This window comes from Streptomyces sp. NPDC005141 (genome assembly GCF_053599975.1).
This window is the reverse complement of the sequence record NZ_JBSFYW010000006.1, coordinates 170,268-223,260: the sequence shown is the minus strand read 5'-3', so window position 1 is coordinate 223,260 and position 52,993 is coordinate 170,268. Positions and strand designations below refer to the sequence as shown.

Annotated in this window: 39 protein-coding genes and 1 rRNA gene (1 of these 40 running past the window's edge); 18 read left to right on the top strand and 22 right to left on the bottom strand. The window is 71.3% G+C overall.

Going from position 1 to position 52,993, the window contains the following annotated elements; genetic code table 11:
- A 5S ribosomal RNA gene (gene rrf, locus ACWD68_RS07500) occupies positions 1 to 95 on the top strand; the annotation flags it as partial.
- Positions 96 to 196: 101 nt separating this feature from the next.
- On the opposite strand, the gene ACWD68_RS07495 is transcribed toward rrf, so the two are convergent.
- From ACWD68_RS07495 to ACWD68_RS07475, 5 genes are read right to left on the bottom strand one after another with little or no spacing between them, the layout of a single operon-like run.
- On the bottom strand, positions 197 to 1,507 hold the full coding sequence (locus tag ACWD68_RS07495; RefSeq protein ID WP_451805522.1) for a DUF58 domain-containing protein: 1,311 nt from the start codon (positions 1,505 to 1,507) through the stop codon (positions 197 to 199).
- Positions 1,507 to 2,505 carry an AAA family ATPase gene (locus tag ACWD68_RS07490; protein ID WP_451805530.1) on the bottom strand — a complete coding sequence of 333 codons (999 nt, stop codon included), beginning with the start codon at positions 2,503 to 2,505 and terminating at the stop codon, positions 1,507 to 1,509. The genes ACWD68_RS07495 and ACWD68_RS07490 overlap by 1 nt, the downstream gene beginning before the upstream one ends.
- Complete coding sequence (locus ACWD68_RS07485; RefSeq protein ID WP_451805521.1) at positions 2,505 to 3,695, bottom strand: DUF4350 domain-containing protein; 1,191 nt, start codon at positions 3,693 to 3,695, stop codon at positions 2,505 to 2,507. Before ACWD68_RS07485 ends, ACWD68_RS07490 begins: the two co-directional genes overlap by 1 nt.
- Positions 3,692 to 4,450 (bottom strand): DUF4129 domain-containing protein, encoded by a 759-nt coding sequence (locus ACWD68_RS07480; RefSeq protein ID WP_451805520.1) that lies wholly within the window; start codon positions 4,448 to 4,450, stop codon positions 3,692 to 3,694. The genes ACWD68_RS07485 and ACWD68_RS07480 overlap by 4 nt, the downstream gene beginning before the upstream one ends.
- Before the next feature lie 4 nt (positions 4,451 to 4,454).
- On the bottom strand, positions 4,455 to 5,786 hold the full coding sequence (locus tag ACWD68_RS07475) for a hypothetical protein (protein WP_451805519.1): 1,332 nt from the start codon (positions 5,784 to 5,786) through the stop codon (positions 4,455 to 4,457).
- 141 nt (positions 5,787 to 5,927) lie between these two features.
- Between ACWD68_RS07475 and mtnA the strand changes: the two genes are divergently transcribed.
- The 7 genes from mtnA (at position 5,928) to ACWD68_RS07440 (ending at position 14,799) form a co-directional block, all read left to right on the top strand.
- Positions 5,928 to 7,073: an S-methyl-5-thioribose-1-phosphate isomerase gene (gene mtnA / locus ACWD68_RS07470; protein ID WP_451805518.1), complete on the top strand. Its 1,146-nt coding sequence runs from the start codon at positions 5,928 to 5,930 to the stop codon at positions 7,071 to 7,073.
- An 8-nt stretch (positions 7,074 to 7,081) separates the two neighbouring features.
- The gene (gene mtrA / locus ACWD68_RS07465) at positions 7,082 to 7,771 is read left to right on the top strand and encodes a two-component system response regulator MtrA (RefSeq protein ID WP_209441191.1); all 690 of its coding nucleotides are present in this window, start codon (positions 7,082 to 7,084) and stop codon (positions 7,769 to 7,771) included.
- 1 nt (position 7,772) lies between these two features.
- Positions 7,773 to 9,857: an MtrAB system histidine kinase MtrB gene (mtrB, locus tag ACWD68_RS07460; RefSeq protein ID WP_451805517.1), complete on the top strand. Its 2,085-nt coding sequence runs from the start codon at positions 7,773 to 7,775 to the stop codon at positions 9,855 to 9,857.
- The gene (locus ACWD68_RS07455; protein ID WP_451805529.1) at positions 9,847 to 11,691 is read left to right on the top strand and encodes an LpqB family beta-propeller domain-containing protein; all 1,845 of its coding nucleotides are present in this window, start codon (positions 9,847 to 9,849) and stop codon (positions 11,689 to 11,691) included. Before mtrB ends, ACWD68_RS07455 begins: the two co-directional genes overlap by 11 nt.
- A gap of 221 nt (positions 11,692 to 11,912) precedes the next feature.
- The gene (locus ACWD68_RS07450) at positions 11,913 to 12,839 is read left to right on the top strand and encodes a ComF family protein (RefSeq protein WP_451805516.1); all 927 of its coding nucleotides are present in this window, start codon (positions 11,913 to 11,915) and stop codon (positions 12,837 to 12,839) included.
- 315 nt (positions 12,840 to 13,154) lie between these two features.
- Positions 13,155 to 13,847: a ribosome hibernation-promoting factor, HPF/YfiA family gene (gene hpf / locus ACWD68_RS07445; RefSeq protein ID WP_451805515.1), complete on the top strand. Its 693-nt coding sequence runs from the start codon at positions 13,155 to 13,157 to the stop codon at positions 13,845 to 13,847.
- Positions 13,848 to 14,052: 205 nt separating this feature from the next.
- The gene (locus tag ACWD68_RS07440) at positions 14,053 to 14,799 is read left to right on the top strand and encodes a response regulator transcription factor (RefSeq protein ID WP_351553923.1); all 747 of its coding nucleotides are present in this window, start codon (positions 14,053 to 14,055) and stop codon (positions 14,797 to 14,799) included.
- Positions 14,800 to 14,829: 30 nt separating this feature from the next.
- Here the strand turns inward: ACWD68_RS07440 and ACWD68_RS07435 are convergent, their stop codons facing one another.
- A complete protein-coding gene (locus ACWD68_RS07435; protein WP_451805514.1) occupies positions 14,830 to 16,083 on the bottom strand; it encodes a winged helix-turn-helix domain-containing protein in 1,254 nt (417 codons plus the stop codon).
- Positions 16,084 to 16,264: 181 nt separating this feature from the next.
- The gene (locus ACWD68_RS07430; RefSeq protein ID WP_451805513.1) at positions 16,265 to 16,831 is read right to left on the bottom strand and encodes a GNAT family N-acetyltransferase; all 567 of its coding nucleotides are present in this window, start codon (positions 16,829 to 16,831) and stop codon (positions 16,265 to 16,267) included.
- A gap of 244 nt (positions 16,832 to 17,075) precedes the next feature.
- On the opposite strand from ACWD68_RS07430, the gene secA reads away from it, so the two are divergent.
- Positions 17,076 to 19,916, top strand: coding sequence for a preprotein translocase subunit SecA (gene secA, locus ACWD68_RS07425; protein ID WP_451805512.1), 2,841 nt, complete (start codon positions 17,076 to 17,078; stop codon positions 19,914 to 19,916).
- A gap of 130 nt (positions 19,917 to 20,046) precedes the next feature.
- Here secA and ACWD68_RS07420 read toward each other — a convergent pair whose 3' ends face one another.
- A complete protein-coding gene (locus ACWD68_RS07420; RefSeq protein WP_451805511.1) occupies positions 20,047 to 20,313 on the bottom strand; it encodes an Rv3235 family protein in 267 nt (88 codons plus the stop codon).
- Positions 20,314 to 21,224: 911 nt separating this feature from the next.
- Here ACWD68_RS07420 and ACWD68_RS07415 point away from each other — a divergent pair.
- Both ACWD68_RS07415 and ACWD68_RS07410 read left to right on the top strand, forming a co-directional pair.
- Positions 21,225 to 21,740, top strand: coding sequence for a DUF6912 family protein (locus tag ACWD68_RS07415; protein ID WP_451805510.1), 516 nt, complete (start codon positions 21,225 to 21,227; stop codon positions 21,738 to 21,740).
- A gap of 57 nt (positions 21,741 to 21,797) precedes the next feature.
- The gene (locus tag ACWD68_RS07410) at positions 21,798 to 22,463 is read left to right on the top strand and encodes an HAD family hydrolase (protein ID WP_451805509.1); all 666 of its coding nucleotides are present in this window, start codon (positions 21,798 to 21,800) and stop codon (positions 22,461 to 22,463) included.
- A 52-nt stretch (positions 22,464 to 22,515) separates the two neighbouring features.
- Here the strand turns inward: ACWD68_RS07410 and ACWD68_RS07405 are convergent, their stop codons facing one another.
- Positions 22,516 to 23,082, bottom strand: coding sequence for a DJ-1/PfpI family protein (locus ACWD68_RS07405; RefSeq protein ID WP_451805508.1), 567 nt, complete (start codon positions 23,080 to 23,082; stop codon positions 22,516 to 22,518).
- Between the two features lie 700 nt (positions 23,083 to 23,782).
- On the opposite strand from ACWD68_RS07405, the gene ACWD68_RS07400 reads away from it, so the two are divergent.
- From ACWD68_RS07400 to ACWD68_RS07385, 4 genes are all read left to right on the top strand, one after another.
- A complete protein-coding gene (locus ACWD68_RS07400) occupies positions 23,783 to 28,720 on the top strand; it encodes an NAD-glutamate dehydrogenase (protein ID WP_451805507.1) in 4,938 nt (1,645 codons plus the stop codon).
- 293 nt (positions 28,721 to 29,013) lie between these two features.
- Positions 29,014 to 29,508, top strand: coding sequence for a GtrA family protein (locus ACWD68_RS07395; RefSeq protein ID WP_451805506.1), 495 nt, complete (start codon positions 29,014 to 29,016; stop codon positions 29,506 to 29,508).
- A gap of 36 nt (positions 29,509 to 29,544) precedes the next feature.
- Positions 29,545 to 32,505, top strand: coding sequence for a bifunctional glycosyltransferase/CDP-glycerol:glycerophosphate glycerophosphotransferase (locus tag ACWD68_RS07390; RefSeq protein ID WP_451805505.1), 2,961 nt, complete (start codon positions 29,545 to 29,547; stop codon positions 32,503 to 32,505).
- A complete protein-coding gene (locus ACWD68_RS07385; RefSeq protein ID WP_451805504.1) occupies positions 32,505 to 33,656 on the top strand; it encodes a glycosyltransferase in 1,152 nt (383 codons plus the stop codon). Before ACWD68_RS07390 ends, ACWD68_RS07385 begins: the two co-directional genes overlap by 1 nt.
- Before the next feature lie 73 nt (positions 33,657 to 33,729).
- On the opposite strand, the gene ACWD68_RS07380 is transcribed toward ACWD68_RS07385, so the two are convergent.
- On the bottom strand, positions 33,730 to 34,551 hold the full coding sequence (locus ACWD68_RS07380) for an ABC transporter ATP-binding protein (RefSeq protein ID WP_451805528.1): 822 nt from the start codon (positions 34,549 to 34,551) through the stop codon (positions 33,730 to 33,732).
- A 16-nt stretch (positions 34,552 to 34,567) separates the two neighbouring features.
- A complete protein-coding gene (locus tag ACWD68_RS07375) occupies positions 34,568 to 35,488 on the bottom strand; it encodes an ABC transporter permease (protein WP_451805503.1) in 921 nt (306 codons plus the stop codon).
- Between the two features lie 160 nt (positions 35,489 to 35,648).
- Between ACWD68_RS07375 and ACWD68_RS07370 the strand changes: the two genes are divergently transcribed.
- Positions 35,649 to 36,314 (top strand): TetR/AcrR family transcriptional regulator, encoded by a 666-nt coding sequence (locus ACWD68_RS07370; RefSeq protein WP_451805502.1) that lies wholly within the window; start codon positions 35,649 to 35,651, stop codon positions 36,312 to 36,314.
- Positions 36,315 to 36,492: 178 nt separating this feature from the next.
- On the opposite strand, the gene ACWD68_RS07365 is transcribed toward ACWD68_RS07370, so the two are convergent.
- From ACWD68_RS07365 to ACWD68_RS07345, 5 genes are all read right to left on the bottom strand, one after another.
- Entirely contained in the window at positions 36,493 to 37,161 is a 669-nt protein-coding gene (locus ACWD68_RS07365; RefSeq protein ID WP_451805501.1) for a class I SAM-dependent methyltransferase, read from the bottom strand.
- Positions 37,162 to 37,208: 47 nt separating this feature from the next.
- Positions 37,209 to 38,153, bottom strand: a complete 945-nt coding sequence (locus ACWD68_RS07360) for an ADP-ribosylglycohydrolase family protein (protein WP_451805500.1) — start codon at positions 38,151 to 38,153, stop codon at positions 37,209 to 37,211.
- Between the two features lie 133 nt (positions 38,154 to 38,286).
- A complete protein-coding gene (gene galE / locus ACWD68_RS07355) occupies positions 38,287 to 39,267 on the bottom strand; it encodes a UDP-glucose 4-epimerase GalE (RefSeq protein ID WP_451805499.1) in 981 nt (326 codons plus the stop codon).
- A 116-nt stretch (positions 39,268 to 39,383) separates the two neighbouring features.
- A complete protein-coding gene (locus ACWD68_RS07350; RefSeq protein ID WP_451805498.1) occupies positions 39,384 to 41,006 on the bottom strand; it encodes a glycosyltransferase family 2 protein in 1,623 nt (540 codons plus the stop codon).
- A gap of 35 nt (positions 41,007 to 41,041) precedes the next feature.
- The gene (locus tag ACWD68_RS07345) at positions 41,042 to 42,331 is read right to left on the bottom strand and encodes a glycosyltransferase 87 family protein (protein WP_451805497.1); all 1,290 of its coding nucleotides are present in this window, start codon (positions 42,329 to 42,331) and stop codon (positions 41,042 to 41,044) included.
- Between the two features lie 93 nt (positions 42,332 to 42,424).
- Between ACWD68_RS07345 and ACWD68_RS07340 the strand changes: the two genes are divergently transcribed.
- The gene (locus ACWD68_RS07340; protein WP_451805496.1) at positions 42,425 to 44,014 is read left to right on the top strand and encodes a glycosyltransferase family 39 protein; all 1,590 of its coding nucleotides are present in this window, start codon (positions 42,425 to 42,427) and stop codon (positions 44,012 to 44,014) included.
- Here ACWD68_RS07340 and ACWD68_RS07335 read toward each other — a convergent pair.
- Positions 43,908 to 44,405: a MarR family winged helix-turn-helix transcriptional regulator gene (locus tag ACWD68_RS07335; protein WP_451805495.1), complete on the bottom strand. Its 498-nt coding sequence runs from the start codon at positions 44,403 to 44,405 to the stop codon at positions 43,908 to 43,910. The genes ACWD68_RS07340 and ACWD68_RS07335 overlap by 107 nt on opposite strands.
- Before the next feature lie 123 nt (positions 44,406 to 44,528).
- Between ACWD68_RS07335 and ACWD68_RS07330 the strand changes: the two genes are divergently transcribed.
- The gene (locus tag ACWD68_RS07330; RefSeq protein ID WP_451805494.1) at positions 44,529 to 44,942 is read left to right on the top strand and encodes an organic hydroperoxide resistance protein; all 414 of its coding nucleotides are present in this window, start codon (positions 44,529 to 44,531) and stop codon (positions 44,940 to 44,942) included.
- Here ACWD68_RS07330 and ACWD68_RS07325 read toward each other — a convergent pair.
- The 5 genes from ACWD68_RS07325 to ACWD68_RS07305 all read right to left on the bottom strand — a co-directional run.
- Positions 44,932 to 46,635, bottom strand: a complete 1,704-nt coding sequence (locus ACWD68_RS07325) for a hypothetical protein (protein WP_451805493.1) — start codon at positions 46,633 to 46,635, stop codon at positions 44,932 to 44,934. The two genes, ACWD68_RS07330 and ACWD68_RS07325, sit on opposite strands and share 11 nt — an antisense overlap.
- A gap of 84 nt (positions 46,636 to 46,719) precedes the next feature.
- Complete coding sequence (locus tag ACWD68_RS07320) at positions 46,720 to 47,976, bottom strand: hypothetical protein (RefSeq protein ID WP_451805527.1); 1,257 nt, start codon at positions 47,974 to 47,976, stop codon at positions 46,720 to 46,722.
- Between the two features lie 74 nt (positions 47,977 to 48,050).
- The gene (locus ACWD68_RS07315) at positions 48,051 to 50,258 is read right to left on the bottom strand and encodes a bifunctional glycosyltransferase/CDP-glycerol:glycerophosphate glycerophosphotransferase (protein ID WP_451805492.1); all 2,208 of its coding nucleotides are present in this window, start codon (positions 50,256 to 50,258) and stop codon (positions 48,051 to 48,053) included.
- Between the two features lies 1 nt (position 50,259).
- Positions 50,260 to 52,419 (bottom strand): CDP-glycerol glycerophosphotransferase family protein, encoded by a 2,160-nt coding sequence (locus ACWD68_RS07310; RefSeq protein ID WP_451805491.1) that lies wholly within the window; start codon positions 52,417 to 52,419, stop codon positions 50,260 to 50,262.
- Between the two features lie 123 nt (positions 52,420 to 52,542).
- A protein-coding gene (locus tag ACWD68_RS07305) for a bifunctional glycosyltransferase/CDP-glycerol:glycerophosphate glycerophosphotransferase (RefSeq protein ID WP_451805490.1) crosses the window boundary here: on the bottom strand, positions 52,543 to 52,993 show its end. 1,859 nt of this gene lie beyond the right edge of the window; 451 of the gene's 2,310 nt are visible here — the last part of the coding sequence; the start codon falls outside the window, past its right edge — the gene reads right to left on this strand; it ends in the stop codon at positions 52,543 to 52,545.

Here is a 52,993-nt window from a genome sequence, read left to right as displayed (position 1 = left end):
AAACGCCCGGTTACATTCCGAACCCGGAAGCTAAGCCTCACAGCGCCGATGGTACTGCAGGGGGGACCCTGTGGGAGAGTAGGACGCCGCCGAACAAGTTTTGAAGAAAACCCCCGTACCGGGAAACCGGTACGGGGGTTTTCTGCGTTTAGGGTCCTTTTCGGGACCCCAAAAGGGCCGGACTTTCTGTTTTGGCTTACAAGCGGCCGGCGGATTTCAGGGCCAGATAGGCGTCTGCGAGAGCCGGAGCCAGCTTGTCCGGGGTCGCATCGACGACCGTGACTCCGCGGCGTTGCAGTTGTTCGGCCGTGCGTCGTCGCTCGGCATCGGCCTGAGCCGCCGCCGCTGCCTCGTACACCGCGTCGGTGCTTCCCCTGGCCTTCGTCATGCGTGCGATGTGCGGGTCCGCGACCGATGCCAGCAAAACCGTATGGCGTTGGGTGAGGCTGGAGAGTACGGGGAGCAGGCCCTCTTCGACGGGGGCCGCGTCGAGGCTCGTCAGGAGCACGATCAACGAGCGGCGTGGGGCCGTACGCCGGGCTGTGGCGGTCAGGCCGCGGGCGTCCGTTTCGACGAGCTCCGGTTCCAGACCGGCCATCGCGTTGACCAGGGACGGGAGGACGTCGCCTGCCGCGCGGCCCTGGACGAGGGCGCGTACCCGGCGGTCGTAGGCGAGGAGGTCCACACGGTCGCCGGCGCGGGAGGCGAGGGCGGCGAGGAGCAGGGCCGCGTCCATGGAGGCGTCGAGGCGAGGGGCGTCGCCGACGCGGCCCGCGGAGGTGCGGCCGGTGTCGAGGACCAGAAGGATGTGGCGGTCGCGCTCGGGACGCCAGGTGCGTACGGCGACCGTCGTGCGGCGGGCTGTGGCTCGCCAGTCGATGGAACGGGTGTCGTCGCCCGGGACGTACTCGCGCAGGCTGTCGAATTCCGTGCCCTCACCGCGTGTCAGCACGCTGGTGCGGCCGTCGAGTTCGCGGAGCCGGGCCAGTTTGGAGGGGAGGTGCTTCCGGCTGGTGAAGGGGGGCAGGACGCGTACGGTCCAGGGGACCTTGTGACTGCCCTGGCGGGAGAAGAGGCCGAGGGGGCCGTAGGAGCGGATGGTGACGCGGTCGGCCTGGCGGTCGCCGCGGCGCGTGGGGCGCAGACGGGTCGTCAGGCGGCGGCGTTCGCCGGCGGGGACCGTCAGGTGCTGGCGGGAGGCCGTGAGCTCGGTGCCGGGTTCCCAACTGCTCGGCGGCCAGGCGTCGCGCAGATGCGCGCGCAAGGGCCGGCCGGAGGGATTGGTGACGGTGAGGGTGACCTCCGCGGACTCGCCGAGGCGTACCGAAGTGTCGCCGGAGCGGGTCAGGCCGAGGCGCCGTACGGGAGCCGCGAGGGCGGCGTCGCAGGCGCAGGCCAGGGCCAGGGGGGCGTTCACGGCGAGGATGCCAGTCCAGCTGGGCTCCCAGATGCCGACGGGGAGTGCGCCCAGGGCCGCCAGGAGGGCGGCGCGTCCGGTGAGTGCCATCAGCGGGGGACGGGGACGTGGGCGAGGATCGCGTTGATGACGGAGTCGGCTGTCACGCCCTCCATCTCCGCTTCGGGGCGGAGTTGGACGCGGTGGCGGAGGGCGGGCAGGGCCAGGGCCTTCACGTCGTCCGGGATGACGTAGTCGCGGCCGGTCAGCCAGGCCCAGGCGCGGGCTGTGGCGAGGAGGGCGGTCGCGCCGCGCGGGGAGACGCCGAGGGTGAGGGACGGCGACTCGCGGGTGGCGCGGCAGATGTCGACGACGTAGCCGGTGATCTCGGGGGAGACCGCTGTCTTGGCGACCGCGGCGCGGGCGGCCTCGAGGTCGGCGGGGCCGGCCACGGGGCGCAGGCCGGCGGCGCGCAGGTCGCGCGGGTTGAAGCCCTCGGCATGGCGGGTGAGGACGTTGATCTCGTCCTGGCGGGAGGGCAGAGGGATCGTCAGTTTGAGGAGGAACCGGTCCAGTTGGGCCTCGGGGAGGGGATACGTTCCCTCGTACTCGACCGGGTTCTGGGTCGCGGCGACCAGGAAGGGCTCGGGCAGCGGTCGGGGTGTGCCGTCGACCGTGACCTGGCGTTCCTCCATCGCCTCCAGCAGCGACGCCTGGGTCTTGGGCGGCGTGCGGTTGATCTCGTCGGCGAGCAGAAGGTTGGTGAACACCGGGCCGGGTTGGAAGGAGAACTCGGCGGTGCGTGCGTCGTAGACGAGCGAGCCGGTGACATCGCTCGGCATGAGGTCGGGTGTGAACTGGACGCGCTTGGTGTCGAGTTCCAGTGCGGACGCGAGCGCGCGGACGAGCAACGTTTTGGCCACTCCGGGGACTCCTTCGAGGAGAACGTGTCCGCGGCAGAGGAGGGCGACGACGAGACCGGTCACGGCGGGGTCCTGGCCGACCACGGCTTTGGCGATCTCGGCGCGCAGGGCCTCCAGGGAGGAGCGGGCGGTGTCCGCGTCCGCGGAGTACCCGGCGTACCCGGCGTTGTCAGTGGTCGGGTCCATCATGAAATGCGTACCTCTCTTTCGAGGGCGTCGAGTTGGTCTGCGAGGGAGACGAGGGCCGCGTCGTCGCGGGGCGGCGGCCCGAAGAGGAGCGGGAGCAGGGCCTGTCCGTCGCCGTCGAGGTGGGCGGACAGGGCGGGGAGCAGGGCCTCGGGCGCATGGGCCTGGGCCGGGGGCACGCCGATGAGGGGGGCGAGGCGGGTGCGGGTGGCGGAGCGCAGAGCGGCGGCCGCGCGGTCGCGGGCGTTGGTCTTGCGGTAGAGGCGGGCGCGGCCTTCGGCGGTTTCGGAGGCGCGGATCGCGACGGGGAGGCGTTCGGGTACGAGGGGGCCCATTCGGCGTGCCCGCCACAGGGCGGCCAGGAGCGCCGCGATGAAGAGCTGCAGTGTGCCCCAGAGCCAGCCCGAGGGAAGCAGGTCGAAGAAGCTCTGGTCGCCCGCGTCGGTGGCCGAGTCGTCGGAGAGCGAGGGGAGGTACCAGACCAGGTGGGAGCGCGAACCGAGGAGTTGGAGAGCGAGCGAGGCGTTGCCCTGCTCGTCGAGGCGGTCGTTGTAGAGGATGTCGGGGGCGCCGAGCACGACGGTGTCGCCGCTTCCGGAGGCTGCCGGGACACGCAGCAGCGTGGGGAGGCCGTCGCTGGGGTAGCAGGCGTCGGTGCCCGGGGCGCCGGCGGTGTAGCGGATGCCGCCCGTGTCGGCACTGCCCGCTCGAAGGGCGGCGGGCAGGTTGCAGTCGGGGGAGAGCGTCGAGTCGAAGCTGATCGCCGGATCGGCGGAGACTCCGGGGGCGAGGGTGCTGACGGAGGGCGATCCGGGGGAGATCAGGACCGTACGTCCGTTGGAGGTCTCCGTCGCCCTCTTCAGAAGCGTCTGCTGACGTTTGGTCAGCAGGTCGGGAGCGGCGATCAGCAGGGTGGTGTCGGGGGCGGCCGCCGCGCGGGCCTTGTCGAGGGTGGTGACCACGCGCGTGGAGACCCCCTGGTCGGCGAGGAGTTCGGTGACGGCTCGGCTGCCGTAGGGGTCGGCGGAGCGCGGGTCGAGGCGGCCGTGCCGGGCGTCCGAGCGGACCGCGGCCATCACGATGGCGGCCACCAGCAGAAGGACGAGCGCGAGGACGATGCCGCGCGCGCGGGTCCACCACTGGCGGGCGGTGGGCGAGACCGAGGTGGAGGGGAGGGTGGCCTCGGTCATGAGGCGGCCCCCTGGCGGCTGTCGCGGGCCGTGTTCCGGTTCGTGCTGTGGGCGCTGTCCGTGAGTACGGGCTTGGTGCGCTCCAGGTCGCGGTCGAGCTCGGTGAGGCGTTGGTATCCGCCGGGGTCGCCGGTCCGGCCGCCGTACGTGACGTCGTCGAAGTCCCGTGCCGCGGCGCGCAGTCGGTCCGCGTGGGCGGGCAGGGGGCGGCTCGCCTCCGCGGCTGCCTCGTCGGCCGTGCGGCCGGGGCGCGGATCGAGCAGGGCGCGTTCCTCCAGGGAGCGGACGATGGCGCGCATCCGCTCCTGGACGGCCTGGTTCCAATGGCCCTGGGCGGCCTGGGCTTCGGCGGCGGCGCGGTGTTCGGCGGCGCTCTTGGGACGGTCGTCGAAGAGCGTGGCGGAGGAGGCGGGGGTGCGGTGCGGGGTGCCCAGGCGCCACCACAGGGCAGCCACGACCGCCACCACGGCGAGGACGATGACGAGGAGTCCGAGCGTCCCGCCGGGTGTCGCGGCGGAGGCGGCGCCGAACAGTTTGTCGACCCAGTCCCAGAACGCGTTCAGAGCGCGCTGGACCAGGCCGGGGTCGTTCTCGTGGTACATCCGCTTGGACAGCTCGCGTCTGGCCGCTTCCCGTGCGGGGTCGCGCGGCGTCGTCACCGGTGGTTCGTCGCCGCGCACCAGCGCGAGGACGGTTGTCGCACCGGTGTGCGGCCCCGCAAGTACCGCTGTGAGAACTCCCCCCGCCCCGTTCACCGCATCAACTCCCCGGTGTGGTGCCGGAAGCCCCGGTGCCGTAGCCCTGGACGCCGGCGGCTCGGGCCAGGTCGAGGTCGAGGGCCTCGCGGCGGATGCGCTGGTCGATGTACAGGAGCACGGTGACGCCCGCGGTGATCGGGATGGTGAGCATCGATCCGATCACCGAGCCGACACCGCTGACGATGAGGAAGGTCCAGCCGACGTCGCTTGTGTTGTCGAGGAAGCCGGTGAAGCCGTCGCCGCTCAGCGTCGCGGCCAGGACGGCGAAGGGGATCACGATGATCGACGCCAGGATGTTGGCGATGATCGTGGCGAGGAGCTGGATGCCGAACACCCGCCACCACGAGCCGCGTACGAGTTTCGTGGAGCGGCTCATCGACTTCAGGATGCCCTGCTTCTCCAGCATCAGGGCGGGAGAGGCGAGCGAGAAGCGGACCATCAGCCAGAGGGCGACGACGCCGGCGGCCAGTGCGCCGAGGACGGCGAGCGCGGCACCGGCGTCACCCGAGCCGCCCAGGGCCGCGAGCAGACCGGGGAGGGCTCCGACGCCGACGATCACGACGGCGATGAGGGGCAGCAGGAGGGTCAGGCCGAGCAGCTTCGGCAGCTGGGGACGGGCGTCCCGCCAGGCCTCGCTCGTCGTCACCGGCTTGCCGAGCACCGCACGGCTGGTCACCGACGTGAGCAGGGCCGTCGCGACGATGGTGCCGAGCAGGGTGATGAGCAGGACGGCACCCGTGCTCAGCATGGTGTCGCCGAGGGCCCGGCTCAGCTCCTCGACGGTGGCGCTCGGGTCGTTGAGGGCGTCCGTATTGGCGTTGTCGTCCAGGACGAAGCCCTGGAGCAGGATGACCGCGATCTGCGTGACGATGGCGACGGTCAGCGAGATGCCGAGGACCGTGCGCCAGTAGGTGCGCATGGTCGAGACGGCGCCGTCGAGGATCTCGCCGACACCGAGCGGGCGCAGCGGAATGACGCCGGGCTTGGCGGCGGGCGGTGGTCCGCCCCAGTTGCCGCCCCAGCCGGCGGGGCCACCGGGGCCGCCGTATCCGTGGCCGGGGCCTCCCCAGCCGCCGTGTCCGCCGACCTGCCCGCCGGGCTGCTGACCGCCCCAGCCCGGTGCGGGCGGAGCGGGCGGCGGGGCCTGGCCGGGACCTTGTGTGCCGGGAGCGGACCACTGGGCGGGTGGGGGCTGCTCCTTGGACCACTTCGAGGGCTGCTCGGGTTGGTTCGCTCCGCCCTGGTCGGCGGGCTGCGGGGTGCCGGAGAGGTCCGGCTCCTCTCCGCCGGAGGGGGCAGATCCGGGCGAGGCCCAGCCCGGAGTGTCGTTCATCGTCGCTCCTTCACGGTGCCCGTCCCGCGGGCGCGGCGGCAGGTTGGCAGCCATCGTGCCACGGTGTGCGCGGCAGGGGACCGGCCCCCGTATGGGCTGCACACCTTCAATTGTCCGCCGGGTACGGGGCAGACTGGGCGGATGGCTGATCACTACGCGCAATCCCGCGAGGACAGCGGGCCGACGGAGATACCCGCGATCCGCTGGCACGAGCCGCCCGAAGGCCCCGTGCTGGTCCTTCTCGACCAGACGCGGCTTCCTGCCGAGGAGGTCGAGCTGGTGTGCACCGACGCGCCCGCGCTGGTGGAGGCGATCCGCACGCTCGCGGTGCGCGGGGCGCCGCTGCTCGGGATCGCCGGAGCGTACGGCGTCGCGCTGGCCGCCGTACGCGGCTTCGACGTGGACGAGGCCGCTCTCTCACTGGCCGGTGCCCGGCCGACCGCCGTGAACCTCGCGGTCGGGGTGCGCCGGGCGCAGGCGGCCTACCGGGCGGCGCTCTCCGGGGGCGGCGATCAGGAGGCGGCCGCCGCGGCCGCGCTCGCCGCGGCGCGTGTGCTGCACCGGGAGGACGCCGAGGCCAGCGCGCGCATGGCCGAGCACGGGCTGGCCCTGCTCGACGAGCTGCTGCCGGGCGGCGGGCACCGGGTGCTCACGCACTGCAACACCGGGGCGCTGGTGTCCGGTGGGGAGGGCACGGCGTTCGCCGTGGCGCTCGCGGCGCACCGGGCGGGGCAGCTGCGGCGGCTCTGGGTGGACGAGACGCGGCCGTTGCTTCAGGGTGCTCGCCTGACGGCGTACGAGGCGGCTCGCAACGGAATGGCGTACACCTTGCTCACCGACAGCGCGGCGGGTTCGCTGTTCTCGACCGGTGAGGTGGACGCGGTGCTGATCGGTGCCGACCGCATCGCGGCCGACGGTTCGGTGGCGAACAAGGTGGGGAGCTATCCGCTCGCGGTGCTGGCGCGGTACCACCATGTGCCGTTCATCGTGGTGGCGCCGGTGACCACGATCGATCCGGAAACACCCGACGGGGCGTCCATCGAGGTCGAGCAGCGCGCCGGTCATGAAGTGACGGAGATCACAGCACCACAGGTGCCGGTGGTGGGAGTCGAGGCGGGAGGCGGTATACCTGTGGCACCCCTGGGGACCCAGGCGTACAACCCGGCGTTCGATGTGACGCCGCCGGAGTTGATCACGGCGATCGTCACCGAAGAGGGCGTTGTTTCGCCCGTGACGGCTGAGGCTCTCGCCGAGCTGTGTGACTTGTCACGCCAGGTAACGATTTAGTTAATGGGATGATGTCGTTTATGAAGGGACGAGTCCTTGTCGTCGATGACGACACCGCACTGGCCGAGATGCTCGGCATTGTGTTGCGTGGTGAAGGTTTTGAGCCGTCTTTCGTAGCCGACGGCGACAAGGCGCTGGCCGCTTTCCGCGATGCCAAGCCCGACCTGGTGCTCCTGGACCTGATGCTGCCCGGACGGGACGGCATCGAGGTATGTCGCCTGATCAGGGCGGAGTCCGGGGTGCCGATCGTGATGCTCACGGCGAAGAGCGACACCGTCGATGTCGTGGTCGGCCTCGAATCGGGCGCCGACGACTACATCGTGAAGCCGTTCAAGCCAAAGGAGCTGGTGGCGCGGATCAGGGCGCGGCTGCGCCGTTCGGAGGAGCCGGCACCCGAACAGCTGTCGATCGGCGATCTCGTGATCGACGTCGCCGGTCACTCTGTGAAGCGGGACGGCATGTCCATCGCGCTGACGCCGCTGGAGTTCGACCTGCTGGTCGCGCTGGCGCGCAAGCCGTGGCAGGTGTTCACGCGTGAGGTCCTCCTGGAGCAGGTGTGGGGATACCGGCACGCGGCGGACACCCGTCTGGTGAACGTGCATGTCCAGCGGCTGCGCTCCAAGGTCGAGAAGGACCCGGAGCGTCCGGAGATCGTGGTGACCGTCCGTGGTGTCGGTTACAAGGCTGGGCCGAGCTGACATGTCACGGGACAGTGCCGCTTCGGCGCCCGCTGAGCAGGGGGACCGTTCGGAGCGGCCTGTCGGCCGGAAGATGACGCGTTCACGCTGGGAACGGCTCTTCGAGGGAGGGCTGCTCCAGGGCGGAGTCCAGGGCAGCCCGGTCCTTCGGCTGTTCATGCGCTGGGTGCGTCGTCCGCTGCTGCCCGTGATGCGGCTGTGGCGGCGCAACATCCAGCTCAAGATCGTCGTGACGACGCTGCTGATGTCGCTCGGCGTCGTCCTGCTGCTCGGCTTCGTCGTGATCGGGCAGGTGCGCAACGGTCTGCTGGACGCCAAGGTGAAGGCCTCGCAGAGCCAGGCCACCGGTGGTTTCGCGGCGGCCAAGCAGCAGGCGGACGGGGGAGCGACCGCGAACGGCGAGGACGGCTCGACCGCGGACGGCCGTTCGTCCAAGAACGTCAGCCAGTGGATGACCGACCTCGTCGTGTCCCTGTCCAGTGGTGGACAGGGCGCGTTCGACGTGGTGACGCTCAACTCCGCCGCGTCGGGCGACGGCAGCGGCGGCCTCGCGCCGCGGTACTCGGGTCAGGTCGACCCGACGGTGAGCGTGCCCGAGGATCTGCGCGCCCGGGTCGACGAGAGCACGGCCGCGGCGCAGAGCTACACCCGTGTCGTCTACAAGGACGGCCGGGAGTCCCAGCCGGCGCTGGTCATCGGCAAGCAGGTCATCGACCCCAACGGAGACGCGTACCAGCTCTACTACCTCTTCCCGCTGACGCAGGAGGAGAAGTCGCTGAGCCTGGTCAAGGGGACGCTCGCGACGGCCGGACTGTTCGTCGTGGTGCTCCTCGGCGCCATCGCCTGGCTCGTGGTGCGCCAGGTCGTCACGCCGGTGCGGATGGCGGCCGGGATCGCCGAACGGCTCTCCGCCGGACGCCTCCAGGAACGTATGAAGGTCACCGGTGAGGACGACATCGCGCGCCTCGGCGAGGCCTTCAACAAGATGGCGCAGAACCTCCAGCTGAAGATCCAGCAGCTGGAGGACCTCTCACGGATGCAGCGGCGGTTCGTCTCCGATGTGTCGCACGAACTGCGCACACCACTGACGACCGTGCGGATGGCGGCCGATGTCATCCACGACGCGCGCGTGGACTTCGACCCGGTGACCGCGCGGTCGGCGGAACTCCTCGCCGACCAGCTGGACCGGTTCGAGACGCTGCTCGCGGATCTGCTGGAGATCAGCCGGTTCGACGCGGGCGCGGCGGCGCTGGAGGCCGACGCGATCGACCTCAGAGAAGTCGTACGACGGGTGGTCGGCGGAGCCGAACCGCTCGCCGAGCGCAAGGGCACGCACATACGCGTCCTCGGCGACCAGCAGCCGTTGATCGCCGAGGCGGACGCCCGGCGGGTCGAGCGGGTGCTGCGCAACCTCGTCGTCAACGCCGTGGAGCACGGCGAGGGCAAGGACGTCGTCGTCAAGCTCGCCGCGGCGGGCGGAGCGGTCGCGATCGCGGTCCGCGACTACGGCGTCGGGCTCAAGCCGGGCGAGGCGACCCGGGTGTTCAGCCGCTTCTGGCGGGCCGACCCGGCACGCGCGCGTACCACCGGCGGCACGGGCCTCGGCCTGTCCATCGCTCTGGAGGACGCGCGGCTGCACGGCGGCTGGCTGCAGGCCTGGGGCGAGCCGGGCGGCGGTTCGCAGTTCCGGCTGACCCTGCCGCGGACGGCCGACGAGCCCCTCAGGGGATCGCCGATACCACTGGAACCCAAGGACTCCCGGCGCAACCGCGGACTCGACGACGCCGGTCTGCCGCACGGCGGCGGTACCAAGCTCGCGACGGTGCCCGTGCAGCAGCCCGGAGCCGGGACGGGTTCCATACCGACGCACGGGCCCATGGCCCCACGGCTGGCCGGGGCGTCGCCCACGGCCGATCCGACGGCGCTGCCGGGCAACGGCGCGCGCGTGGTGCCCCGGCCCGCCGGGGCGGTGCGCCGCCAGGAGGAGACATCCGGCACCGGCCGGGAACGGACCGCACAGGAGCGGGGGCGGGACGGCGAGAAGCCGGAGGAGCTCGGACATGGGGAGGCATTTCGTGGGCGCTGACCGCGGGGGGAGCGGCGTCCGCGGACGCCGTCCGGTGCGCGTCGTCGTGTATGCGGGCTGTGGAGCCCTGCTGCTGGCGGGGTGTGCCTCGATGCCGGACAACGGGGACCTGCGCGGGGTCGAGTCGACGCCGCGCCAGGACTCGCAGGTCCGCGTCTACGCCATGCCGCCGCATCCCGGCGCCTCGGCGGCGGAGATCGTGCAGGGCTTTCTCGAGGCGCTGACCAGCGACGACGCCAAGTACGAGACAGCCGGCAAGTACCTCACCGACGGCGCCCGCAAGGCGTGGGATCCGTACCGTTCCACGACGGTCCTCGCGGACGCGCCGAACTCGGTGGGGCTGCCCTCGGAGGCCAAGGACGGCAGTCGCGACGTCGCGTTCCGGCTGAGCGGCAGCAAGGTCGCCAAGGTGGACGTGCGGCACGCGTACGAGCCGGACTCCGGCGGGTACAGCGGGTCGGTGCATCTGACCAGGCTGAAGAGCAACAAGCAGTGGCGCATCGACGCGCTGCCGCAGGGTGTCGTGATGGGTACGTCCGACTTCCAGCGCAACTACGTGTCCGTGAACAAGTACTTCTACGCGTCGAACGGGACCTCCGGCAGCGGCCGTCCCCTGCGGACCGTCGCCGACCCCGTGTATGTGCGCGCACAGGTGGACCCGATGACGCAGATCGTGCGCGCGCTGCTGAAGGGGCCCACGAGCTGGCTGGACCCGGTGGTCAGGTCGAGCTTCCCCTCGGGCACGGAGCTGAAGAACAGCGACGTGTCGCTGGCGCCCGACGACCGCAACAGGGTCACCGTGCCGCTGAACGACAAGGCCGACCGTGTCGGACTCCCCAAGTGCCGTCAGATGGCGGCCCAACTCCTCCTCACGCTCCAGGATCTGACTCCCACCGGCGTCGACGAGGTGGAGCTCCAGAAGTCGGACGGCACGCAGCTGTGCGTGCTGGCCAAGAACCAGGCCGAGGGCGTCGCTTCGCACGGTACGGGCGAGCACCCGGGGTACCAGTACTTCATCGACCACGAGCAGCGGCTCGTACGGATGCCCCGTGACAACCGCGACAAGAAGCCCGAGCCGGTGCCCGGTGCGCTGGGCGAGGGCGGCAAGAAGCTGCGGGCGGCCGCGGTGTCGCGGGACGAGGGCAGTGCGGCCGGAGTGTCGGCCGACGGCCGGAACCTGTACGTCGGATCGCTGGTGTCGGGCGGTTCGCTCGGCGAGCCGGTGGTGCAGAGCCAGGGCAGGACGGCCGACGACCGGCTGACCACACCCAGCTGGGACGCGCGGGGCGACCTGTGGGTGGCCGACCGAGACCCGAAGAACCCCCGGCTGCTCATGCTGCAGAAGGGCGCGGGCGAGCCCATCGTCGTCGAGGCGTCGCAGCTCGACGGGCGTATCGAGGCGGTGCGGGTGGCCGCCGACGGCGTGCGGATCGCGCTGATCGTCGAGAAGGACGGCAAGAGCTCGCTGCAGATCGGGCGCATCGAGCGGTCCAGGTCCGGCGATCCTCGGGGCGCGTTCGTCTTCGATCCACGCTCCGTGGCACCCCAGCTGGAGGAGGTCACGGCCATGTCCTGGGCCGGGGACAGCCGGCTCGTGGTGGTCGGCAGCGAGAAGGGCGCCGTACAGCAGATGCGGTACGTCCAGGTCGACGGTTCCACACCGCTGGGCACCTCGCCCTCCGCGCTGGCCAACGTCAAGGAGATCGCCGCGTCCGAGGACGAGCGGCTGCCTCTGGTGGCGCACTCGGAGACGGACGGGATCGTGCGGCTGTCGGCGGGGGAGCAGTGGCAGAAGGTGGTCCAGGACGGGACGGCGCCGGTCTATCCCGGGTAGTGCCGTGGGTTCTGCGTCGGCGGGCTCGTCCGGTTTCCGGGCGGGCCCGCCGACGTTTGCGCCCGCGTGCTCACCTGCGGTCCATGCGCGGGCCCGGCCCTGTCGTCCGCCTTGTCGTGTGCCCGTGTACAACCGCTCCGGGAGTTGTCCACAAGGGGTTGTCCACAGGGGGTTGTCCACAGGGGTGGCCGAGCGGGCCGGGCGTTGGCACAGTGGTGGCCATGCGGAGGTGGTGGCAGGACCTCACGGATCTGGTGCTGCCGGCCGAGTGCGGAGGCTGCGGAAGGCCTCGCACGGTGCTCTGTCCCGAGTGCCGTGCCTCCCTGAGCGGGGCCGCTCCGTGCCGGGTGCGACCGGTGCCCGAGCCGACGGGGCTGCCGGTGGTGCACGCGGCGGCTCCCTACGAGGACGAGGTGCGGGCCGCGCTCCTCGCCCACAAGGAACGCGGCGCGCTGGCACTGGCGGCACCTCTGGGAGCGGCCCTCGCGGGGGCTGTGCGGGCGGGTCTGGGGTCGCTGCGACGTCCTGGTCCGGCCGGGCCGCCCACGGCTTCGCAGGGGCGGCTGAGGCTCGGGAAGGGGGAAGCGTGGGGCGGGCCGGGGCGGCCGGAGACCGGAGGCACGGTGGTCCGGGGTTCCGGAGCGGGATGCGGGCCCGTACTGCTCGTCCCCGTGCCGTCGGCGCGGAGCGCGGTCCGGGCGCGGGGGCATGATCCGGCGCGGCGGATCGCGCTCGCGGCGGCCGGCGAGCTGCGGCGCACGGGAACGCCTGCCCGGGTGCTCGGCGTGCTGTGCCAGCGGCGTGCCGTGGCCGACCAGTCGGGGCTGAACTCCCGGGAGCGGCTGGCCAATCTGGCGGGTGCCCTGGAGGTCGTCGCCGGGGGCGAGCGGCTGCTCGCCGAGGGGGGCCGGGTCGTGCTGGTGGACGACCTGATGACGACGGGGGCCTCGTTGGCGGAGGCGGCGCGGGCCGTACGGGCCGCGCAGTCGGGTGTGCGGGCGGTGCGACGGACGGGTGACGGCACGGAACTGTCGGAGGTGAAGGGGCGAATCGCGGGTAGGGAGCAGGCCGGAGGAACGAGCGATGACACGGTCTGCTCGGCCGTGGTCGCCGCACCTCCGGATGCTTTCGAAATAAACCGGAACTGACCGAGAACTTGCAACGTTGCAGGTAATGAGTGGGTCAATTCACCTGAACGGAGGTACGTCTCAGTAGAGGGTGACGACATCCGTCCAGGCGAGATATGTTCGGTTGTGAGGGAATGGCGCAGGCCGTCCCTCACGCATCCGGGTGCCGTACCGCGGGTTTTCAGCAATCACCCGCATCGGTGGGGTGGAGATCTTGTCCTTGGGGGAGGAGGAGGTGAAAGTCACCGAGTCCGAGGTTCCGGTGCTCACCGGAACCTGGTGCAAAAGGGAGATGCTCCGCCAGTGGAGCGGGGCTATCCGGGAACGGAGTTCTGCGTGGACATCGTCGTCAAGGGCCGCAAGACCGAGGTGCCTGAGCGGTTCCGCAAGCACGTGGCCGAGAAGCTGAAGCTGGAGAAGATCCAGAAGCTCGATGGCAAGGTGATCAGCCTCGACGTCGAGGTGTCCAAGGAGCCCAACCCCCGACAGGCCGACCGCAGTGACCGGGTGGAGATCACGCTCCATTCCCGCGGACCGGTGATCCGGGCGGAGGCAGCGGCAAGCGACGCGTATGCAGCACTCGACCTGGCCGCGGACAAGCTCGAGGCCCGGCTGCGCAAGCAGCACGACAAGCGCTACACCCGCCGTGGCAACGGCAGGATCTCGGCAGCCGAGGTCGCCGACCGCGTCCCGGGTGCAGCGACGCTGAACGGCGACGGCAGCGTCGTCCACGACGACGAGCCGGACGCGGTGCCGACAAAGAAGATCGGCTCGCTCGAGATCATGGGCGAAGGCCCTTGCGTCGTCCGCGAGAAGACCCATGTGGCCGCACCGATGACGCTCGACCAGGCGCTCTACGAAATGGAGCTGGTCGGGCACGACTTCTACCTCTTCGTCGACTCCGAGACGAAGGAGCCCAGTGTCGTCTACCGGCGGCACGCTTACGACTACGGCGTCATCCACCTCAGCACGGACCCGATGGTCGCCCAGGGCGGAGCGGACGCGCCGGGCGGCGCGCTCGGCGGCTGACCACCCCCGGTGACGACTGAGCCGGTGCCCCTGGAGCGCGAGTGCGCCCCCAGGGGCACCGGTGTGCGACCACTTCACGTTCCGCGATGTCACCGCGCTGCCGTCCGGGCATGGAATCATGGCCGCACCGGCCCAACCGGTGGGCCGTTGCCTTGGGTTGGCGATGGCACGGAAACACAGGCCACGGCCTTCAGGGGGAGGAACGATGGCGGACAGCTTCGGACCGATGCGTGACCGTGATGCCGACGACGGCGTCGTCGCCACCGGCCTGGACGCGGGCTCTCCGCGCAAGGAGCCCATCAGGGTCCTTGTCGTGGACGACCACGCCCTCTTCCGCCGAGGTCTGGAGATCGTGCTCGCGGCCGAGGAGGACATCCAGGTCGTCGGCGAGGCGGGGGACGGGGCGGAGGCGGTCGACAAGGCCGCCGACCTGCTGCCCGACATCGTGCTGATGGACGTACGGATGCCCAAGCGCGGCGGTATCGAGGCGTGCACCTCCATCAAGGAGGTGGCCCCCAGCGCGAAGATCATCATGCTGACGATCAGCGACGAGGAGGCCGACCTCTACGACGCGATCAAGGCGGGCGCGACCGGGTATCTCCTCAAGGAGATCTCGACGGACGAGGTGGCCACGGCCATTCGCGCGGTGGCCGACGGGCAGTCGCAGATCAGCCCCTCGATGGCGTCGAAACTCCTCACCGAGTTCAAGTCGATGATCCAGCGGACGGACGAGCGCCGGCTGGTGCCCGCGCCGCGGCTCACCGATCGCGAGCTGGAGGTCCTCAAGCTCGTGGCCACGGGGATGAACAACCGCGATATCGCGAAGGAGTTGTTCATCTCCGAGAACACCGTGAAAAACCATGTGCGCAACATCCTGGAGAAACTGCAGCTGCACTCGAGGATGGAAGCCGTGGTGTACGCGATGCGCGAGAAGATCCTCGAGATCCGCTAGGCATCACCCGAGGACGAGTCCCGCCGGGAGCTACCCGAGGACGCGGACGAGTTCCCCGATGAGCGCCTCGCGCAGTTCCGGGGCGTCCACCCGCTCGACCCGCACATCCGTGCAGTCCACCCAGCTCGCGGCCTCCGCCAGGGCCTGCGCCACCGCCGGGACCGCCTTGGCACCGTCCAGGGTGACCTGTTTGGCGACCAGGGTGCTGCCCTCCCGGGCCGGGTCCACCCGGCCGACGAGCCGGCCGCCGGCGAGGACCGGCATGGCGAAGTATCCGTGGATCCGCTTCGGCTTGGGCGTGTACGCCTCCAGGCGATGCGTGAAATCGAAGATCCGCTCCGTACGCGCCCGCTCCCAGATGAGGGAGTCGAACGGCGACAGGAGCGTCGTACGGTGGCGGCCGCGCGGCACCGTCTCCAGCGCCACCGGGTCCGCCCAGGCGTCCCCGGCCGGTCTTGCGCCGAGGCTCCCGGCGCCGCCCTTCTGGGCCGTGGGCCTGCCCCAGCCCTCCACCGTCACCGGGACCAGACCCGAGTCCGCGATCACCGCGTCGACCTGCTCGCCCCTGAGGCGGTGGTAGTCGGCGATGTCCGCGCGGGTGCCGACACCGAGGGACTGGCCGGCCAGGCGGACCAGACGGCGCAGGCACTCCGCGTCGTCCAGCTCGTCGTGCAGCAGCGACTTCGGGATGGCGCGCTCCGCGAGGTCGTAGACCCGCCTCCAGCCGCGCCGCTCCACGCACACCACCTCGCCGTACATCAGCGCGCGCTCGACGGCGACCTTGGTGCCCGACCAGTCCCACCACTCGCTGGTCTTCTTCGCCCCGCCCAAGTCCGTGGCCGTGAGGGGGCCTTCGGCGCGCAGTTGCTTGACGACCTGGTCGTAGGCGCCGTCGGGCAGGTCGTGGTTCCAGTGCGGGCGGGCGCGGTAGGCGCGGCGGCGGAACGCGAAGTGCGGCCACTCCTCCACGGGCAGGATGCAGGCCGCGTGGGACCAGTACTCGAAGGCGTGCGGCGCCGGGGGTGTGTCGGCGGCCGGTGCCGACGTCCAGTAGGCCTGCTCGACGGTCTTGCGGCCGACGGCGCCGAGACGGGCGTACGGAATGAGTTCGTGGGAGCGGGCGAGGACGGAGATGGTGTCGAGCTGGACCGCGCCGAGGTGCCGCAGGACTCCGCGGACGCCCGCCCTGCGGTCCGGGGCGCCCAGGAATCCCTGGGCCCGCAGGGCGATGCGGCGGGCTTCGTCCGCCGAGAGTTCGGTGATGGGTGGCGGAAGACTCGTCATGCCCACACGTTAGGCGGTGCCACTGACAATGGGGCCCGGCCCGGTGACCGAGCCGATGACCGGACGTCGTGGCCGAGCCCCGTGGTCAGGGGCGATGACCGATGTCGGCGAACCGGTGGGCGGTGACCGAGGCCGGTGGGCGAGCCCGGTCGGCGCGTATGTCGTCCGCGCCCCGTCGGGCTCACCTGGCAGGCAGGTACGGCGCCGTCGACGGCAGGCCCAGGTCCGACGGGAGCAGCGAGCCCACCCAGCAGTCCCTGCGTACGCCCTTGTTGTTGATGGCGGAGCGGAGGGTTCCCTCGATGGTGAAGCCGGCGCGTTCGGCGACCGCGCGGGAACCGGTGTTGCCGACTTCGGCACGCCATTCGACCCGGTCGACGGACAGGTCCGTGAAGGCCCAACGGGAGGCCGCGACGGTGGCTTCGGCGATGTAGCCGTTGCCGCGGTGCTCCTTCGTCGCCCAGTAGCCGACCTCGCCGACGCCCAGGGAGCGCATGGTGATGGAGAGCATGCCCACCAACTCCCCGGTGGGGAGGAAGACACCGAAGGCGAAGGCGGAGCCGTCCGCCCAGCCCTCGGGCACCATCTGGTCCGTGAAACCCGTCGCGTGCTCGCGGAGATAGGGCGACGGGATCGTGGTCCAGCGCTGGATGTCGGGATCCTGGGCGGCCTCGTAGACGGCGTCGGTGTCGTCCACCCCCACGATGCGCAGGACGAGACGGTCGGTGGTCAGCGTGACGGGGTCCATCGGCCGATTCTGCTCGGGCATCCGGACGGACGCCATTCCTTTGCCCTGAGTGAGGGCTTCGCTACTTTTCGCTGTGTGAACGCGGCACCTTCAGCAACCCTTGCCCGTTGTCCTGGTGGCTGTCACTGGCAGACCTCCCGGCACGGTGTGGTCCTCGCTTACGATGGCCGTTGCTCAAGCTGTGATTTGAAACTGCCATTGAAACCGACCGTCCCAGGCCCGACCGGCAAGGAGACAAACCCCCGTGTCCGTCCTCTCGAAGATCATGCGTGCAGGCGAAGGCAAGATCCTGCGCAAGCTGCACCGCATCGCGGACCAGGTCAACTCCATCGAAGAGGACTTCGTCGACCTCTCCGACGCCGAGCTGAGGGCCCTCACCGATGAGTACAAGCAGCGGTACACCGACGGCGAAAGCCTCGACGACCTGCTGCCCGAGGCGTTCGCCACCGTCCGTGAGGCTGCCAAGCGCGCCCTTGGCCAGCGTCACTACGACGTGCAGATGATGGGTGGCGCCGCGCTCCACCTCGGCTATGTCGCGGAGATGAAGACCGGTGAGGGCAAGACACTCGTCGGCACCCTGCCCGCGTACCTGAACGCCCTCTCCGGAAAGGGCGTCCACCTCATCACGGTGAACGACTACCTGGCCGAGCGCGACTCCGAAATGATGGGCCGCGTCCACAAGTTCCTCGGCCTCGAAGTCGGCTGCATCCTCGCCAACATGACTCCGGCCCAGCGCCGCGAGCAGTACGCGTGCGACGTCACGTACGGCACGAACAACGAGTTCGGCTTCGACTATCTGCGCGACAACATGGCGTGGTCCCAGGACGAGCTCGTCCAGCGCGGCCACAACTTCGCGATCGTCGACGAGGTCGACTCCATCCTCGTCGACGAGGCCCGTACGCCGCTGATCATCTCCGGCCCGGCCGACCAGGCCACCAAGTGGTACGGCGACTTCGCCAAGCTGGTCACCCGCCTGAAGAAGGGTGAGCCCGGCAACCCCCTCAAGGGCATCGAGGAGACCGGCGACTACGAGGTCGACGAGAAGAAGCGCACCGTCGCCATCCACGAGCCCGGCGTCGCCAAGGTCGAGGACTGGCTGGGCATCGACAACCTCTACGAGTCGGTGAACACCCCGCTCGTCGGTTACCTGAACAACGCCATCAAGGCCAAGGAACTGTTCAAGAAGGACAAGGACTACGTCGTCATCGACGGCGAAGTCATGATCGTCGACGAGCACACCGGCCGTATCCTCGCCGGCCGCCGCTACAACGAGGGCATGCACCAGGCGATCGAGGCGAAGGAAGGGGTGGACATCAAGGACGAGAACCAGACGCTCGCCACGATCACCCTCCAGAACTTCTTCCGCCTCTACAAGCGCCACGACCACAGCGGCAAGGAAATGCCAGGTCTCTCCGGCATGACCGGTACGGCGATGACCGAGGCCGCCGAGTTCCACCAGATCTACAAGCTCGGCGTCGTCCCGATCCCGACCAACAGGCCGATGGTCCGCAAGGACCAGTCCGACCTGATCTACCGCACCGAGGTCGCCAAGTTCGAGGCGGTCGTCGACGACATCGCCGAGAAGCACGAGAAGGGCCAGCCGATCCTGGTCGGCACCACCTCGGTCGAGAAGTCCGAGTACCTCTCGCAGCAGCTCGCCAAGCGCGGTATCCAGCACGAGGTGCTGAACGCCAAGCAGCACGACCGTGAGGCGCCGATCATCGCCCAGGCCGGCCGCAAGGGCGCCGTGACCGTCGCCACCAACATGGCCGGCCGTGGTACCGACATCAAGCTCGGCGGCAACCCGGACGACCTCGCCGAGGCGGAGCTGCGCCAGCGCGGCCTCGACCCCGAGGAGCACATCGAGGAGTGGGCGCACGCCCTGCCCGCCGCCCTGGAGCGTGCCGAGAAGGCGGTGAAGACGGAGTTCGAGGAGGTCAAGGACCTCGGCGGCCTCTACGTACTCGGCACCGAGCGCCATGAGTCGCGGCGTATCGACAACCAGCTGCGCGGTCGTTCCGGCCGTCAGGGCGACCCGGGCGAGTCCCGCTTCTACCTCTCCCTGGGCGACGACCTGATGCGCCTCTTCAAGGCGCAGATGGTCGAGCGCGTCATGTCGATGGCGAACGTCCCGGACGACGTGCCGATCGAGAACAAGATGGTCACGCGCGCGATCGCGTCCGCCCAGTCGCAGGTCGAGCAGCAGAACTTCGAGACCCGCAAGAACGTCCTGAAGTACGACGAGGTGCTCAACCGGCAGCGCGAGGTCATCTACGGCGAGCGCCGTCGCGTCCTGGAGGGCGAGGACCTCCAGGAGCAGATCCAGCACTTCATGGACGACACCATCGACGCCTACATCGGGGCCGAGACCGCCGAGGGCTTCGCCGAGGAGTGGGACCTCGACCGGCTGTGGAGCGCCTTCAAGCAGCTCTACCCGGTGAAGGTCACCGTCGACGAGATGGAGGAGGCGGTCGGCGACCGTGCCGGTCTGACCGCCGAGTTCATCTCCGAGTCCATCAAGGACGACATCCACGACCAGTACGCGGCCCGCGAGGAGCAGCTCGGCTCCGAGATCATGCGTGAGCTGGAGCGCCGGGTCGTGCTGTCGGTCCTGGACCGCAAGTGGCGCGAGCACCTCTACGAGATGGACTATCTCCAGGAGGGCATCGGCCTGCGCGCGATGGCCCAGAAGGACCCGCTGGTCGAGTACCAGCGCGAGGGCTTCGACATGTTCAGCGCCATGATGGACGGCATCAAGGAGGAGTCCGTCGGCTACCTGTTCAACCTGGAGGTCCAGGTCGAGCAGCAGGTCGAGGAGGTTCCGGTCGACGACTCGGCGCCGTCCCTCGCCAAGCGGGACGCCGTTCCCGCGGGCGCGGTGCGACCCGAGATCCGCGCCAAGGGGCTCGACGCCCCGCAGCGGCCGGACCGGCTGCACTTCTCCGCACCGACCGTGGACGGTGAGGGCGGCATCGTCGAGGGTGACTTCACCAGCGACGACGAGCCCGTGCGCTCCGAGGCGGACGGCCTCACGCGCGCGGAGCGCCGCAAGCAGCAGAAGGGCGCCCGTCGGCGCAAGAAGTAGCGAGTGAGGGTCGCGGGCGGGTGGTGACAGCCGCCGCGCGCGACCGGTGACACGCCGGAAGGGCCGGGCACCTGATGCCCGGCCCTTCGCGTTGTCCGGGGGCCGCAGGCGGCGTGGGACCGGTCGCGGTTCAGTCGTTCGGGTGGGGCATGCGGGGGCCGCCGAGTTCGATCGCCGTGCAGCGCCAGCGGAGGTCGGGGCCCTGCTCCAGCCGGAACGCCATGGCGCGGAGCTGGTCGCCGGCGCCGATGCGGGCGAAGGCCTCGACGGCGCCGGGGCGTGCGACGTAGTACCCGATGTCCCGTACGACAGGACGGGTGCCGCGGGTGCGCAGGGGGCCGCGTTCGGCGAGCCAAACCAGTTCGTCGTAAGCGCGGCCCGCGGTGTGGCGCAGCATGCAGTGCACGGGACGCGCGCCGCTCAGCACGGCCAGCAGACGCTCGGCGAAGACGTCGGTGGGGCGGGGCTGGGGAGCGGGCGGGCGAGGTGCTTCGGCGGATGTCGTGCCGAGGGGGCGGGCCCCGTCTCGCGCCGTTGCCGGGGCCCGGCTTCCGGCCGGTGCAGTCGACGGGATGCCCGTGGTCCGTGCCGCCCAGGTGCGGCCGGCTGGCTGTGCGGCCGACGGGTGGCCCGTGGTCCGTGTCGCCGACCGGTCGCCGGTGGCCGGAGCGGCGTACGGCCCCGGAGCCGCGTACGGCCGGCTCGGGCTTCCTGGTGTCGGCGGGTGGCCCGTGGACGGTGTCGGGCTCGGGGTCGGGGCCGGGCGGCCCGTGGTGGGTGCCGGGGACGTGGCCGCGCCACCCGGCGGGGGGCTGCCGCCCGGAGGCCTGGTGGGGGTGCCCGGGGTGCGGGGTGGGGTGCTGCCGGGGCGGCGGGTGTCCTGGCGGCCGGGCGGACGGGTGCCCGGGTGGCGCCGCGTCCTGGTCATCACCTTGTTCATACGTCGTCCCCGCTCGTCGGGACCGATCGACACCGTTCGTGGGAACCGATCTCTACCGGTCGGTAACTTTCGTGTTGGGGATCTTGTACGAGGCGGGAGAGGGCCTCCGCAAGGACGGCCGGGGGCGCGTCGCGGGGGCGGGAGAGTTCACCTATCAGGGTTGCCGGGAGGGTCGGAACCCTTGGCGGCACAGGGGTGTACCGGGTGAATCGCGGGCCCGGAGTGGACGCCACGGAGGGTGCGGCCGGGAACTCGAAAGGGGACGCCCGCACGTATCCTGAAGGCCCTCCCCGGAGGCACGGGACCGCTCTCCCCGGAGCGCCGGGACCGCGAACCCTCGGAGCCCCCGACTACGAAAGCGGCCAGCCATGCGCGTCTACGTCCCCCTGACCCTCTCCGGTCTCGCCGAGGCGTACAAGACGGGAGAGCTGGAGGCGGGACCGTTCGTCGCGTACGCGGTGACGCCCGCCCTGCGCGAGTGGTACCTCTCCGACGACATCGAGGAGCTGGAGTACGCGGCGCTGAGCCGTGCCGCACTGGCCTCGCTGCGGCTCCTGGCGGTCGATCCGGGGGCCGTACGGCGCCGGGTCGTCGTCGCGGTCGACGTTCCGGACCGGGCCGCGGTCGCCGACCCCGACCGGGGACTCGATCCCTTGGCGCTCGGCGAGGTGCGGGTCTCCCAGGCGGTGCCGCTGGACAAGGCGGCCGCCGTGCACGTCGACTCGGACGACGCCGAGGCGGAGGTGACCGCGGCCGCGGCGGCGCTGGGCGCGGCGGACGTCGGGGACGACGACGCCCAGTTCGTGGTCGACGGCGCCGAGGACCACGAACTGCTGTGGTTCGCCACGCAGGAGATCCCCAACCTGGTCGGGCTCGGGGAGTAGCCGCCCCGTTCCCGCCCGCGATGAGGCGTTGTCGGTGGCGGCGGGTACGTTCTTGGTATGGGGAAGCAAGGAAACGCGCACATTGTGTGGGACTGGAACGGCACGCTGTTCCACGACAATGTCGCGATCATCGGGGCGACGAACGCGGCATTCGCCGAGCTGGGTCTTGAGCCGATCACGCTGGAGCGGTATCGGGCGATGTACTGCGTGCCCGTGCCGAAGTTCTACGAGCGGCTGATGGGGCGGCTGCCCACGGACGCCGAGTGGCAGATCATGGACGAGACCTTCCACCGGTACTACGCCGAGCACCGCAGAGCGTGCGAGCTCACCGCCGGGGTGCCCGCGCTGCTGGCCGGATGGGGAGCGGCGGGTCGCAGCCAGTCCCTCCTGAGCATGTACGGCCACGAGGAGCTGGTCCCGCTGGTGCGGGGCTTCGGCATCGAGCCCCACTTCGTCCGTGTCGACGGGCGGACCGGGCCCTCCGGCGGCAGCAAGGCCGAGCACATGGTGCGGCACCTCGGGGCGCTCGCGGGTGTCGAGCCGTCCCGCGTGGTGGTGATCGGCGACGCCGCGGACGACGCGATCGCCGCACGGCACGTCGGCGCCGGGGCGGTCCTCTACACCGGCGGTTCCCACAGCCGCGCCAGCCTGGAGAAGGTCGGCGTTCCCGTGGTGGACAGCCTGGAGGAGGCGGTCGGGGAGGCCGAGCGGCTGGCGGCCTGAGGGAGGCCGGAGAGCCGAGCGGCCGCCCCGCGCGGTTCCGTCCGGCCGGGTGTCAGCTCACCGGGGCCTTCGCCCGCAGGACCTTGAGGAACTCGCGCATCCAGGCGGAGTGGTCCGGCCAGGCACGGGCGGAGACCAGGGTGCCGTCGACGACGGCCTCCGCGTCCTGGAAGGTCGCGCCCGCCGCCTGCATGTCGAGTTCCAGCGCGGGGTACGCCGTGACGCGGCGGCCGCTCAGGCTGTCGATGGCCGCGGTGAGCAGGGGACCGTGGCAGATCTGCGCCACCGGCTTGTCCGCGTCGAAGAAGGACTTGAGGAGCTTGCGGAGCTCGGGGTCGTTGCGGAGGTACTCCGGGGCGCGTCCGCCGGGGATGACGAGGGCGACGTAGGCGCCGGGGTCGACCTCCGAGAACGCGAGGTCCGCCGGCCAGGTGTAGCCGGGCTTCTCGGTGTAGGTGTCGAAGCCCGGCTCGAAGTCGTGGACCACGAACTGGAGCTTCTTCCGGGTGGGGGCGGCGATGTGGACGTCGTACCCCTCCTCGCGCAGGCGCTGGTAGGGGTACAGGACCTCCAGTGACTCCGCCGCGTCGCCGGTGACTATGAGGATCTTCGCTGCCATGGTGCTGCGCTCCCGTCGGCCGTCCTTGCGCGTTCCGTTGGTCGTCCCGGTCAACCTGCCTCCGGGGGAGGTGCTTGCCAAGGGGCCGCGCGCTCTTCGGGACACCCGCGGTGGGGCCCGCCCACGCGTCCCGGCTGCCACAGGACTCCGCGGCCGCCGCAGAACACCGCCTGTAGTACGACGGTAGCCCGCAGTCGGCCCGCACTGCATGTCATCGCCCGATTCGTCCCTGTGCATAGTGTCAAAGTTCCACCCCCGGTTTTGTACACATACGGCTCATGACGGGGCCCGGGTAGAGGGCGATAGCCTGGTGACGTGATCAGCGCGATATCTCGCGGGGGCATCGTCGCCCCTGCCCCGCGCCCGGAGCACACGGACGACATCCGTGACCGGGCGCCAGTCGCCGATCTTCGCGAGCGGGACGGGATGACGGCGGACGCCGTGCGCGCGAGCGGGAACGCCGCGAGCGCCGACGGCAATGCACCCCGTACGTCGATGGCACCCCGGGAACGGACGTCGCCGAGAGCAGCGTCACAGTCTCCGAGGGCGTCGAGAATGACCGATACCCCCCCGCTCATCTCACCTTGCGGCATAGCGTCGAAGCAGACCGGACACCCCGCGTCACGGCGTTGCGTCGGAAGCGACGAGACCGTACTTCCTTCAACGTCACGCAACGGCGCGCGACAGGAGCCAGAGGACAATGCAGACCAAGCTGGACGAAGCCAAGGCCGAGCTGCTCGAACGGGCCGCCCGGGTAGCTGAGAACAGCCCGGTCGGGGGGCACCTACCGACTGGGACGACGGGCGAGGGCACCCCCGACCGGGACACCGTGCTCGCGTTCCTCCAGCGCTACTACCTGCACACGGCCCCGGAGGACCTCACCGACCGAGACCCGGTCGATGTCTTCGGAGCGGCCTTCTCCCACTACAGACTGGCCGAGAACCGCCCTCAGGGCACGGCCAACGTGCGCGTGCACACCCCCACCGTCGAGGAGAACGGCTGGACCTGCAGCCACTCCGTCGTCGAGGTGGTCACGGACGACATGCCCTTCCTCGTCGACTCGGTGACCAACGAGCTGTCCCGGCAGAGCCGCGGCATCCACGTCGTCATCCACCCGCAGGTCGTCGTACGACGCGACCTCACCGGCAAGCTCATCGAGGTGCTGCCCGCCCGGCCCTCCGCCGAGGAGCTGCCGCACGACGCGCACGTCGAGTCGTGGATCCACGTCGAGATCGACCGCGAGACCGACCGCGCCGACCTGAAGCAGATCACCGCCGACCTGCTGCGCGTCCTGTCCGACGTCCGTGAGGCCGTCGAGGACTGGGAGAAGATGCACGACGCGGCGCTGCGGATCGCGGAGGAGCTCCCCAAGGAGCCGACCGCCGACGATCTGCGCGACCAGGAGGTCGAGGAGGCCCGTGAGCTGCTGCGCTGGCTCTCGGGAGACCACTTCACCTTCCTCGGGTACCGCGAGTACCAGCTGCGCGACGACGACTCGCTGGCCGCCGTTCCCGGCACCGGGCTCGGCATCCTGCGCTCCGACCCGCAGCACGGCGAGGACAGCCACCCGGTCAGCCCGTCCTTCGAGCGGCTGCCCGCCGACGCCCGCGCCAAGGCCCGCGAGCACAAGCTGCTGATCCTGACCAAGGCGAACAGCCGGGCCACCGTGCACCGGCCGTCGTACCTGGACTACGTCGGGGTCAAGAAGTTCGACGAGAACGGTGACGTCATCGGGGAGCGCCGCTTCCTGGGCCTGTTCTCCTCCGCCGCGTACACCGAGTCCGTGCGCAGGGTGCCCGTCGTCCGCCGCAAGGTCGACGAGGTCCTGCGCGGCGCCGGGTTCTCGCCCAACAGCCACGACGGGCGCGACCTGCTCCAGATCCTGGAGACCTACCCGCGCGACGAGCTGTTCCAGACCCCCGCCGACGAGCTCCGGACGATCGTCACGTCCGTCCTGTACCTCCAGGAGCGGCGCCGGCTGCGGCTCTACCTGCGCCAGGACGAGTACGGGCGCTACTACTCGGCCCTCGTCTACCTCCCGCGCGACCGCTACACCACCGGTGTCCGCCTGCGGATCATCGACATCCTCAAGGAAGAGCTCAACGGCACCAGCGTCGACTTCACGGCCTGGAACACCGAGTCGATCCTGTCCCGGCTGCACTTCGTGGTCCGGGTCGAGCCGGGCACCGAGCTGCCGCAGCTGTCCGACGCCGACAAGGAACGCATCGAGGCGCGTCTCGTCGAGGCCGCGCGCTCCTGGGCCGACGGCTTCGGGGAGGCGCTGACCGCCGAGTGCGGCGAGGAGCGCGCCGCCGAACTGCTGCGCCGGTACGGCAACGCCTTCCCCGAGGGCTACAAGGCCGACCACTCCCCGCGCTCCGCCGTCGCCGACCTGGTCCACCTCCAGGCACTCGGGCACGAACCCCGCAAGGACTTCGCGCTCAGCCTGTACGAGCCGGTCGGCGCGGCACCCGGCGAGCGCCGCTTCAAGATCTACCGCACCGGCGAGCAGGTCTCGCTCTCGGCGGTCCTGCCGGCCCTGAACCGCATGGGCGTCGAGGTCACCGACGAGCGGCCGTACGAACTGCGCTGCTCGGACCGTACGACGGCGTGGATCTACGACTTCGGGCTGCGCCTGCCCAAGTCCCTGAACGGCAACGGCGACTACCTCGGCGACGACGGCCGCGAGCGGTTCCAGGAGGCCTTCGCCGCCACCTGGACCGGACAGGCCGAGAACGACGGCTTCAACGCCCTCGTGCTGAGCGCCGGACTGAACTGGCGTCAGTCGATGGTGCTGCGCGCCTACGCGAAGTACCTGCGCCAGGCCGGTTCCACCTTCAGCCAGGACTACATGGAGGACACCCTCCGCAACAACGTCCACACCACCCGGCTGCTCGTCTCGCTCTTCGAGGCGCGGATGTCGCCGGAGCGCCAGCGCGCCGGTGTCGAGCTGACCGACGCCCTGCTGGAGGAGCTGGACGCCGCGCTCGACCAGGTCGCCTCGCTGGACGAGGACCGGATCCTGCGGTCCTTCCTCAACCTGATCAAGGCGACGCTGCGCACGAACTTCTTCCAGCAGGCGGCCGGCGGCACCCCGCACGAGTACGTCTCCATGAAGTTCGACCCGACGGCCATCCCGGACCTTCCGGCGCCCCGCCCGGCGTACGAGATCTGGGTGTACTCGCCGCGCGTCGAGGGCGTGCACCTGCGCTTCGGCAAGGTCGCGCGCGGCGGTCTGCGCTGGTCCGACCGGCGGGAGGACTTCCGCACGGAGATCCTCGGCCTGGTCAAGGCGCAGATGGTGAAGAACACCGTCATCGTGCCCGTCGGCGCCAAGGGCGGATTCGTCGCCAAGCAGCTGCCCGACCCGTCCGTGGACCGCGACGCCTGGCTGGCCGAGGGCATCCGCAGCTACCGGACCTTCATCTCCGCGCTGCTCGACATCACCGACAACATGGTGGCCGGCGAGATCGTCCCGCCCGCCGACGTCGTCCGGCACGACGAGGACGACACCTACCTCGTGGTCGCCGCCGACAAGGGCACGGCGACGTTCTCGGACATCGCCAACGAGGTCGCGCAGAGCTACGACTTCTGGCTCGGCGACGCCTTCGCCTCCGGCGGCTCCGCCGGGTACGACCACAAGAAGATGGGCATCACCGCCCGCGGCGCCTGGGAGTCCGTCAAGCGGCACTTCCAGGAGCTGGGCGTCAACACCCAGACGCAGGACTTCACCGTGGTCGGCGTCGGAGACATGTCCGGTGACGTGTTCGGCAACGGGATGCTGCTCTCCGAGCACATCCGTCTGGTCGCCGCGTTCGACCACCGGCACATCTTCATCGACCCGAACCCGGACTCCGAGACCTCGTACGCCGAGCGCCGCCGCCTCTTCGAGCTGCCGCGCTCCTCGTGGGCCGACTACAACACCGAGCTGATCTCGGCCGGTGGCGGCGTCTTCCCGCGTACCGCCAAGGCCATCCCGGTCAACGCGCACGTCCGCGAGGCCCTCGGCATCGAGTCAGGCGCCGCGAAAATGACGCCGGCCGACCTGATGAAGGCGATCCTCCAGGCTCCCGTGGACCTGCTGTGGAACGGCGGCATCGGCACCTATGTGAAGTCCGCCGCCGAGTCGCACGCGGACGTCGGCGACAAGGCCAACGACGCGATCCGTGTCGACGGCGCCGACCTGCGCGTCAAGGTCGTCGGCGAGGGCGGCAACCTGGGTCTGACCCAGCTCGGCCGGATCGAGTTCGCCCAGCACGGCGGCAAGATCAACACCGATGCCATCGACAACAGCGCGGGCGTGGACACCTCCGACCACGAGGTGAACATCAAGATCCTGCTCAACGCGGTGGTGGCCAACGGCGATCTGACCGTCAAGCAGCGCAACAAGCTGCTCGCCGAGATGACCGACGAGGTCGGCGCCCTGGTACTGCGCAACAACTACGCGCAGAACACGGCGATCGCCAACGCGCTGGCCCAGTCCCCGAGCATGCTCCACGCCCAGCAGCGGTTCCTCCGTCATCTGGTCCGGGAGGGGTACCTCGACCGGGCCCTGGAGTTCCTGCCCAGCGAGCGGCAGATCCGGGAGCGGCTCAACGCCGGTCAGGGGCTGACCGGTCCGGAGACGGCCGTCCTCCTCGCCTACACGAAGATCACGGTCTCCGTCGAGCTGCTCGCGACCTCGCTGCCCGACGACCCGTACCTGCAGAGTCTGCTGCACGCGTACTTCCCGACGGCGCTGCGCGACAAGTTCCGTGAGCAGATCGACGGGCACGCGCTGAGCCGCGAGATCGTGACGACCGTCCTGGTCAACGACACGGTCAACACGGGCGGTACGAGCTTCCTGCACCGCCTCCGCGAGGAGACGGGTGCCTCGCTGGAGGAGATCGTCCGGGCGCAGACCGCGGCCCGCGCGATCTTCAACTCCAGCGCGGTGTGGGACGCGGTGGAGGCGCTGGACAATGTCGTCGCCGCCGACGTCCAGACCCGGATCCGGCTGCACTCGCGCCGCCTCGTCGAGCGCGGCACGCGCTGGCTGCTCAACAACCGGCCGCAGCCGCTCCAGCTCGCCGAGACGATCACCTTCTTCAGTGACGGTGTCGAGCAGGTCTGGTCGGAGCTGCCCAAGCTGCTCCGCGGCGCGGACCTTGAGTGGTACCAGCAGATCTACGACGAGCTGTCGAGCGCCGGCGTGCCGGACGAACTGGCCACCCGCGTGGCCGGGTTCTCCTCCGCCTTCCCGGCGCTGGACATCGTCTCGGTGGCCGACCGCATGGGCAAGGACCCGATGGCCGTCGCCGAGGTCTACTACGACCTCGCCGACCGCCTGAGCATCACCCAGCTCATGGACCGCATCATCGAGCTGCCGCGGGCCGACCGCTGGCAGTCCATGGCCCGCGCGTCGATCCGCGAGGACCTGTACGCGGCCCACGCGGCGCTCACCGCCGATGTCCTCGCGGTGGGCAACGGAACCTCCACTCCCGAGCAGCGCTTCGAGGACTGGCAGGAGAAGAACACGGCGATCCTCGGACGGGCCCGCACCACCCTGGAGGAGATCCAGGGCTCGGACTCGTTCGACCTCGCCAACCTGTCGGTGGCGATGCGGACGATGCGGACGCTGTTGCGCACGCACTCCTAGGCGGTACGCGAACGGGGGCGCCCAGGGCCATCACGGCCCGGGGCGCCCCCGTCGTGCGTTGTGCCGCCTCCGTTGTGCGAACGGCTCCCCCCCCTCGCACAGGGGGCGGCTCGTCTCTCGCGAAGTGCCCGGGCCGTGCGGTCCGGGCACTTCGCCGTTCTTGCCGGTCTCTGGCGCTGCTCTGACGGTTCTCTGGCGAAACTCCGGCTCGCTATTTACCTATACCTGGTAAATAGGACATTTACCTTAAGGTGAGTTCGACCGACGGACAGACGTGTGGAGGACCCGGACCCGTGACAGTGCACCTCACCGAGAGGCGGGCCCCCGTGGCGGCCCTGCCCGTCATTCGCCCCGTGTACGCCCCGAGAGCCCCGAGGGTCCGCCGGCTCGCCCTGGAGGTGGCCCGCTTCTCGGTCGTCGGCGGCAGCGGGGTCGCCGTCAACGTCCTCTTCTTCAATCTGGCGCTGCACGGCCTGATGTGGGCCCCGATGACCGCCACGGTGATCGCCAGCTGTGTCGCCATGGCGACGAACTACCTCGGCTTCCGCTTCTTCGCCTACCGGGACCGGGCCTCGCGCACCCGGCGCCAGATCGTCCTCTTCTTCGCCTTCAGCGGGCTCGGTGTCGCCATGGAGAGCGCGCTCTTCTATCTCGGCTATCACGGCCTGGGGATGAGCGGCCCGCTCGGCTCGAACCTCGCCAAGGCGCTGTCGATCGTGCTGGCCTCGGGGTTCCGTTTCGTGGCGTACCGGACGTGGGTTTTCCAACACGCGAAGAACGCACGATAAGCCTCAAAAGGGGTCACAGACTCTACGATTAATAGGATGAATGTGGATCAGTATCGCGCGCCCACCGAGCACGGGACCGAGTCCGGCGAACACGGGACCGAATCCCCCGAGCCCGGGGCCCGGTCCGCCGAGTACGGGACCGGGTCCGGCGCGCGACGGCCGGCCGTCTCCGTGATCGTCATCGTCTACAACGACACCGCCAGGCTGCCCACGGCCGTGCGCTCCGTCCTGGAGCAGACGCTGCACGACGTCGAGGTCGTCATCGTGGACGACCGGAGCACCGACAGCTCGTACGAGGTGGCGCGGGGGCTGGCCGCCACGCACCCCGGCCGCGTCCGCGCCTACCGGCTGCCCGAGAACAGCGGCGGCTGCGGCGCCCCCCGCAACCGCGGCATCGCCGAGGCCCGCGGTGACTACGTCCTCTTCCTCGACAGCGACGACGTCCTGGAGCGCAACGCCTGCCGCAACATGCTGGAGGCCGCCGAGGCCACCGGCGCCGACCTGGTCTCCGGGCTGTGCGTGCGCGTGCACGTCGACTCGCGCACGCGCAAGGAGGTCAAGTGGTACCCCTGGCTGTACGAGCGCACCCGCACCCTGGAGTCGATCTCCGAGCTGCCCGACCTGATGGTCTTCGACACCCTGTCGACCAACAAGTGCTACCGCCGGCGGTTCCTGCTCGACGAGGGGCTGCGCTTCCCGGTCGGCATCCACTACGAGGACCTGCTCTTCTCCGCCCAGGCGTACGCCACCGCCCGCCGCATCACCCTCATCCCCAACCGGGTGTACGACTGGCGGATCGCCGACAAGGCGGAGACGAAGTCCATCAGCAACCGGCGTGACGAGATCGCCAACTTCGCGCACCGCATGGAGATCCACCGGCGGGTCGACCGACTCCTGGCGGACAAGGGGCTCCTGGAGCTGAAGTTCGCCAAAGACGTCAAGTTCCTCAAGCACGACCTCGTACTGCATCTGCGGGAACTGCCCTTCCGGGACGAGGCCTTCCGCGAGGAGTTCGCGGCGATCGCCCGGCAGTACCTGGAGTCGATCGACCGCGCCGCCTTCGACGAGGCCGAGCCCATCCACGCCATCTGCGCCTATCTCCTCCAGGAGAGCGACTGGGGCAATCTGCTGCCTGCCGTGGACACGCTCACCAACCGCGACAAGATCTCCTCGCCGCTCGTCGAGCGCGACGGCCGCGTGTACTGGTGTGCCGAGCATCTCGACGACCCCTTCGGCCGGCACATCCTGGACGTCACGGACCTCGGCCACCACGCCAGGCCGGTCGAGAAGATGTTCCTGCGCAATGTGCTGACCTCGTACGAGAGCGCCGCCGGCACCGTCCGGCTCGCCGGGCGCGTCACCAACCCGCTCGGTGTGATCCCGCCCGGCGCCAGGCTCACCGGACAGCTGGAGTTCTACGCCCGCCGCCGCGGGGTGCGCTTCCAGACCTTCCGCTTCCCCGTGGCGAACGTGTGGCACGCGGGCGAGTCCATCGCCTGGGAGGGCTCGGCGAACCTGGCGTCCGTGCGGCCGCTGGGCATCGTGGACGCGGTCTGGGACGTACGGCTCCACCTCGACATCGACGGCGTGCGCACCACCACCCGGCTCACCGCGGCCGAACCCGGCCTGGCCACCGGACAGTTGCCCGTCCGGCCCCGGCTCACCCGGCTGGTCGCCGACCGTATCGAGCCGGTCGTCTCCTCGCGCGGGCACCTGTCCTTCCGGCTGGTCCCCGACAAGAAGGCGAACGGCCTCGTGCAGCGCGGTGTGCACGGCCGGGCCGGCACGCTCGCCAAGTCGGGCTACCGCAAGGCCCGTTCCCTGCGCAAGGAACTCACCTCGGGGCACACCAAGATCCGCCTCTACCACGAGGTGTTCAGCCGGCTGCCCGTCAGGAAGGGGCTAGTCGTCTTCGAGAGCCACCTGGGCCGCCAGTACAGCGACAGCCCCAGGGCGATCTACGAGGAGATGCGCCGCCAGGGCCTGGAGTTCCAGGCGGTCTGGTCGTACACGGGCGGTCCGGCCGGGTTCCCGGACGACGCCACTCTCGTACGCCGCTGGTCGCTGCCCTACCTCAGGGCGCTCGCGCAGGCCGAGTTCTGGGTCGACAACCAGAGCTACCCGCTGAAACTGACCAAGCGGCCGAGGACGACGTACATTCAGACGTGGCACGGCTCCGCGCTCAAGCGGATGGGCTTCGACGAGCCCGAATGGAAGCTCAAGTCCCATGAGGAGCAGGCCGAGCAGCAGCGCACCCTCGACCGCTTCGACCGGTTCCTGGTCCGCTCCGAGCACGATGTACGCACCCTCGCCCGGGCGTTCCGGCTCCAGGAGCGGACCCTGCTGCGGGTCGGCTATCCGCGCAACGACGCGCTCGCGCAGGCGAGACAGCGGGAGGAGGCCGACGGGCGGCGCGAACGCGGTCCGCTGGCAGCCGAGTTGGGTATCCCCGAGGACAAGCAGATCCTCCTGTACGCCCCGACCTTCCGGCTGCGCGGTAGCGGACAGCGACGGTTCGAGCTGCCCTTCGACGTGGAGCGCTTCGCCGACGCCTTCGGTGACCGCTACGTCCTCCTCGTCCGCTCCCACTACCTCAACCACGTCGTGCTCCCGCCCTCCGTGCGCGGCCGGGTCATCGACGTCACCGCGCACCACGACATGACCCCTCTGCTCGCCCTCGCCGACGGGCTGGTCACCGACTACTCGTCCGTGATGTTCGACTACGCCCTCCTCGACCGCCCCATGTTCTTCTTCGTGTACGACTACGACGCGTACGTGCACGAGGGGCGCGGCACCTACTTCGACCTGCTGGAACGGGCCCCCGGACCCGTCGTCCGCACCGAGGACGAACTGCACGCGGTACTCGGTTCGCTGGAGGAGCAGGCCGTCAAGTACGCGCCCAAGCGGGAGCAGTTCACCGCCGACTTCGGTGAGTACGACCAGGGGACGGCGGCACGGAGTGTCGTCGACGAGTTCTTCGCACAATGGAGGCGCTGATGACCGGCCGCCCGCAGCGGGACATCTTCTTCGTCTCCAACAGCGTCGACGAACTGGGCGGGGTGACCAGCTGGTCGCACCAGATGGCCCGCCTGTTCACCGAGCGCGGCCACCGTGTGCACGTGGTCGGCGTCACCGAGCCCGCCGTCCCCCAGGACCTGGGCGAAGTCCCGTACCCCACCACGACGTTGTACGACGTCCATCCGCCGCGCGTCGGACCGGCACACGGACTCCGCGGGCGGCTCGACGTCAGCGAGCGGAGGCTGCGCGCCGAACGGGCGGCGGGCATGCGCGAGCGGGCCGCCGAGCTGACCGCGCTGTTCCGGGCCGCGCGGCCCGGCGCCGTCGTGATCGTCACCCAGGTGTGGGCCATGGAATGGGTGGAGCTCGCCGACACCGACGGGCTGACCGTCATCGGGATGAGCCACGAGTCCTACGCGTACAGCCGCACGACCTCGCGCTTCCGGCGGGTCCTGAAGCACTACAAGGACGTCGACCGGATGCTGGCGCTCACCCGCGAGGACGCCGACCTGTGGATCAGGCAGGGCATGAACAACGCGTCCTTCATGCCGAACCCTCTTCCGTTCATGCCCGAGGTGCCCTCGCCGCGCACCGGGAACGTCGTCGTCAGCATCGGCCGGCTGCACGACCAGAAGGGCATCGACATGCTCCTCGACGCCTGGGCCGAGACCGCGCCGCGCCACCCCGACTGGCGGTTGCGGATCTACGGCTCCGGCGAGGACGAGGAGATCCTGAAGAAGCAGTGCACGGCTCTCGGGCTCGACGGCTCCGTGGACTGGATGGGGCGGACGGGTGACGTGCCGGGCGCGCTGCGGGGCGGCTCGGTCTTCGTGCTCTCCTCACGGGGCGAGGGCTTCCCGCTCGCCCTCATGGAAGCCATGGCCGCCGGTCTGCCCTGCGCCGCCTTCGACTGCGCACCGGGCGTCCACGAGATCATCCGGGACGGCGAGGACGGTCTGCTGGCCACCCTCGGCAACACCGGTGAACTGGCCCGCCGGCTGGACACGCTGATGTCCGACAAGGCTCTGCGGGACGCCATGGGCGAGGCGGCGCGCGTGAACGTCCAGCGCTTCACGACGGACGAGATCGTCCGCAAGTGGGAGGCACTGTTCGCGTTCCTGGAGCGCTGAGCAGCCGACGGTGCGCCGGACAGCGCCGGGGGCGGAGCCGTCCCACGGCTCCACCCCCGGCGCTGTCCGAGCACTACTTGCCCGTGAACTTCTCGTACTCCTTGAGGACCTCTTCGGTCGGTCCGTCCATGCGCAGCTCGCCGCGCTCCAGCCACAGCACGCGGTCGCAGGTGTCGCGGATCGACTTGTTGTTGTGACTGACCAGGAAGACCGTGCCCGCGGTCTTGCGCAGCTCGCGGATGCGGGCCTCGGACCGCTTCTGGAAGGAGCGGTCGCCGGTCGCGAGGGCCTCGTCGATCATCAGGACGTCGTGGTCCTTGGCCGCCGCGATGGAGAAGCGCAGCCGCGCGGCCATACCGGAGGAGTAGGTCCGCATGGGGAGCGTGATGAAGTCGCCCTTCTCGTTGATGCCCGAGAAGTCGACGATCTCCTGGTAGCGCTGCTTGACCTGCTCGCGGGACATGCCCATCGCGAGGCCGCCGAGGTAGACGTTCCGCTCGCCGGTGAGGTCGTTCATCAGGGCCGCGTTGACGCCGAGCAGCGAGGGCTGGCCGTCGGTGTAGATCTTGCCGTTCTCCACGGGGAGCAGGCCCGCGACCGCCTTGAGCAGCGTTGACTTGCCGGAGCCGTTGGTGCCGATCAGGCCGATGGCCTCGCCCCGGTACGCGGTGAAGGAGACGCACTTGACGGCGTGCACCTTGCGGACCCCCGCCGCCTTCTCGCTCCGCTCGCGGCGCAGGATGCGGTTGAGGGCGGCGGTGGCGCTGCCCCGGCCGGCGCCCGTGCCGTTGACGCGGTAGACGATGTCGACGCGGTCCGCGATGACGGTGGGGATGCGCTCGGAACCGGTCGCGGCGGTGTCCTCGGCCGTGGCCTCGGCGCTCTGCGGCCGGATGTCCTGCGTGATGATGTCAGCCACGGCCGTACGTCTCCTCAGCCTTCCAGAAGTAGATGAAGCCGCCGACGCCGGCGACCAGCGCCCAGCCGACCGCGAGCGCCCAGACGTGGTGCGGCAGCTGGTGCGCGTGGAAGCTGTCGATCAGCGCGAAGCGCATCAGGTCGATGTACACGGCCGCGGGGTTGCTCTCCAGCAGGACCATCGCCCAGTGCGGCAGGTGGTTGCCGCTGAGCACCTTGTCGATGCTCCACATGACGCCCGAGACGTACATCCAGGTGCGCAGCAGGAAGGGCATGAGCTGTGCGATGTCCGGTGTCCGGGCGCCCATGCGCGCCATGACCAACGCGACGCCCGCGTTGAACGTGAACTGGAGCACCAGCACGGGCACCGCGAGCAGCCACGAGAGGCTCACCGGGATGCCGAAGCACAGCAGGATGACGACCAGCGCGGCCATCGAGAACAGCAGCTGCTGGAGCTGCTGGAGGGCGTACGACACCGGCAGCGCGGCGCGCGGGAAGTGCAGGGCGCGGACCAGGCCGAGGCTGCCGGAGATCGCCCGGGTGCCCGCCATGATCGAGCTCTGTGTGAAGGTCCAGATGAAGACGCCGGTGACCAGGAACGGGATGTAGTCCTGCACACCGTGCTTGGTGCCGAGCAGGACACCGAAGATGAAGTAGTAGACCGCCGCGTTCAGCAGCGGGGTCATCACCTGCCATACCTGACCGAGCTTTGCCTGGCTGTACTGCGAGGTGAGCTTGGCGGTGGCGAAGGCGGTGATGAAGTGGCGCCGTGCCCACAACTGGCGGACGTACGCGGGCAGGGTCGGGCGGGCGCCGCTGACGGTGAGGCCGTACCGGGCGGCGAGGGCCGTGGCGTCGTCGGCGGGGGTGGCCGGCGTCGCTGTCGGGGGCGGGTTGTGGAGGACCTGGCTCACATCCGTTGCTTTCGCTCGGGGGTGGGGTGCGAGAGGTCCGTCCGTGACGTTTCCTGACGTCGTTCTTGCCGTTTTCTTACGTCGGGACGGGACCGTATCGTCGCAACGTGAGCGTAGGCCTTGTCTACGTCGGAACGCAACCGTTTCGTCGTGACGGCCTATGCTGGTCCGTATGACGAACGCCGATAGCGCCGCGAGTGCCGCCACGCCCGCGCCTGCCGCCGGGAAGGCCCCGCGTCGCCGGGCTCCCGCCGGCGCGGCCGTCCTTCGTGAGGATGTGACCGAGGCCATCCGCGCCGCCGTCTTCGAGGAACTCGCGTCCGTCGGCTACGCCCGGATGTCCATCGAGGGCATCGCGCGCCGCGCGGGGGTCGGCAAGACCGCGGTGTACCGGCGCTGGCGCTCCAAGCTCCATCTCGTGCTCGACCTGGTGTCGGCGGTGGCGGTCCAGGGCCTTCCCGCCCCCGACACGGGCTCACTCGAAGGCGACCTGCGGCTTCTGTACGAGGTCACCTCGCGTGCCCTGCGGCATCCGGTCGCCGGCCAGATCATCCCCGACCTCCAGGCCGAGGCGGCCCGCAACCCCGAGATCGCGGACGCCATGCAGAAGGCGTTGCGGGAGGGCCAGCAGGGCGTCGCGAGCGGGATCGTCGCGGCGGCGACCGCTCGGGGCGAGGTGCGCGAGGGGGTCGACCTCGACCTCGCGCTCGACCTGATGTCCGGGCCGCTGTACTGGCGCGCGGTGGTGGTCCGCGGCCCCAAGGTGCCGAAGGGCTACCTGGCGAGCCTGGCCCGCGCGACGGCGGCGGCGCTGAAGGCGCTGTGACCCGAGCGCTGCCGGTCCTGCGGACCTGAGTAGGGACCCGAGTGTTGCTGGTCCTGCGGATCCGAGTAGTGCTGGTCCTACGGATCCGGGCGCTCTGAAGTCCGGGCGTTCTGCGGTCAAGCCGGTCTCCGGTCAGGCAGGTTCCCTGTGCGTTCGGGGCTCCGGTTCCGCCGGCTTCTCAGTCCTTCAGGGCAAGGAGGCCGAAGAGGTCGGGGACTCCGCCCGGGCCCGCCTCGGCGGTGCGCACCAGACGGAGGCCCGCCGCGGTGGTGGCGTTGAGAAGGTCCGCGAGCGGCAGGTGCCAGGCGCCGACGCGGGCCCGGACGCCCGCCGGGTTCCACGCCTCGAAGCTGCGGGAGCGGTCGGCGTACCGCTCGTCGACCACGATCCTCGGGCGCTCGCTCCAGTCGGCGAACGCGCCGATGTAGCACGGGTGCACCCCGAGGTGCACGAACCGTCCGCCGGGCCGCAGCACCCGGGCGACCTCCCTCAACACGGCGGCGTAGTCCGGCACATCGGTGTGGGCGAGCACGCACGCGGCAGCGGGCAGGGAGCCGTCGCGGAACGGCAGTGAGGTCGCGTCGGCCCGCACCACGGGCAACCGCCCCACGGCATGCCTCAGTTGGCCACCCGACAGATCCACGCCCACGGGTGTCCAACCCTGTTCGGCCAGGGCGGACGCATGGGCTCCCGTACCGCAGCAGACGTCGAGGCAGGTCCCCGTGCCGGGGGCCAGCAGCTCCCCGATCGTGGCGTGCACCCGCGCCATGTACTCCCCGGCCGTGCCCGCCGACATGAAGTCGTTGTACCAGTCGGCGTGTGCGTCGTACGTCGCTCCGGATCCCATGGTGCCGATCGTAGGGACGCGGCTCCGCCCCTGCGAGCGGCGTTCGCTCAGGGCATGTGCCCCCGGCCGGGCCGCCGCTCGGCCAACCGCCGCGCCAGATCGGTGAGTTCGGCCGCTCGCAGAACCCGCCCGCCCGAACCCGGCAGCGGCACGTGCAGCACCTCGGTCCACCGCTCGGGGATGGAGCCGTCTCCGTGCACCGCTCCGGCGAGCGCGCCCGTGACCGCCGCGACCGTGTCCGTGTCGCCGCCCAGGTCGATCGCCGCGCGCACGGCGTCCTCGTAGGAGTCCGTGGTCCGCAGGGCCCATACGGCCGAGCCGAGACAGGGCCACACGGCGCCGTTGAACTCCGTCGCCCTGTCCGGGTGCCAGTCTCCGGCGAGGACGGTGGCGTAGCGGGCCCGGTGGTCCGGGTGGACGGCGTCGAGGGTGTCCGGAAGCGCGGTGAGGGGGTCGTGCCCGAGCAGGGCGACGCGGATCAGTTCGTGGAGGATCGCCGTGCCCTCCCAGGCCGCGCGGTCGCCGTGGGTGAGCGCGGCGATGCGGCGGGCGGCGGACATCGTGGCGTCCCGGCCGTACGGGGCGAAGAACACGGCGGACGTCGATGCCCGCATCAACGAGCCGTTCCCGGCGGCGCGTTGGTTCACCTGGAAGTGCAGGGCGGCCGCCAGGTCCCAGGGCTCCCCGCTCGTGAGGACGGCCTCGGTCTGGAGGCCGATGTCCTTCGGGTCGGACGCTGCCCACCGCCGGAACTCGTCGAACATGTCCGGGAGGTCGAGGCGGCCCTGCCTGATCAGCGACTCACCGACCAGTACGGCCATCTGCGTGTCGTCGGTCGCCTCGCCCGGATCCCAGCCGCCGCCCCCGCACATCTCCCCGCCCTGCCCGGGCGCCGGGAAGCGTTCCGTGAACGCGCCTTCCGGGCCGAACTCGAACGGGGCGCCCAGTGCGTCGCCCACCGCGGAGCCGAGGACGGTGCCGGTGGCGGTCATGGGGCGAGCGTACGGGGTGACCGGGGGCCGGGGGCCGGGGTCCGGGAGTTGGAGCCGGTCGCCCGGCGCCCGGGGGCGATCCGGATCCCCGTACCGGCCCCGGTCCCGTACCGGCCCCGATCCGCGGGCGGTGCTACGCCCGGCTTGCTCCCGGGTGGTGGCGTACCCAGCCCGACCAGGCCGAGGTGATCATGTCTTCGACGTCGTAACGGGCCTTCCAGCCCAGTTCGGTGGCGATGCGGTCGGCAGAGGCGACGACGCGGGCCGGGTCGCCGGGGCGGCGCGGGGTGGTGACCGGGGGGCGGTCGTAGCCGGTGAGGGCGTTGATGCGGTCGATCATCTCGCGGACCGAAACGCCCTCACCGCGGCCGATGTTGAGGGTCAGGTCGGTGCCGGGGGAGGACTGGAGGGCGCGGGCCGCGGCCACGTGCGCCTCGGCCAGGTCGACCACGTGGATGTAGTCGCGGACGCAGGTGCCGTCGGGTGTCGGGTAGTCGTCGCCGAAGATGCGCGGCGCGGCATCGTCCGTCAGCTTCTCGAAGACCATGGGGACGAGGTTGAAGACGCCCACGTCGGCGAGTTCGGGGGCGGCGGCTCCGGCCACGTTGAAGTAGCGCAGGGAGGCCGTGGACAGACCCGTGGCGCGGCCGGTCGCCCGCACGAGCCACTCGCCCGCCAGCTTCGTCTCGCCGTACGGGCTCATCGGCACGCACGGTGTCTCCTCCGTCACCAGGTCCACGTCCGGCATCCCGTACACCGCGGCCGAGGACGAGAAGACGAAGGCGGACACGGACGCCGCGGTCACGGCCTCCAGCAGGACGCGCAGGCCCTCGACGTTCTCCCGGTAGTAGTGCAGGGGCAGGTCCACGGACTCGCCGACCTGCTTCTTCGCCGCCAGATGGACGACACCGGTGACCGCGTGTTCCGTGAGCGTCCGGGCCAGCAGCTCGCCGTCCAGGGTCGAGCCGACCACCAGCGGAACGTCCGACGGCACCCGCTCGGCGATGCCCGTGGACAGGTCGTCGTACACCACGGCCTGTTCGCCCGCCTCGCGCATCGCGCGGACGACGTGCGCTCCGATGTAACCGGCGCCGCCGGTGATCAGCCAGGTCATGTGCGGCCGTTCCCCTCGTCAGTGATCCCGTGGTGTTCCGTGTTCCAGCCGGGTCGGAGACGGGCGGGCGCGCGTACGGTGTCCGCGTTCGCGCGTCGCGTCTCCGCGTCCGCGTATCAGTGAAGCAGGCGGCCGAGCCTTCGGTACACCACTTCGGTCATTCCTCGCCAACCGGACGCCGTGCGCACGGCCAGCGCCCCCGCGTGCGTCCGGTACGGCTGCACGAGGCGAATGCCGGGAACGCCGAGAACCCCATGGTGGACGTCGGGTATCGCGCGGCGGCGCAGCAGTCCGGGGCCGCCGCGCGCGTGCGCCGTCACCTCCCGGCTCGTGCCGTCGCGAAAGCGCACGGTCAGGCGCAGATCCCAGGTGCCCGCGCCCAGTGCCGACAGTTCCACCGGCGCTTCGGCCGACCATGTGTCGCCGTAGCGGTCGGTCAGCAGGGGTGCCGTGCCGCGCAGGCCCACCCGTCCGTCGTCCCGGTGGGTGAACTCCACGTCCACCGAGGTCGGACCGGCTTCCGCCATCCGTCCGTAGAGCTCGTGCAGGCGCAGCCGCAGCAGGGTGCCCCGCGCGCGGGGCCGCAGTTCCGCGTCGACGGCGGCCGGCAGCAGGTGGGCGGGGCGGTGCCGGAAGTGGTCCAGGGTGACCTGGGGGAGGTCGCGGGACCAGACGGGGGTGCCGTCGGAGGCGCGGGGGTACGGCGGGAGCAGCCGTGCGGGGCGGGCCGCCAGCTCCCGGAGGCGGGGCAGGTCGCGCGGAGCGGGGGAGGCGAGGAGCACGCGTGCCACGAGGCGGCCTGGGGCGGCCGGGTTGACGGTGAAGTCGGTCGCGTCGAAGGTCGCCAGGTACGCGCGGGTGAGGTCCCACCAGGCGCGCCGGTACTCGGGAGTGCGCAGTTCCAGTTCGCGCGTGTACATCCGCAGCTCGTGGTCGAGGAACTTGGTGTGCACGGCTCGCGCGAGTTCCTTCTCCCCGGCGCTCAGGAGGATCTCGTAGGCCGCCCGGTTCGCCTCGGTCCGTGCCCGCCAGTTGCCGACGTCGGTGCGGTCGAGCGATATGGACAGGCGGTCGGCGGTGCGCCGGACGTTCCAGACGTACACCGTGTCGGGTATCAGCGCGATGCGCGGCGCGGCGGCCAGCACGCGCGCGGTGAACACGAAGTCCTCGTAGGGGTAGCGGCCCTCGGGGAAGCGGATGCCGTGCTCGCGCAGGAAGTCGGTGCGGTACAGCTTGTTGACGCAGAGGGTGTCGTGCGCGAGACGGAGGCGACGCGAGGGGTGGCGGATCAGGGCGGGCCGCGCGTAGAGCGCGCGCTCCCAGGGGATCTCGCGGCCCGAGGGCAGTTCGCGGCGCACGCACAGTCCGGCCGCGACCGGGACGCCGTGTTCCTCGGCGGCGCCGAGCAGCGCGTCCACCGCGCCGGGCGGCAGGAGGTCGTCGCTGTCCAGGAACATCACGTACGGGGCCGTGGCCGCGTCGACGCCGTCGTTGCGCGGGCTGCCGCAGCCGCCGCTGTTGGCCGGGCGGTGGATCACCGTCAGGCGCGGCTCCGCGGCGGTGAGGGCGTCGAGGAGGGCCGCGCTGCCGTCCGTCGAGTGGTCGTCCACGGCGATCACCTCGCGCACGGCCGCGCCCTGCGCGAGCGCCGAGCGTATGGCGTCCGCGACGTGGGCGGCGTCGTCGTACCCGATGACGACGATGCTGACCTTCGCGTGGTGAGGGTTCATGGGATCCATGGGGCGAAATCGTAGGTATTGCGGGTAATTCTCTGTTAAGAGGCGCTCACTGTCTTGTTCGGAGAGTGGTCGGAATCCGGTGTGGGCACGGCGCCGGCCGCGCCGGTCCGTCCGGCGCGGTGCGGTGCGGTGCGGCGGGTGGGCAGGCCCGACCGCCACAGCCGTACGAGTGACACGCCCGCCGCCGTCGCCAGCAGGCCGTTGCGCACGAGCATCAGCAGACAGCCCGTCCAGGTGCTGTGGATCACCTCGCCGTACATCGCCGGGTACACGACCGTGCTGACGGCCGTCGCCGCCACGATCAGCGCGGCGACCGGGCGCTGCGTGGTGTGCCGGGAGGTCAGGCAGACGGCGGCGAGGCCCAGCAGCCACACCATGTACTGGGGGCTGATCACCCGGCTCGTCACCGTGAACAGCAGGACGGCGGTGAGGGCCGCGTCGTACGGGGTGGCCGGCGTCCAGTGCCGGGCCCGCACCCGCCACAGCAGCAGGATCCCGAACGCGGCGACGGTCAGGGCGAGGGATACGGCCGCGACCGAGCTGACGTACGGGCCGACGAACTCCATGGCGCCGTACTGGTAGCGGGCCCTGCCCGGCCAGCCGACGTGCCGCGCGAGCCCCAGTACCGTGCCGCCGAGCGACTCGATCTGCACGCCCCGGCCGCCCTGCTGGCGCAGGAAGTCGAAGGGACTACTGAAGGCGGCCGCGAGGAGGGCGAGCAGCGCGGCGCTGCCGACCGCCGCCGACGTCCAGGCCTCCCGGGTGGTGCGCCCCCGGGGTGTGCCGATCAGGGCCAGCGCGGGCCAGACCTTCACCAGGGCCCCCATCGCGGCGAACGCTCCGCTCGCGCGCGTGGAGCGCGAGAGCGCCAACAGGGAGAGGACGGCGAAGGCGGTGACCTGCACGTCGTACCGGGCGAGCGGGATGTGCAGCAGGAGGGGCAGGCCCAGTACCCAGAGCAGGGCGCCGCGCAGGCTGCGGCCGGGCCGCCTCCCCGCGCGCGTGAGGGCGACGGCGATCACCGCGTCGGCGGCGAGCGTGAGCGTCACGAACGCCGTGAAGTACGTCAGCGACGGCAGCAGCGCGGGCGCCAGCAGGACCGGGGCGGCGCCCGGCGGGTACTGCCACAGCCGGTCGCCCACCGGGAACGCGCCCTGGGAGAGCACGCCGTACCAGCGGAAGTACAGCTGACCCACCTCGCGCGACACCCCGCCCCGGCCGAGCAGAGCCAGATGGTCGTGGGCGAGGAGCCACAGCATCAGGGCGCGGGTGGCGAGCCAGGCGGCGGCGAGGGCAAGCGGGCGGTGGTTCCTGAGGACGCTCATCAAGCCCGGATCGTAAGCCGCATGGATGGGTCATAGCGTCAGATACGCCGTCAATACCGATCAAAGGTTGTTTAATAGCAAAAAATCGCGCTCATGATGCATGCATGGGTGACACGGTCGGCGGCTCGGCGTGCGGAGACGGCGGCCGTTCTCCTGCCCGTGCTCGTCATGCTCGTGATCGGCCTCTGGGGGCTCGACCGCGGTGCCATGTGGCGCGACGAGGCGGTGACCTTCCAGGTCGCCCGGCGCTCGGTGCCCCAGATCTGGCACCTGCTGCACACCGTGGACGCCGTGCACGGCCTGTACTACGTCCTCATGCACGTCGTCCTCGCCCCGCACCCGGGCGAGATCGCCCTGCGCCTGCCCTCCGTCTGCGGCGCCGCCGCGGCCGCCGGCCTCGTGGCCGCCCTCGGTGTCCGCCTGTGCCGCCCGCGCGTCGGCCTGTGGGCGGGGCTGCTGTACGCCGTCACGCCCATGACCGGCCACTTCGCCCAGGAGGGCCGCTCCTACGCGCTGGTCGCGGCCGGAGCGGCGGGGGCGACCCTGCTGCTGGTGCGGGCCGCCCGGTCCACCCGTCCGGGACCCTGGTGCGCGTACGGAGCGACGGTCGCCGTCACCTGCCTGCTGCATGAAATGGCCCTGCTCCTGCTGCTCGCCCATGCCGGGACGCTGCTGCTCGCCCGCGTACCGGCGCGGGTGTGGCGGGCCTGGATCACGGCCGCCGCGGTCGTGGGACTGGTCCTGCTGCCCCTCGTGCTGGTCTCCCAGGGCCAGTCCGCGCAGGTCGCCTGGCTGTCCCGGCCCGGCCTCGGGAGCGTGAAGCGTCTGCTCGGGCTGTTCACCGGCCCGGCCCGGCTCGTGATCGTGCCGTACCTCGCCCTCGTCGTCCTCGCGGTCCGGCCGGCGCGCACCCGGCCCGGCACGCTCTCGCTCCAGGCCGTCGCCCTGCCCCTGGTGACCGTGCCGCCTGCGGTGCTCCTGACGGTGTCGCGCTGGTGGCCGCTCTACGACGAGCGCTACGTCCTGTACGCCCTCGCCGGGGCCCCGCTGCTCGCGGCCGCCGGGGCCGAACGGCTCGCGGCGAGGCTGCCGCGGCTGCTGCCCCACACGGCCCTCAGCGGCGTCCTCGCCGTGACCCTCGTCTTCGCCGTCCAGCTCCCGCTCCTGCGCCGGGACCGCGTTCCCGACCGCCGCCCCGACAACCTGGCCGCCGTCTCCGCCGTCGCCCACCGCGAACTGCGTCCCGGCGACCCGGTGCTGTTCCTGCCGTCGATCGCGCGGCGCTCGGCCCTGGCGTACCCGAAGGGCTTCCGCGGGATCCGCGACATCGCCTTGAGTGTCCCGGCGCCCGCCTCCGGCACGCTGTACGGCCGGGAGGCGGACCCCGGTGAACTGCGCCGGAGGCTGGACCGGCTCGACCATGTGTGGCTGGTCGCCGCACCTTTCGCGACGGCCCCGTCCTGGTACCCGGGCAGCGCGACCGAGCGCGCCAAACTCTCCGTGGTCGACGAGCAGTTCGTGCCCCGGGAAGAGGTCGTACGCAAGGGAGTGACGCTGCGCCTCTATGTGCGCAGGCCTACGTACACCCAGGTGACTCCGACAGCGCCGCCTCGTCCAGCGCGGCCGTCAGCCGGTCGAGCCGGGCCCGGAGCTCTCGGATCTCCTCCAGGTCCGCCCCGGTAGCGGCCGCGATCCGGCGCGGTACGGCCAGCGCGCGCTCCCGGAGCGCGGTCCCCTCCTCGGTGAGCCGCACCCGCACGGACCGCTCGTCCCGCGCGCTGCGCTCCCGCAGGACGAACCCAGCCGCCTCCAGCCGCTTCAGCAGCGGCGACAGCGTCCCGGAGTCGAGTCGCAGATGCTCGCCGACCTTCTTCACCGGCAGCTCGCCGTGCTCCCACAGCACCAGCATCACCAGGTACTGCGGGTAGGTGAGCCCGAGGTCCTTGAGGAGCACCCGGTAGACGCCGCCGAAGGCGCGCGAGGCGGCGTTCAGCGAGAAGCAGATCTGCTCGTCGAGGCGGAGGAAGTCGTCGTCCACGGGGGTGTGGGGGCTCGGGGCGGGTGTTGCGGTCATGGCCCCAGGATAGCTCTTGCAGCCAATTAGGTTGTGCACAACTGAATTGCGTGCTCTAATTCTGGTCGTGGGTCGCCGGACCGGTGGCCCCGCCAGGTTTCCGACTTGAGAGGGATGGTCCCCATGGACGCGATCTACACCGCTGTCGCCACCGCCACCCACGGCCGCGAGGGCCGTGCCGTCAGCTCCGACGGCACGCTCGACCTCCAGCTGGGCATTCCGGTGGAGATGGGCGGCAGCGGCCAGGGGACCAACCCCGAGCAGTTGTTCGCCGCCGGCTACGCAGCCTGTTTCGCGAGCGCCCTCGGCCTGGTCGGCCGCGCCGCGAAGGTGGACGTCTCGCAGGCCGCCGTGACCGGCGAGGTCGGCATCGGCAAGCAGGGCGAGGGCTTCGGCCTGGCCGTCACGCTCCGCGTCGAGCTGCCCGACTCCGTGGACGAGGCCACCGGCCGCAAGCTGGTCGAGCAGGCCCACCAGGTCTGCCCCTACTCCAACGCCACCCGCGGCAACATCCCCGTCGAGCTCGTCATCGAGTAGGACGGACCTCCGTACCGACCGCCGCCCCCGCGCGGGGGCCGGGGGTGGGGCCGGTTCCGGTGCCCGTGCGGGGGCGGGCGCCGGGGCCGGCGCCCGTGACCGGGCCGGCGTCCGTGCCGACCCGGGCCAGCACCTCCCCGGTCTCCCGGCTCCACGCCACCACCGTCGCCTCCTCGGGCACCTGCCGCCAGCGCGTCAGCAGCAGCCAGCGGACGTGGTACCGGCGGGCGACGGCGGTGCGCTCGGCCCGGGTCGAGGCCGGGCCGAGGTAGGTGCGCACGGCCGCGAGCCGGCGCAGCCGCTCGCCCTCGTCGAGGGCGGGGTCGGGCCAGGCGGGCGCGGCCAGGTCCGGGCCGTACCCCGCGATCAGGTGGACGGAGTAGTACCCGTCCGTGATGACCGCCTCACCTGGCCGGATGTGCCGGGCCGCCCAGTCGTACGTCGGCCAGCGCGGCGGCTGGTCGAAGCCGACCGGGTCGAGCGAGCGCGGCACCACCGCCCCGGCGTGCACGGTCAGGAAGCCGGCCAGGGCGCAGGCGGCCGCGGTCCCGCCCAGCAGCCGCCGCCCCGGTCCCCACGGCCGCGGCGTCGCCAGCTCCACCCCGAGCGCGAACTGCAGCGGCACCAGCGTGAGCCCGAGGATCCTGCCGTAGGTGTAGTGCCCGCTCATCCAGCCGTACGCCACCACCGCGCACTCCAGCGTGAACATCAGCACCAGTGGATCGCGCCACCTGTGCCCCTCGCTCCGCCGGGCGCGCCGCGCCCGCAGCCACAGCGCGGGCATCCCGGTCAGCGCCAGCCAGAAGTGTCCGGGCATCCCGTCGTACAGCCGCTCGTGCATGGCGTCCACGCTGCGGTCGCCGGTCAGCCCGAAGACGTCGAAGTACGGCCAGCCGCAGGCGACGAGCAGCGCCACCGCGCCCGTGAGCAGCCAGCGGCCCGCGACGGCCGGACGCCGGCCGCGCTGCTCACCCGCCACGAACGCCACCGCCCCGAGCACCGCCGCGATCGACGTGATCGGATGCACGAGCAGGATCAGTCCGTACAGGGCGCCGAGGGCCGCGTACCCCCACCAGCTCCTGAGGCCGCTCGGGCCCACGTACCGGACGGGGCCGCCGGTGCCCGCGGCACGCGCGGCCGTGAACGCCCAGGCCCAGAAGGTCAGTCCGATGGCGAACGTCGAGGGGTAGCCGAGGTTGCCGGTCATCGACATCAGCCCGAGGTAGCCGCTCCACCAGGCCCGCTCGGTGCCCCACAGCAGCGCCATCGAGAAGAGGCAGAGGACCGGCGCCCAGGGGCGGGGCGACAGCACCCGCACGAGGCGGCCGATGCCGGTCAGCAGCACCAGCAGGTTCACCGGGCCGGACAGCCGCACCACCGCCCAGCCGCCGAGACCGGTCAGCCGGGCGAAGGCGCCCTGCGCCACCGCGTACGGCGAGTAGTACGGGCTCCCCGCGCCCGGCAGATCCGCCATCGGGTGCAGCGGGTGGAGCAGGTTCGTCCGCAGGCGTTCGACGACCGCCGCATGCTGTCCCGCGTCGCAGCACAGCGGGATCCGCCAGTAGGCGAGTGTCATCACCAGCCAGAACAGGGCGCCGAAGAGCTGGTACGGCGTCGGACGCCAGGCGCCCCTGCCGCGCAGCGCGGTCGAACCGCGGACGGCACCCCGCCGGGCGAGGACTTCGGCGCTCATCGGGCGGTGGGGGAGACAGGGGTGGCGGTTTCCGGCATTTGCCCTATATGCCCGCCGCGATCCGCGACCTAGCCCAAGATCACCTCATCGGGCGACCCCGGCGTTCCTCCGCGACGGCGCCGGAACCGTGCCGGGAACAGCCCGCGCGCCCGGCCGGACGACCTCGTCGAGGAGCAGCGGAAGGCCCACCACCGGCAGCAGCCACAGGAGCACGATCAGCCGGTCGCCCCAGATGTTGATGTCGGGGTGCCCGGCCTGGTTGAGCACTCCGGTGGACGCCGCCGCCAGCAGGAATCCGGCGAAGGCCGGACGCCGGCGCACGGCCCCCCACCCGGCCGCCACCAGGGCAGTCAGGAACAGCGGCTCCCAGAACTGGCGGCGCAGCCACTCCACCCAGAAGGCCACCTCCAGATGGAAGAACTCCGACCACGGCCGGGCGCGGTCCGGTCGGGCGAAATGCCCCGTGAGCAGGTCCTGAAGACTCTCCGACTCGGACGGATAGTGCAGCGCCCTCGCGAGCAGCACGGTGGCCAGCGCGCCACAGCCCGCCACCACCCCGAGCGCGCGCAACGGCCCGTCCCACCGGCGCCCGCGCACCAGGAGCACCGCGCAGGCACCGGCCACGCACAGCCCGAGGAAGAGCGACTGCGAGTGTTTCACCGTGAAGAGGACCGCCAGGGAGCCGCCGACCAGCCAGGTCCCGGCCCTGGCACGGCCCTCCAGCACCAGGGCGCAGCCCCACAGCGCGGCCAGGGTCACGGTCAGCAGCAGGCCCTCGGTCATCGGGCGCATCGCCGTCGTCCCGCACGGCAGGACGTAGAAGAGCGCCTGCCCGGCCAGGGACGCGCCGGTGGAGGCGCGCAGGGTGCGCAGGACGAGGAAGACGAGGACGCCTCCGGCCACCGTGACGACGACGCTCGACGCCCACAGACCCCAGGTCACTCCCAGCACCGTGACGAACGGCACCAGCAGTACCGGATACCCCGGCCGCACCTCGAAGATCCGCATGAAGCGGGGCGGCATGAACGGCACGGTGTGTCCCGCCGTCTGCCCGGCCGCGAGCCGCGCGGAAACCCCCCGCCACTGCTCGCGCCGGCACTCCTCCACGACCCGGCGCGTCGGACTCGCGCGGTGGAAGCGCACCACGTCGACGGCCTGGTTGCGCCGTGCGATGGACGCCTTTCCCGCGCAGGCGTAGTCGATGGTCAGCGCGGCGGCCTCGTGCTTGCTCTCGCCGCGCAGACTCAGCGCGTACGCGAGGTAGTTCTTGGTGTCGGGCGTGTCCCGGCCGGTCAGGTTGGTGAGCTGCAGGACGGCGAAGACGGCGGCGATCAGGATCACCCCTGCGCGGGCGGAACGCGGTCCGCGCAGGGCTCGCGCCCAGGCCCGGGGGGAGCGCGCCGTCACGGGGGCGCTCACGAGGACGCGAGGACGTCGTGTCCCGCCTGCGCGGGCACCGGGACGGCCGGGGCATGCTCGGCCCGCTCGCCGAGCATCAGCGTCCGCACCACCCGCTCGGCGGCCCGGCCGTCGTCGAACTCGCAGAAACGTGCGCGGAACCCGGCGCGCAGCCGCGCGGACTCACCGTCCCGCCAGCCTCCCGACGCGAACAGCCACGTCAGCTCCCGTTGCGAACCCGCCACATGGCCCGGCGGGTCGGCCGTGATGTCGAAGTAGGCGCCCCGGCTCGCCGCGTACGCGCCCCAGTCGTCGGCGAGGAGCACGATCGGCCGGTCCAGGTTGGCGTAGTCGAACATGAGGGCCGAATAGTCGGTGACCAGGGCGTCGGAGGCGAGCATCAGATCCTCGACGCGCGGTTCGTCGGTCGCGTCGACCACGACGCCGCGCCGGTGCAGTTCGGACAGTCCCATCCCGCGTGCCGGACCGTCGGCGAGCGACGGATGCAGCCGCACGACGATCGTGTGGTCCCCGCCGAGATCGTCCGCGAACCGGGCCAGGTCGAGACGGTCGGCATGGCCGCCGCGGACGTAGTCGCGGCGCGTCGGCGCGTAGAGCACCACCCGGTTCCCGGCCGGGACGCCGAGGCGGGCACGGACCGTCTCCCCGTCCTCGGGCCGGGCCCGCACGAGGACGTCGTTGCGGGGGCTGCCGCTGCGCAGCGAGGTGAAGTGACAGGGGTAGGCGCGGTCCCAGACCAGCTCCGAGTGGCGGTTGGCGACCAGGCTGTAGTCCCAGCGGTCGGCGCGGCGCAGCATCTGCGGCACGTCGAGGCCGTGCCGGGCGCCCGGCTTGTGCAGCAGGTCCGCGGCCATGTACTTCAGCGGGGTGCCCTGGTGGGTGTGGATGTGGACACTGCCAGGGCGCTTGGCCAGGGAGCCGGGCCAGTTGACGTTGTTCACGAAGTAGGTGGCCCGCGCGGTGACCTGGCGGTAGCGCAGCGAGTCGAGCAGGACGTGCTCGGTCCCCGGCGGCAGCAGCGCCGCCTGCTCCTCGTCGCGCACCACCCACACGCCACGGATGTGCGGGGCGAGTTCCCGCGCCGCGGCGTACACCGCCGCGGGATCACCGAGGGCCCCCTTGTGCGAGAACGCGGAGTACACCGCCAAGTTCGGTTCCAGTGAACGGTGTTCGTGCACCGCGGACCAGCCGCGCTTGACGCGCCCGGCGGCCGTCCGGCGCGCCTGCCGGCCGCGACGGGCCAGCTCCCGGCCCGCGCGGCCCGCCTGCCGCCGCAGCCGGTAGCGCGCGAACCCGCCCTCCAGGACACGCAGTTCGGAGGGCACGGCACCGCTTCGGTGCTTCCGGAAGAGCGTGGCCGTCAGCCGGAAGAACTCGGCCCTGTCCTCCTCCGGGAGCCGGTCGTTCTTGGAGAGGATGTCGAGACAGTGCTCGCCCATCTTGTGGTGCAGATACGGGCGCCAGCTCGACAGCTCCGGGCGGGCGTCGACGAACGCGAAGACCCGCTCGTACTGGTCATGGATGTCGAAGTGCTTGCGGCTGGTGGTGGACAGGATGTTGCCCTGGCGGCGCTGGCGGTAGGCCAGGCAGATCCGGTCCAGCGTCGCGATCCGCTCCGCGCTGAGCATCACGGGGAACGTCCAGGGCGTGTCCTCGTAGTACCCGGGCGGGAAGGCGAAGCCCTCCCGTTCGACGAACGCCCGGCGGTAGACCTTGTTCCACACCACCATCAACAGGTCGAGGATCTCCGGGTGGTCGGACGCCGAGAAGGTGCCGGCACCGGCCTCCGTGAGCACCCGTGCCAGGACGTTCCTGCGGGTGCCGCCCCACCAGTAGGTCCGCGCGTAGTCGAAGACCAGCACATCCGGGTCCGCCGTCTCGTCCAGCCGGTCGGCGACGGCGCGCAGCGCTCCCGGTGTGAGGGTGTCGTCGCTGTCGAGGAAGAAGAGATAGTCCCCGGTGGCGAGCGGCATTCCGGCGTTGCGGGCGCGTCCGAGCCCCACGTTCTCCGGCAGGTGCAGCACCCGTACGCGCGGGTCGCGGGCCGCGTAGCCGTCGAGGATCGCGCCGCAGCCGTCCGGGGAGCAGTCGTCGACGGCGATGACCTCGATGTCCGCGTACGACTGCTCCAGGACCGAGTCGAGACACTCGCGGAGAAAGCCCTGCACCTTGAAGACGGGGACGATGATGCTGAAGCGGGGCACGTCAGCTCCTTACGAGGGTGGACGCGGCGGGAGCCGGGACACGTTCGGCGAGCGGCAGGACGGGCGGGATCGCCTCGGGAGGTTCGCCCAGCAGCACCCTGCGGACGACCCGCTCGGCGGCCCTGCCGTCGTCGAACTGGCAGAAGCGCTCGCGGAACCGGGCCCGCAGGTCCGTCGCGGCCGGGCCGGCGTACGAACCGTCCGTGAAGAGGGCGGACAGCTCGCCCGGGGTGCGCGCCACCCGGCCCGGCGGCTCCTCCATCACGTCGAAGTAGACGCCCCGCGTCTCCCGGTAGACCTCCCAGTCGTCCGCGTACACGACGATCGGGCGGTCGAGGTTGGCGTAGTCGAACATGATCGACGAGTAGTCCGTGATCAGCGCGTCGGCGGCCAGGCACACGTCCTCGGAGGACCGGTGTCCGGTCACGTCGATGATCCGGCCGCCGCTCCGCCCGCGGCCCTCGTCGTAGAAGTAGTGGGCGCGCAGCAGGACGACGAACTGATCGCCGATCTCCTCGCAGAAGGCCTCCAGGTCGAGCCGTGCCTCGAAGCCGGTGCTGTAGTCGCGGTGCGTGGGCGCGTACAGCAGCGCCGTCTTGCCCGCGGGCACCCCGAGCCGCTCGCGGACCCGGGCCACGTCCGCGGCGGTCGCCGTGCAGAAGACGTCGTTGCGCGGATAGCCGTACTCCAGGGCCTCGTAGCTGCCGGGGAACGCCCGCTCCCACATCTGGGTGGAGTGCCGGTTGGAGGAGAGGTTGTAGTCCCAGCGGTCCACCCGGGACAGCAGCTTGGTGAAGCTGCCGGACGCGGCGGCCACCACCGGATACGTCGACTGGTCGACGCCCATCTTCTTCAGCGGCGTCCCGTGCTGGGTCTGGACGTGCACGCTGCCGGGACGTTTGACCACCCCGTCCGCGAAGTTGGCGTTGTTGACGAGGTACTTGGCGCGGGCCAGCACCTCCCAGGCGCGCCGGCTGCCGATCACCGCGTGCTCGACATCCTCCGGCAGCGCCGCCACCGCCTCCGGCTCGACCAGGAACACCGAGCGGATGTGCGGGGCGAGTTCGCGCGCCTTGGCGTGGATCGCGGCCGGGTTGCAGGCATAGCCGCGGCCCCAGTACGCGCAGTACACCGCGAGGTTCTCGTCGAGGGGGCGGCGCAGCTGGGCGGCGTAGAGCGCGCGGGTGCGCAGCATTCTCGGGCGCGGTACCCGCCGGACCACCCCTGCGGCGGCCCGGTTCGCGCCGCGCAGCGCACGGAACGCGCTGTAGGCGCCGGCCGCGAGCAGCCGGTGCTGCACCCCGAGACTGCCCGCCGGCACCCGGAACCCGGCCGGGCGGTGGCGCCGGTAGAGCTTGCCCGCCCGGCGGAAGAAGGCGCGACGGCGGCGCGCGGGCACCCGGGTGGGATGGGCCGCCGTCTTCAGGACCAGGGTGAAGAGCCGGCCGAACAGCGCCTTCGACCGGGCCGCGGGCACGGTCCGTTCCGACACCCGGACGAGGACCCGTTCGACCTGGTCGAGGAGTTCGAGGTGATGCTCGCCCGGCGCGTTGAGCCGGCTGCCCTGGCGGCGCAGGTGGTGCCGTACGCAGACCGTGCGCAGCAGGGCAGACCGCTCGGCCGCCACCGTCACCAGGCCGCCCCAGCCCGCATCCGTGAAATGCCCCTCGGGGAAGGTGAGCCCGTGCTCGGTCAGGAAGCCGCGGCGGTACGCGGCGCTCCACGCCGGAACGTGCGCGCCTAGGACCTCCGGGGCCTTGTCGAGCGGAGGCGTGCTCGTCTCGCCCTCCCACCAGTGCACCCGCTGATGCCCGAAGTAGAGGACGTCCACGTCGGCCGGGAGTCCCGCGTCCAGGGTGCCCAGCGCGCCCGGCGTCAGGTCGTCGTCGCCGTCGAGGAAGAGCAGATACTCGCCGGTCGCCGCCGCGATCCCGGCGTTGCGTGCCCCGCTCAGCCCGCCCGACGGCGGCGAATGGACCGGGGCCACCCGGGGGTCCCGCGCGGCGTACGCGGCGGCGACCGCCGCGGCCGGGGAGTCCGGCGCGTCGCAGACCGGGATCAGCTCGAAGCCGCCGAAGGACTGGGTCAGGACCGAGTCCAGCGCGCGGGCCAGGTGCCCGGCGACTCCGAAGGTGGGCACGATGACGCTGAAGCGGGGCATTCTGCTCTTTCTCTCAAGAGGCGCCGAACGGGCGATTCATCGCCCGGGGCGCCCGGTCGGCCGCCAGGTGGTGGGCCGGGTGGGCGTGGGCCGCGACGGGCTGGAGGGCACGCGGACTCCGGTTCAGAAGGTCTCGGTCAGGGGAACGGCACCACCCGGAGCCGGAACGGTCGTGCGCGGTGCGGCGGCCGGCGCCCGCTCCGGCGGGGCGGAGCCGACGGCGCGGGGGAGGGCCGCCGCGGCCGACGGGACCGGGTGGCGCTCGGCGAACGGGACGAACGGCGGCAGACCGGCCGTCTCGCCCAGCACCACACGCCGTACGACGCGCTCGGCGGCGCGGCCGTCGTCGTACGGACAGAACCGCTCACGGAACGCGGCCCGCAGCTGCGACGAGCGCGAGCCGCGCCAGTGACCGGTGGCGAAGATGTCGATCAGCTCGTCCTCGCTGCGCGCCACCGCGCCCGGCGGGAAGGCGCGCAGGTCGAAGTAGGTGCCGCGGGCCGCCTGGTACGCCTCCCAGTCGTCCGCGTGGACCACGATCGGCCGGTCCAGGACCGCGTAGTCGAACATCAGG

Bases quoted from the DNA above. Each gene is read 5' to 3' on its own strand.
- ACWD68_RS07495 (WP_451805522.1), bottom strand. From the start codon at position 1,507: ATGGCACTCACCGGACGCGCCGCCCTCCTGGCGGCCCTGGGCGCACTC.
- ACWD68_RS07490 (WP_451805530.1), bottom strand. From the start codon at position 2,505: ATGGACCCGACCACTGACAACGCCGGGTACGCCGGGTACTCCGCGGAC.
- ACWD68_RS07485 (WP_451805521.1), bottom strand. From the start codon at position 3,695: ATGACCGAGGCCACCCTCCCCTCCACCTCGGTCTCGCCCACCGCCCGC.
- ACWD68_RS07475 (WP_451805519.1), bottom strand. From the start codon at position 5,786: ATGAACGACACTCCGGGCTGGGCCTCGCCCGGATCTGCCCCCTCCGGC.
- mtnA (WP_451805518.1), top strand. From the start codon at position 5,928: ATGGCTGATCACTACGCGCAATCCCGCGAGGACAGCGGGCCGACGGAG.
- mtrA (WP_209441191.1), top strand. From the start codon at position 7,082: ATGATGTCGTTTATGAAGGGACGAGTCCTTGTCGTCGATGACGACACC.
- mtrB (WP_451805517.1), top strand. From the start codon at position 7,773: ATGTCACGGGACAGTGCCGCTTCGGCGCCCGCTGAGCAGGGGGACCGT.
- ACWD68_RS07450 (WP_451805516.1), top strand. From the start codon at position 11,913: ATGCGGAGGTGGTGGCAGGACCTCACGGATCTGGTGCTGCCGGCCGAG.
- ACWD68_RS07440 (WP_351553923.1), top strand. From the start codon at position 14,053: ATGGCGGACAGCTTCGGACCGATGCGTGACCGTGATGCCGACGACGGC.
- ACWD68_RS07435 (WP_451805514.1), bottom strand. From the start codon at position 16,083: ATGACGAGTCTTCCGCCACCCATCACCGAACTCTCGGCGGACGAAGCC.
- ACWD68_RS07430 (WP_451805513.1), bottom strand. From the start codon at position 16,831: ATGGACCCCGTCACGCTGACCACCGACCGTCTCGTCCTGCGCATCGTG.
- ACWD68_RS07420 (WP_451805511.1), bottom strand. From the start codon at position 20,313: ATGCTGCGCCACACCGCGGGCCGCGCTTACGACGAACTGGTTTGGCTC.
- ACWD68_RS07415 (WP_451805510.1), top strand. From the start codon at position 21,225: ATGCGCGTCTACGTCCCCCTGACCCTCTCCGGTCTCGCCGAGGCGTAC.
- ACWD68_RS07410 (WP_451805509.1), top strand. From the start codon at position 21,798: ATGGGGAAGCAAGGAAACGCGCACATTGTGTGGGACTGGAACGGCACG.
- ACWD68_RS07405 (WP_451805508.1), bottom strand. From the start codon at position 23,082: ATGGCAGCGAAGATCCTCATAGTCACCGGCGACGCGGCGGAGTCACTG.
- ACWD68_RS07400 (WP_451805507.1), top strand. From the start codon at position 23,783: ATGCAGACCAAGCTGGACGAAGCCAAGGCCGAGCTGCTCGAACGGGCC.
- ACWD68_RS07390 (WP_451805505.1), top strand. From the start codon at position 29,545: ATGAATGTGGATCAGTATCGCGCGCCCACCGAGCACGGGACCGAGTCC.
- ACWD68_RS07385 (WP_451805504.1), top strand. From the start codon at position 32,505: ATGACCGGCCGCCCGCAGCGGGACATCTTCTTCGTCTCCAACAGCGTC.
- ACWD68_RS07370 (WP_451805502.1), top strand. From the start codon at position 35,649: ATGCTGGTCCGTATGACGAACGCCGATAGCGCCGCGAGTGCCGCCACG.
- ACWD68_RS07365 (WP_451805501.1), bottom strand. From the start codon at position 37,161: ATGGGATCCGGAGCGACGTACGACGCACACGCCGACTGGTACAACGAC.
- ACWD68_RS07360 (WP_451805500.1), bottom strand. From the start codon at position 38,153: ATGACCGCCACCGGCACCGTCCTCGGCTCCGCGGTGGGCGACGCACTG.
- galE (WP_451805499.1), bottom strand. From the start codon at position 39,267: ATGACCTGGCTGATCACCGGCGGCGCCGGTTACATCGGAGCGCACGTC.
- ACWD68_RS07350 (WP_451805498.1), bottom strand. From the start codon at position 41,006: ATGGATCCCATGAACCCTCACCACGCGAAGGTCAGCATCGTCGTCATC.
- ACWD68_RS07345 (WP_451805497.1), bottom strand. From the start codon at position 42,331: ATGAGCGTCCTCAGGAACCACCGCCCGCTTGCCCTCGCCGCCGCCTGG.
- ACWD68_RS07340 (WP_451805496.1), top strand. From the start codon at position 42,425: ATGATGCATGCATGGGTGACACGGTCGGCGGCTCGGCGTGCGGAGACG.
- ACWD68_RS07335 (WP_451805495.1), bottom strand. From the start codon at position 44,405: ATGACCGCAACACCCGCCCCGAGCCCCCACACCCCCGTGGACGACGAC.
- ACWD68_RS07330 (WP_451805494.1), top strand. From the start codon at position 44,529: ATGGACGCGATCTACACCGCTGTCGCCACCGCCACCCACGGCCGCGAG.
- ACWD68_RS07325 (WP_451805493.1), bottom strand. From the start codon at position 46,635: ATGAGCGCCGAAGTCCTCGCCCGGCGGGGTGCCGTCCGCGGTTCGACC.
- ACWD68_RS07310 (WP_451805491.1), bottom strand. From the start codon at position 52,419: ATGCCCCGCTTCAGCGTCATCGTGCCCACCTTCGGAGTCGCCGGGCAC.